Origin of the sequence: Massilia solisilvae (assembly GCF_024753215.1) — a bacterium.
GTDB classification, from domain to species: domain Bacteria; phylum Pseudomonadota; class Gammaproteobacteria; order Burkholderiales; family Burkholderiaceae_D; genus Telluria; species Telluria solisilvae.
Genome location: NZ_JANUGV010000011.1, coordinates 1 through 57,671 on the forward strand (window position 1 = coordinate 1; position 57,671 = coordinate 57,671).

Annotated in this window: 38 protein-coding genes and 1 pseudogene (1 of these 39 running past the window's edge); 21 read left to right on the forward strand and 18 right to left on the reverse strand. The window is 59.4% G+C overall.

What is annotated here, in order from left to right; genetic code table 11:
- Window positions 1-39: 39 nt before the first annotated feature.
- Window positions 40-930, reverse strand: coding sequence for a DUF6279 family lipoprotein (locus NX773_RS22605; protein WP_258858491.1), 891 nt, complete (start codon window positions 928-930; stop codon window positions 40-42).
- A gap of 30 nt (window positions 931-960) precedes the next feature.
- On the opposite strand from NX773_RS22605, the gene glmU reads away from it, so the two are divergent.
- On the forward strand, window positions 961-2,337 hold the full coding sequence (gene glmU, locus NX773_RS22610) for a bifunctional UDP-N-acetylglucosamine diphosphorylase/glucosamine-1-phosphate N-acetyltransferase GlmU (RefSeq protein WP_258858492.1): 1,377 nt from the start codon (window positions 961-963) through the stop codon (window positions 2,335-2,337).
- 29 nt (window positions 2,338-2,366) lie between these two features.
- Here the strand turns inward: glmU and NX773_RS22615 are convergent, their stop codons facing one another.
- The 3 genes from NX773_RS22615 to NX773_RS22625 form a co-directional block, all read right to left on the reverse strand.
- Window positions 2,367-3,188, reverse strand: coding sequence for an ABC transporter permease (locus NX773_RS22615; RefSeq protein ID WP_258858493.1), 822 nt, complete (start codon window positions 3,186-3,188; stop codon window positions 2,367-2,369).
- Window positions 3,185-3,847, reverse strand: coding sequence for an ABC transporter ATP-binding protein (locus tag NX773_RS22620; RefSeq protein ID WP_258858494.1), 663 nt, complete (start codon window positions 3,845-3,847; stop codon window positions 3,185-3,187). The genes NX773_RS22615 and NX773_RS22620 overlap by 4 nt, the downstream gene beginning before the upstream one ends.
- A gap of 152 nt (window positions 3,848-3,999) precedes the next feature.
- A complete protein-coding gene (locus NX773_RS22625; protein ID WP_258858531.1) occupies window positions 4,000-4,470 on the reverse strand; it encodes an Lrp/AsnC family transcriptional regulator in 471 nt (156 codons plus the stop codon).
- A gap of 158 nt (window positions 4,471-4,628) precedes the next feature.
- Between NX773_RS22625 and glmS the strand changes: the two genes are divergently transcribed.
- From glmS to NX773_RS22640, 3 genes are all read left to right on the forward strand, one after another.
- On the forward strand, window positions 4,629-6,458 hold the full coding sequence (glmS, locus tag NX773_RS22630; RefSeq protein WP_258858495.1) for a glutamine--fructose-6-phosphate transaminase (isomerizing): 1,830 nt from the start codon (window positions 4,629-4,631) through the stop codon (window positions 6,456-6,458).
- A 401-nt stretch (window positions 6,459-6,859) separates the two neighbouring features.
- Entirely contained in the window at window positions 6,860-8,398 is a 1,539-nt protein-coding gene (locus tag NX773_RS22635) for a hypothetical protein (protein ID WP_258858496.1), read from the forward strand.
- A gap of 391 nt (window positions 8,399-8,789) precedes the next feature.
- A complete protein-coding gene (locus tag NX773_RS22640; protein ID WP_258858497.1) occupies window positions 8,790-9,884 on the forward strand; it encodes a DUF3800 domain-containing protein in 1,095 nt (364 codons plus the stop codon).
- A gap of 186 nt (window positions 9,885-10,070) precedes the next feature.
- Here the strand turns inward: NX773_RS22640 and NX773_RS23670 are convergent, their stop codons facing one another.
- The 6 genes and pseudogenes from NX773_RS23670 to NX773_RS23675 form a co-directional block, all read right to left on the reverse strand.
- A complete protein-coding gene (locus NX773_RS23670; RefSeq protein WP_370662280.1) occupies window positions 10,071-11,834 on the reverse strand; it encodes a TnsD family Tn7-like transposition protein in 1,764 nt (587 codons plus the stop codon).
- 20 nt (window positions 11,835-11,854) lie between these two features.
- On the reverse strand, window positions 11,855-13,339 hold the full coding sequence (locus tag NX773_RS22645; protein ID WP_258858498.1) for an ATP-binding protein: 1,485 nt from the start codon (window positions 13,337-13,339) through the stop codon (window positions 11,855-11,857).
- Window positions 13,336-15,507, reverse strand: coding sequence for a TnsB C-terminal domain-containing protein (locus NX773_RS22650; protein WP_258858499.1), 2,172 nt, complete (start codon window positions 15,505-15,507; stop codon window positions 13,336-13,338). Before NX773_RS22650 ends, NX773_RS22645 begins: the two co-directional genes overlap by 4 nt.
- Before the next feature lie 2 nt (window positions 15,508-15,509).
- On the reverse strand, window positions 15,510-16,190 hold the full coding sequence (locus NX773_RS22655) for a TnsA endonuclease N-terminal domain-containing protein (protein WP_258858500.1): 681 nt from the start codon (window positions 16,188-16,190) through the stop codon (window positions 15,510-15,512).
- 203 nt (window positions 16,191-16,393) lie between these two features.
- Window positions 16,394-17,551: a TnsD family Tn7-like transposition protein gene (locus NX773_RS22660; protein WP_258858533.1), complete on the reverse strand. Its 1,158-nt coding sequence runs from the start codon at window positions 17,549-17,551 to the stop codon at window positions 16,394-16,396.
- A gap of 105 nt (window positions 17,552-17,656) precedes the next feature.
- Window positions 17,657-18,118, reverse strand: a pseudogene (locus NX773_RS23675) (TniQ family protein); the annotation flags it as partial.
- Between the two features lie 560 nt (window positions 18,119-18,678).
- Between NX773_RS23675 and NX773_RS22670 the strand changes: the two are divergent.
- On the forward strand, window positions 18,679-24,687 hold the full coding sequence (locus tag NX773_RS22670) for an ATP-binding protein (RefSeq protein ID WP_258858501.1): 6,009 nt from the start codon (window positions 18,679-18,681) through the stop codon (window positions 24,685-24,687).
- A gap of 26 nt (window positions 24,688-24,713) precedes the next feature.
- Here NX773_RS22670 and NX773_RS22675 read toward each other — a convergent pair whose 3' ends face one another.
- The gene (locus tag NX773_RS22675) at window positions 24,714-25,481 is read right to left on the reverse strand and encodes a hypothetical protein (RefSeq protein WP_258858502.1); all 768 of its coding nucleotides are present in this window, start codon (window positions 25,479-25,481) and stop codon (window positions 24,714-24,716) included.
- 258 nt (window positions 25,482-25,739) lie between these two features.
- Here NX773_RS22675 and NX773_RS22680 point away from each other — a divergent pair, with 258 nt between their 5' ends.
- The 6 genes from NX773_RS22680 to NX773_RS22705 all read left to right on the forward strand — a co-directional run bounded on the left by NX773_RS22680 (window position 25,740) and on the right by NX773_RS22705 (window position 38,889).
- Window positions 25,740-27,215, forward strand: a complete 1,476-nt coding sequence (locus tag NX773_RS22680; protein ID WP_258858503.1) for a hypothetical protein — start codon at window positions 25,740-25,742, stop codon at window positions 27,213-27,215.
- Complete coding sequence (locus NX773_RS22685) at window positions 27,212-27,946, forward strand: hypothetical protein (RefSeq protein ID WP_258858504.1); 735 nt, start codon at window positions 27,212-27,214, stop codon at window positions 27,944-27,946. Before NX773_RS22680 ends, NX773_RS22685 begins: the two co-directional genes overlap by 4 nt.
- Before the next feature lies 1 nt (window position 27,947).
- Window positions 27,948-32,345 carry a coiled-coil domain-containing protein gene (locus NX773_RS22690; protein WP_258858505.1) on the forward strand — a complete coding sequence of 1,466 codons (4,398 nt, stop codon included), beginning with the start codon at window positions 27,948-27,950 and terminating at the stop codon, window positions 32,343-32,345.
- Window positions 32,342-33,340: a Wadjet anti-phage system protein JetD domain-containing protein gene (locus NX773_RS22695; RefSeq protein ID WP_258858506.1), complete on the forward strand. Its 999-nt coding sequence runs from the start codon at window positions 32,342-32,344 to the stop codon at window positions 33,338-33,340. Before NX773_RS22690 ends, NX773_RS22695 begins: the two co-directional genes overlap by 4 nt.
- Window positions 33,341-33,497: 157 nt before the next feature.
- The gene (locus NX773_RS22700; protein ID WP_258858507.1) at window positions 33,498-35,285 is read left to right on the forward strand and encodes a hypothetical protein; all 1,788 of its coding nucleotides are present in this window, start codon (window positions 33,498-33,500) and stop codon (window positions 35,283-35,285) included.
- Window positions 35,269-38,889: an AAA family ATPase gene (locus tag NX773_RS22705; protein WP_258858532.1), complete on the forward strand. Its 3,621-nt coding sequence runs from the start codon at window positions 35,269-35,271 to the stop codon at window positions 38,887-38,889. The genes NX773_RS22700 and NX773_RS22705 overlap by 17 nt, the downstream gene beginning before the upstream one ends.
- Before the next feature lie 1,171 nt (window positions 38,890-40,060).
- Here the strand turns inward: NX773_RS22705 and NX773_RS22710 are convergent.
- From NX773_RS22710 to NX773_RS23680, 3 genes are all read right to left on the reverse strand, one after another.
- Complete coding sequence (locus NX773_RS22710; protein ID WP_258858508.1) at window positions 40,061-40,948, reverse strand: hypothetical protein; 888 nt, start codon at window positions 40,946-40,948, stop codon at window positions 40,061-40,063.
- A 244-nt stretch (window positions 40,949-41,192) separates the two neighbouring features.
- On the reverse strand, window positions 41,193-41,858 hold the full coding sequence (locus NX773_RS22715; protein ID WP_258858509.1) for a hypothetical protein: 666 nt from the start codon (window positions 41,856-41,858) through the stop codon (window positions 41,193-41,195).
- A 571-nt stretch (window positions 41,859-42,429) separates the two neighbouring features.
- Entirely contained in the window at window positions 42,430-42,735 is a 306-nt protein-coding gene (locus NX773_RS23680) for a DUF2750 domain-containing protein (RefSeq protein ID WP_370662281.1), read from the reverse strand.
- A gap of 10 nt (window positions 42,736-42,745) precedes the next feature.
- Between NX773_RS23680 and NX773_RS22720 the strand changes: the two genes are divergently transcribed.
- From NX773_RS22720 to NX773_RS22750, 7 genes are all read left to right on the forward strand, one after another.
- Window positions 42,746-43,126, forward strand: coding sequence for an ArsR/SmtB family transcription factor (locus NX773_RS22720; protein WP_258858510.1), 381 nt, complete (start codon window positions 42,746-42,748; stop codon window positions 43,124-43,126).
- Window positions 43,119-43,652, forward strand: coding sequence for an SRPBCC family protein (locus tag NX773_RS22725; RefSeq protein WP_258858511.1), 534 nt, complete (start codon window positions 43,119-43,121; stop codon window positions 43,650-43,652). The genes NX773_RS22720 and NX773_RS22725 overlap by 8 nt, the downstream gene beginning before the upstream one ends.
- Before the next feature lie 28 nt (window positions 43,653-43,680).
- A complete protein-coding gene (locus NX773_RS22730) occupies window positions 43,681-44,472 on the forward strand; it encodes a hypothetical protein (protein WP_258858512.1) in 792 nt (263 codons plus the stop codon).
- A gap of 102 nt (window positions 44,473-44,574) precedes the next feature.
- Complete coding sequence (locus tag NX773_RS22735) at window positions 44,575-45,234, forward strand: dihydrofolate reductase family protein (RefSeq protein ID WP_258858513.1); 660 nt, start codon at window positions 44,575-44,577, stop codon at window positions 45,232-45,234.
- A gap of 59 nt (window positions 45,235-45,293) precedes the next feature.
- A complete protein-coding gene (locus NX773_RS22740) occupies window positions 45,294-45,935 on the forward strand; it encodes an alpha/beta fold hydrolase (protein ID WP_258858514.1) in 642 nt (213 codons plus the stop codon).
- 136 nt (window positions 45,936-46,071) lie between these two features.
- On the forward strand, window positions 46,072-48,294 hold the full coding sequence (locus NX773_RS22745) for a zinc dependent phospholipase C family protein (RefSeq protein ID WP_258858515.1): 2,223 nt from the start codon (window positions 46,072-46,074) through the stop codon (window positions 48,292-48,294).
- Window positions 48,295-48,449: 155 nt separating this feature from the next.
- Complete coding sequence (locus tag NX773_RS22750; protein ID WP_258858516.1) at window positions 48,450-49,580, forward strand: hypothetical protein; 1,131 nt, start codon at window positions 48,450-48,452, stop codon at window positions 49,578-49,580.
- 76 nt (window positions 49,581-49,656) lie between these two features.
- On the opposite strand, the gene NX773_RS22755 is transcribed toward NX773_RS22750, so the two are convergent.
- Both NX773_RS22755 and NX773_RS22760 read right to left on the reverse strand, forming a co-directional pair.
- On the reverse strand, window positions 49,657-50,733 hold the full coding sequence (locus NX773_RS22755) for a polyhydroxyalkanoate synthase family protein (RefSeq protein WP_258858517.1): 1,077 nt from the start codon (window positions 50,731-50,733) through the stop codon (window positions 49,657-49,659).
- Between the two features lie 323 nt (window positions 50,734-51,056).
- Window positions 51,057-52,082, reverse strand: coding sequence for a hypothetical protein (locus NX773_RS22760; RefSeq protein ID WP_258858518.1), 1,026 nt, complete (start codon window positions 52,080-52,082; stop codon window positions 51,057-51,059).
- 103 nt (window positions 52,083-52,185) lie between these two features.
- Between NX773_RS22760 and NX773_RS22765 the strand changes: the two genes are divergently transcribed.
- From NX773_RS22765 to NX773_RS22775, 3 genes are all read left to right on the forward strand, one after another.
- Window positions 52,186-52,629, forward strand: coding sequence for an Lrp/AsnC family transcriptional regulator (locus NX773_RS22765; protein WP_258858519.1), 444 nt, complete (start codon window positions 52,186-52,188; stop codon window positions 52,627-52,629).
- A gap of 104 nt (window positions 52,630-52,733) precedes the next feature.
- Window positions 52,734-54,173, forward strand: coding sequence for a hydroxysqualene dehydroxylase (locus NX773_RS22770; RefSeq protein WP_258858520.1), 1,440 nt, complete (start codon window positions 52,734-52,736; stop codon window positions 54,171-54,173).
- A 95-nt stretch (window positions 54,174-54,268) separates the two neighbouring features.
- Window positions 54,269-55,045 (forward strand): glutaminyl-peptide cyclotransferase, encoded by a 777-nt coding sequence (locus tag NX773_RS22775; protein ID WP_258858521.1) that lies wholly within the window; start codon window positions 54,269-54,271, stop codon window positions 55,043-55,045.
- Between the two features lie 109 nt (window positions 55,046-55,154).
- On the opposite strand, the gene NX773_RS22780 is transcribed toward NX773_RS22775, so the two are convergent.
- Both NX773_RS22780 and NX773_RS22785 read right to left on the reverse strand, forming a co-directional pair.
- Window positions 55,155-57,176, reverse strand: coding sequence for an esterase-like activity of phytase family protein (locus tag NX773_RS22780; protein ID WP_258858522.1), 2,022 nt, complete (start codon window positions 57,174-57,176; stop codon window positions 55,155-55,157).
- Between the two features lie 120 nt (window positions 57,177-57,296).
- Window positions 57,297-57,671: the 3' end of a zinc-dependent alcohol dehydrogenase family protein gene (locus tag NX773_RS22785; RefSeq protein WP_258858523.1), read on the reverse strand. 642 nt of this gene lie beyond the right edge of the window; only the last 375 of its 1,017 coding nucleotides appear in the window; the start codon falls outside the window, past its right edge; the stop codon is at window positions 57,297-57,299.

Below are 57,671 nucleotides of genomic sequence, written 5' to 3' on the forward strand. Positions count from 1 at the left end.
CGTTCGCCGGGACGACAGTGCAAGCAAAACGAGCAATTGCTAGCGCCCGGCGGCAAGCGCGTTGAAGTCGTTGATCCACCCTTGCATCCGCTTTTGCGCATGCGCTTTCTGCTCGGGCGTGGCCAGGCGGATCGCGGTGAGGATGTATTTCGAGGTGCTGTCCACATAGGCGTCGAAGAATGCCTTGCGCTCCGGCGCGTCGAAGCGGTCGAAGAAGTCGCGCAGCAGGGTGTGAATCGCCGCCATTGTCTGTTCCTTGTTCAGCCTTTCCTGCTGCACCCGGCGCAGCAGCGCGACAATCTTTTGCTGGCGCATCTTGCGTTCCTGCAGCCAGATCTCGTTGTCCAGCGGCCGCGCGTCCGAGGCGCGCCGCAACACGGCTTCCTGGTCGCGCGAGAAGTGCCCGAACCACAGCTCGAACTGGTCCATCGATTTGTCGAAGCGAACCTTGTGCTGGTGCTCGACGTCGCCGCTCATGTACTTGTGCCGGAAATCCTCGTTGTTCTTGTTGAATTTCTTCTGCATCTGCTCGATCTGGTCCGGCCGCATCGACATCGCCAGGTCAGCCAGCTCGGGCAAGGCCTTGAACGCCAGCAGCTCGGTGCGCGCCTTGATGTCGCGATAGTCCGACAGCAGGTCGGCCTGGGTCGGGTTGCCGGCCAGCTGGCGCTGCATGTTCGTCAGCAGGCCGGCGTAGTCGCGCAGCTGGGTCTGCCGGTGCCACAGGAACAGCTTGTCGATGTCCTGCTTGACCCAGGTCGATTGGTCGCTGTCGAGATCGACGTACGCGTTCAGCCACCAGTACAGTAGAGTGTCGCCGTGGTTGTACGTGAATTTGACGGTGCTGCACCCCGCCGCGACCGCGACCATTGCAACCAGGAACAGCAAGCGTACGCGGTACCACCAGGGGTGCGTGCTAAACTTTTTCATCTCTTCAACTCTTTTTGCGAAAAACGGCATATGAACGTAGTCATCCTCGCCGCCGGCATGGGAAAGCGCATGCAGTCCGCGCTGCCAAAGGTGTTGCATCCGCTGGCAGGTAAGCCGCTGCTGCAGCACGTGATCGAAACGGCGCGCGGCCTTGCACCACGCAAATTATGCGTGATTTATGGGCACGGCGGCGCAGCGGTGCCCGCCATGGTCGGGCAATTGGCCGAGCGCACCGGTGCCGTGATCGACACCGCCTTGCAGGAGCCCCAGCTGGGCACTGGCCACGCGGTCATGCAGGCGGTGCCCCAGCTGGACGACAACGTGCCGACCCTGGTGCTGTACGGCGATGTGCCGCTGACGTCAAGCGCCTCGCTGCGCAAGCTGGTGGCGGCGGCGGGCGATGACAAGCTGGGCATCCTGACGGTGGAGATGGCCAACCCGTTCGGCCTGGGCCGCATCGTGCGCGACAACGGGCGCATCGTGCGCATCGTGGAAGAAAAGGATGCCACCGAGGCCGAGCGCCAGATCCGCGAGATCAACAGCGGCATCATGGTCATTCCCACCCGCCACCTGAAGAAATGGCTGGCTGCGCTGTCGAACAACAACGCCCAGGGTGAATATTACCTGACCGACATCGTGGCGCAGGCGGTGGCGGACGGGGTCGAGGTCGTGTCGGCCCAGCCGTCGGCGGAATGGGAAGTCGCGGGCGTGAACAGCAAGGTCCAGCTGGCCGAGCTCGAGCGCCGCCACCAGCTCAACATCGCCAATGCGCTGCTGGACAAAGGCGTCACCCTGATGGACCCGGCGCGGATCGACGTGCGCGGCGAACTCATCTGCGGCCGCGACGTGACGATCGACGTCGGCTGCGTGTTCGAGGGCCGTGTCGAGCTGGGCGATGGCGTGAGCGTGGGCGCGCACAACGTGCTGGTGGACGCGAAGGTGGCGGCCGGGGCGCAGATCAAGCCGTTCTGCCATATCGAGGACGCGGTGGTGGGCGAGAAATCGATCATCGGGCCGTACGCGCGCCTGCGCCCGGGCACCGAGCTGGCCGAGGATGTCCACGTGGGCAATTTCGTCGAGATCAAGAACAGCAAGGTGGCGGCGCACAGCAAGGCCAACCACCTGGCCTATGTGGGCGATGCCGACGTCGGCTCGCGCGTGAACATTGGTGCGGGCACGATCACCTGCAACTATGACGGCGCCAATAAGTTCCGCACCACCATCGAGGATGACGCGTTCATCGGCAGCGATACGCAGCTGGTGGCGCCGGTGACTGTTGGCAAGGGCGCTACCCTTGGCGCCGGCACCACGCTGACCAAGGACGCGCCGGCCGGCAAGCTGACCATTTCGCGTCCCAAGCAGATGACCATCGAAGGCTGGCAGCGCCCGGTCAAGGTCAAAAAGTAATCCACAGCTTGTCCAAGGTGGGCGCGCTATTACCCGGCGCCCGCCAATTCTTCCGCCACATCGTCCCGCAGCGTATGCAGGGCCGGCACCAGCACCGCCACCGATACCGCCACGAACACCAGCACCAGCGCGGCCAACTGGCGCCGCGGGTCCGGCTCGAGCACCAGGTGCCAGCCGGGGACAGCCTGCGCAATCGACCAGAGCAGCGTGCTGGCGGCCATGCCCAGCACCACGGCGCACAGCGTCACCAGCAGCGCTTCCGCAAGCATGTGCGCCAGCACGGCCCGGTCCGCCAGCCCGAGGGCGCGCAGCAGCGCAAACTCGCGCCGGCGCTCCACGCGGTTGAGTGTGGCTGTGCAGAAAATCACCATCATGATGGCCGCGAGCGCCGCGACGGTCACGCTGGCAAGCGCCCGGCGATGGGTGGCGCGGGCGGCGCGGTAGGTGCGGGACAAGTCTGCCGCGCGATGCAGGCTCGCCCGCAGGCCGGCCGCGCGCAAGCCCGCGTCCAGTGCGGCGCTGCGCGCCTGCCAGTCGAGTGGATTGGCAAGATAGACGGCGATGGCGGCGGGGGAGTCCGCAACCAGGACCACGCCGGGTGTTCGCTGGGCGAGCTCGCGCAGGCTTTGCGCCTGGCGGGCCGTGAAGGCAGATGCGTCTTGCGGCAGGATGGCCAGGTGTCCCAGGCGTTCGCCAAAGACCGCTTCCTGCTCGGCTTGCCGCAGCGCTTCGCCCTCCCAGCCGAAAAACAGGTCGAGCCCGCACAGGGCCAGCGCGATGAGCAGGACCGGCCCCAGCGTCCGTCGACGGGCCCGCAGCAGGTTGCGCAGCACCAGCTGCAGGCTGTTCATGCCAGCGCCCGGCAAGCAAGGCGGGGCGTGTCGGCCGGCGCGCCCAGCAGGCGGCCTTCGCTCAGCTGCAAGGTACGCGCGGCGCGCAGCAACTGCCGCTGGTCGCGTGTGGCGACCACGAACGTGGTGCCGCGTTCGCGCTGCAAGGCGCTGAACAAGTCCATCACCATGCGCACGCTGCCGCTGTCCAGGCGCGAGGTTGGCTCGTCCGCCACCACCAGCGCCGGGCGGTTGACGAGCGCGCGCGCAATGCAGACGCGCTGGCGCTGGCTGGCGTCCAGCGCAGTCGGCAACTGACGGACCTGCGCGGCAAGGCCAAGGCGCGCCAGCAGTTCGGCGGCCAGCTCGCTGGTGTCGTCGGGCCGCTTGCCATTGAGCAAGCGCGGGAGCATCACGTTTTCCTGTGCGGACAGGACCGGCACCAGCGTGCAGTGCTGGAAGACGAGGCCGATCTTTTCCGTGCGTAGTTGCCTGCGTGCGCCCTCGGCCAGCGATTCGGTGGCCAGTCCGTCGAACCAGAGGCTGCCTTCGCTCGGCGCGTCCAGCAGGCCGATGAGGTTGGCCAGCGTGGTCTTGCCGTGCCCCGAGGGGCCGCAGATGGCGAGGATCTCGCCGCGCTGAACCCGCAGGCTGATGTCGTAGAGGGCATGGACCAGCACCTTCCCGGTCCGGAAGCGGCGATGGACGCCGGACAGTTCTACAAGTGCGCTATTACCGTTCGCAACCACTTCCGCCTCGCTATGAAGTCGCTGGATGTTTCCAGTAGACATCTATTCGCGGGCGGCGCGGTTGATGTTACTCAACGGCAACTTTAGATCGGGATGCGCGTGTCGAATTTGCTGCGGGAGGTCGAGAAATAAGTGCGCACATTGCGCACGTTGGCGTGGGTGGCGAATATCCGGTGCGCCAGTTCGTGGTAGGCCGGCATGTCCTTGACCTGCAGCACCAGGATGAAGTCCGGTCCCGGCGCCGTCCGGTAGCACTGGAGGATGGCGGCCTCCTGCGCCACCAGGCGCTCGAACTCGTCCATGCGCTCGGCGGCCTGCACGTCGAGCGTGATCTCGACGATGGCCGTGATGCTGGCGCCGACTTTGACGGGATCGACGATAGCAACTTGTTTCTGAATCACGCCGCTGTCGGTCAGGTGCTTGACCCGGCGCAGGCAGGTTGGGGGTGACACATGAACAAGTTCAGCCAGCTCGGCGTTGGTGTGAGATGAGTCAAGCTGAAGCGCTTGCAGGATGCGACGATCGAGATCGTCCAAAGGGTACTCGGCGGCCATTTTTGAAAGATCTGCCAAGAATTTCGGCGAAGATGAAATAAGATTTCAGTGTAAATGCTCTCTGAAATAATATATCAAAAACAGCCGCGCACTGAACGCATATTTCATTGGCTCTGCTCTACAGTAAGGGTATCCCAACCTATTCACGAGGACAGATCATGTGCGGAATCGTCGGAGCCGTAGCGCAACGCAACATTACACCAATTCTGATTGAAGGCCTGAAACGATTGGAATACCGCGGCTACGATTCCTGCGGCGTGGCGCTGCACGTGAACGGCGCGTTGCGCCGCTCGCGCAGCACCTCGCGCGTGGCCGACCTCGAAACCCAGGTCAAGAGTGCCGAGCTCGAGGGCTTCACCGGCATCGCGCACACCCGCTGGGCCACGCACGGCGCCCCGGCCTCGCACAACGCGCACCCGCACTTTTCCCCGAGCGAAGACAACGCCCGCATTGCACTTGTCCACAACGGCATCATCGAAAACCATGACGAGCTGCGCCACGAGCTGACCGGGCTGGGCTACCAGTTCCAGAGCCAGACCGACACCGAAGTCATCGCCCACCTGGTGGACCACATGTACAACGGCGACCTGTTCGACACCGTGCAGCAGGCCGTCAAGCGCCTGCACGGCGCGTATGCAATCGCCGTGTTCTGCCGCGACGAGCCGCACCGCGTGGTGGCCGCGCGCCAGGGCTCGCCGCTGGTGGTGGGCGTGGGCAATGGCGAGAACTTCGTCGCCTCGGACGCCATGGCGCTGGCCGGCACCACCGACCAGATCATCTACCTGGAAGAAGGCGACGTGGTCGACCTGCAGCTGGCGCGCTACTGGATCGTGGACGCGGAAGGGCGCCAGGTGAGCCGCGAGGTCAAGACCGTGCACGCCCACACCGGCGCGGCCGAGCTGGGCCCGTACCGCCACTTCATGCAGAAAGAAATCTTCGAGCAGCCACGCGCGATCGGCGACACGCTGGAAGGCGTCACCGGCATCATGCCCGAGCTGTTTGGCGACGGCGCCTACCAGGTGTTCAAGCAGATCGACCGCGTGCTGATCCTGGCCTGCGGCACCAGCTACTACGCGGGGCTGACGGCCAAGTACTGGATCGAATCGGTGGCCCAGGTGCCGGTCAGCGTCGAAATCGCCAGCGAATACCGCTACCGCGTGAGCGTGCCGGACCCCAGGACCCTGGTGGTGACGATCTCGCAGAGCGGCGAAACGGCCGACACCCTGGCCGCGCTAAAGCACGCCCGCAGCCTCGGCATGCACCACACCCTCACGATCTGCAACGTGGCCACCAGCGCAATGGTGCGTGAGTGCTCACTTGCATACATCACCCGTGCTGGCGTGGAAGTGGGCGTGGCGTCGACCAAGGCCTTCACCACCCAGCTGGCCGCGCTGTTCCTGCTGACGTTGACGCTGGCGCAGGTCAACGGCCGCCTGGACGACGCGCAGGAGGCCATCTACCTGAAGCAGATGCGCCACCTGCCGGTCGCGCTGTCGGCCGTGCTGGCGCTGGAGCCCCAGATCATCGCCTGGGCCGAGGAATTCGCGCGCAAGGAAAACGCCCTGTTCCTGGGCCGCGGCATCCACTACCCGATCGCGCTCGAAGGCGCGCTCAAGCTCAAGGAAATTTCGTACATCCACGCCGAGGCCTACCCGGCGGGTGAGCTGAAGCATGGCCCGCTGGCGCTGGTGACCGAGGAAATGCCGGTGGTGACGATCGCGCCCAACGACGCGCTGCTGGAAAAGCTCAAATCCAACATGCAGGAAGTGCGCGCGCGCGGGGGCGAGCTGTACGTGTTCGCGGACGTGGACTCGCGCATCACCTCGAGCGACGGCGTGCACGTGATCCGTCTGCCGGAGCACTACGGCCTGCTGTCGCCGATCCTGCACGTGGCCGCGCTGCAGCTGCTGGCGTATCACACCGCGCTGGCGCGTGGCACGGATGTGGACAAGCCGCGCAACCTGGCGAAGTCTGTGACGGTGGAGTGAGCCTGCTTTAGCTGGGACGGGCGGCTGTCGACATATAAAAAAGTCTGACAACAGATAAAATTGTCTGACAATGCATAAAAAAGTCTGACAACGCTGCTTTTTCCTTCATTCCATGTCGTTGCAGGCAGGCGCCGTCCCGACGCCTGCCTGCATTCTTCTGCTCGCTCGACTCTAGGGACGACATCCAGGCGCGATCTGTTTTAGAGAAGGCCGGCGCACGGTGCGACCACCCAATTTTTCATCTAAAAAACGAAGTACTGTGACATCAGCCCAAAAAACGCCCATTTTTGCTCTTGCAAGCTGTTGAAAATAAAGGAAATTATTGGCGATATCGAAAAGGATTGACCACCCACGAAGTGAAGAATTATAAATAGCGCTCTGTGACAAGGAGCAGGTAGCTTATGCCATTAGGTGCCCTCAAAGTGCTTGGCCCGTGCCTGAGCACAGAACTAGCCGAGTACCTCGTCCAAACAGCCGGACTTAGCCCCGCGGCCGCTCGCCAGCGGATTGCTCGCGCGGCCGCGCCCGTCAAGAAGTTGGCGCACCTGCCTTTCGCTCGGGGCGTCCGCTTCGTTTACCTCGAAAAGGATTTCCGATCCCCCTACTATTGGCAACGGCTGTTCGCTGCCATCCTTGCCTCCAAGAGCGCGTATGCCAGGGCGCTTGTTGCAGTACAGGCCAGGAGCATAGTGCCGGTTGCGCACTTTACCGCTGCGTGCGGTGCGCCCATCGCTCAGAAGAAGCACATTTCAGCCGGAGCCGTACTCGAAAGAATGGTCGCAGCCGGAGTGTTCGAGCGTAGAGAGGTGCCTGGGATTGGGGAATGCGTCATGACGCGGCAGCTTTCTGAGTATATGGACGCTATGCCACCTGAAGCTGTCGCACAGGTTCGCGCGAGACTGATCGCCGAAGGCATTTTGCTGGGCAGCGTAAACGAATGGCTCCGGAGGCTGAGCATAGCGAGTTTTAATAAGGTCAAAATTCGAGGTGGGGCCGCCGAGATGCCTATGCTTGGAACATTTGCATGGGATTTGACTGCTCCGAGCTATCTTGGGCCGCTGTCCGTTCAGGATAAGGATGGCTCGATGAGGCCCGGCCTCATTGCCTGCGACGTTTTACTTGCCGGGTCATTGGGATTCGGAAGCGCCGAAACATTCCTATACAAAGTTCGTGCCCTTCGAGCACTCAAAAAACTGGGCAAGACTCTCTTCATTTACGTGTCGGAGCACTATTCGAAGGAGGCGTTCCAAGAGCTGCGGAGCGCGGGTATCCTACCGGCGACGCCCGAAACACTCTTTGGGAAAGACGTTGCGGATGGTTTCAAGGAGCTTAGCAAAGTTCTGGCGGAAGCTGCGATTCGTTCTGTATCGCCAGAAAAATTCGACATGCTGTTCAACAGCTTGGGCAAGCTGGAGGGAGCGGCTGGCAACATGCGCGGGGCTTTTTTCGAACTCCTGGTGGCAGAAGTCGTGAGGCGCGATCGTTCGCCAGCTATCGAGCTCAACAAAATTTGCAAGGGCAAGGACGGTGCAAAAGCCGAGGTGGATGTCTGGTTGGTAATTCCTAACCGTGAAGCTTACTTCATCGAGTGCAAAGGTCACGCTCCCGGCTCTTCCATAGACGATACTGAAATTGATCAGTGGCTTACCAAACGCATTCTCACCGTACGTCATTATGTCGACCAATACTTGGACAGGAAACCCACAAGGCTAATCTTCGAGCTGTGGTATACAGGGACGTTATCCGATGAGTCGTTAAGTCGAGTTGAGAGGACGCGCGATGCAAATCGGAAGCAGTTCGAGCTTGTCTTGGTCGGCCCAGAGGAGATCCGGGCCAAGGTCCGTGAACTGAACGACCCATCTCTACTTAGGACGTTCGAACAGCACTTTCTACCGTTGCAACATGTTGCTGTAAGCCGTGCGCGCCGCTTGCAAGATTGACCAGGCGCTGGCGGAGGAACGGTTAAAGAGACGGTGGCGCCCCCGCAACGGCCCCCGGGCACCGCCCGGTACGCGGTTGTGCCGAGCTCGCTCAGAGGAACGCCACCGTAGCGCACCTCGCCCTCGGTCGGCTGGAAGATGCCAAGAATCAGTTTGGGTCCCTGCGTTGGCAAAAGTTGATGAGCTGCAGCCGAGCTGCCGGACGATGCTAGCGCTGCATCGAGTTCCATTTCTTAGCTGCCTGTGGCCGATCCATGGGTACCTAAAGGATCAGCCATTGACCGAACGCGATGCAACCGAAGTGTTTGCTATGCTGGCGTACCACTGGAAGCTGGCCATCGACGCAACGATCCCGGTTCGATAGTCTATCGACAATATAAGGAAAGCAACTTTGGATTTCTACGCAGACGAGAGTGGCAACACTGGTGATCTCGCAAGAACTGGTCCGGCTCTTGACTTCGGCGGACAAAGCGTCTTCAGCCTAGCAGCAGTAGGTGCTTGCGACGAAAGCGAGATTTCAAGGGAACTAGACGCCTTGAGGAAAAAGCACAAGGTTCAAAGCTCCGAGCTAAAACTAAGCAAGATTCTGAGACGAAAGCCTGAGTTTGCTCTAGACGCCGTGCAATTGGTAGCGAAGCAACGTTTGCCCTTCTTCATCGAAGTAGTGGACAAGAAATACCAGTTGGCCGTCAGTATTATCAATGGTTTCGTTTGGCCGCCATACTTCAACACTGAGGAGTCCCAACAGACCGTATGGTTGAAGAACATTTTTGCTGACTACATCTACAACAGGGTTCCCCATGATGTGATCTTCGAATTTGTCCAGTGCATGAACAGTCCGTCAAACGCAACCGTTGGGTCCTACTTCGATCGGCTCAAGGCCTGTGTGGTTGAAGATCCTCATGAGGTTGCTCAGGGACTCGCCTCCCAGGTGGAAGAAAGCAAAGACGACTTCCGAATAATGATTGAGAGAGAAGGTGAAAATGCGCACCGTCGATTCCTCCCTCTTCCCGACATTGGCAAGCGCGGCCAGGAGGTCTGGTTGTTGCCCAATTTTTCATCGACGGCACACATGTACGCGCGGATAAATCTGTTCTTAAAGGGCAACCTGAATGGATGCCGGATTTTTCACGATGAACAGGCCCACTTCGATGAGATCATCGCAGAGGCAAAAGCTCAGGCGGAATCTGCGAAGCGGAATCCTTCGGAGTTCTGGCCTCCCTATTCGGATTTCAACTTTGAGGAGGTAGCTGACCTATTCTTCAAAGCGTCGCCAGAGAGCGTCGGCATACAGCTTGCAGATATCGTAGCCGGCCTATCAATGCGTTGGTACCAGGCTCACCTCAGTGACGAGAGCGAGACGGAGGTCCTGGATAGGGCTATTGATGTATTACTTCGGCATACTAACAGAGACAAAGGAATAGGGATCAATGTAGTGGGGCCACACAACATGGCCCAACAACTTTTTGGCGTAGCCGGATACTGATATCAATGAAAGATGAAGGGGGAGACGTGGGGGGCTCCTCCTACTCATGGTGGGGCCTGTCCTGCGGGCTCGGAATCGGGGACGGCAGCTCCACGCAGCGGCCACGACCGGCGGGCGGCCATTCACCAAGCGTTCCTTTCGCTTGCTTGCTTCCTCATCTGTTGGGAGGTACGTCCAGAGGTTTTGTTAGGCGTTCTTAAAGCGGGCATGGAGCGAGGTAGGCTCGTCGAGACTGGCCCTACGCTGCGAATATGCCTGTGCAGACTCTGCTACTTCCCTTAAGGCAGAAGTCGTGAGAGGCAGGCGATGCATGAATTTCTCGATTAGCGCCTGACGGCCGACCAAGCGGATAATCCGGGTCCGGCTGACCCTCACCGGTGGCAGGTCTCTATATAATCTTTCTGCTATCGAGCGTACCTGTTGCGCAAAGTTCTGGTCGCGCGCTGCCCAGTTGACTCGTTCCCGCCTCGTCGTCGCTTGTGCTGGTATTGTCGATCTTATGGCCCCTTGAAGCCACGTGTGATCATTCCGATACAGCCAAGCGTAGTCGGTGGCCCGCCTGGCGGGCATCTTCTGGCGGTCGTCATTAAACCTTTTTCGACGTGTTTCCCTCTCCTGCTCCATCAGAAGCGTTTCCCGCCTGTTCGCTAAAGCAGGATCAGCGCGCAGAATCCTGTAGAGAGAGACAAGCGCGACCCCGTGCACACAGGCGATTTGATCAAGGGAAGTTGTTGTGAAAAGGTCCTGTTTAAGATCATCTAGCTTAGTTCCCTTCAGTTTCTTTGGGCGCTTGCTAGGGTGTAGTCCGGCACGCTCGGCTGCGATGCGCAGGGTTGTCACAGCGATTCCGGTTTGTCGGCTCACTTCCCGCAACGAGCAGCCGCTGCGGCTCATCGCTACTAGTGCCTGCATACTTTGCAATTTGGAGTCAGAAATGCAAACGTCTCTCTCCGGTTTTCGCGCTCGCGGCGTAAAGCAAGAGCAAAATTTGGATAAGTCATTCCAACTGGATCCGAGCAATAACAGAAGCGTCAGATGTCGAATAGGTGCGGACGCGCGGCGTTGTTTTCGTAGTAGTTGAAGTATCCATGCTCCCCGAGATACATCGCTTACTGGGAGGCGGAGAAAGTTGAAGTCGGGAAGGTCTGGAAAGGATTGGCAGCAACGTTTCCCCATCGAGTCAATAACTTCGCCTTGAATCCTTCCACGTCCTGTTAGCCAACCAAGGCACCCCGCTCGAGTTAGGTAGAACGTTCTAAGCACATCGGGCGGGAGTTGCATGGTTGTCGATACCAATAGCTGTGCACTCAACTGGGCGAGCTTTATCAGCGCGGGCATGTGATGGTTCTCGACACCCGAAGGACACGCGACTTGCGCACGAGGGATCGCATCGGGCAAGAAAAGGCTATGGCGCCGTAAGTGCGCCCAAGCCCTGTCTGGCTCAAGCAAGAAGCATTCGTGCCGAGGGCAGACGAGCACCCCAGGGAGTTGATGTGTGCGATGCCAGTGAGGAGTTCCGTACAGATTCCGATCTTCGACAACGCATTGGTCGCAAAGCCGTAATGGGTTTTGTCCACCCAAACGACCCGCTACCATTCCCAAGCTAATTTTAAGACCGCGTGCATCCGTGCTGTTAGCGGCCGCTAGGCATCGAGCGATTTGTGGCGGAGCAAGAAGTGGTCGATAGTACGGGAAGATGGTTCCCTGCTCCAGTAGACCATCTGCGCAGGTTTCGGCTCTCTCCGGAAGCCTTGACGACATCAGCCTCAAATGGCTCGGAAGCAGGGAAGTGGCCACTAGGCTCTGTGATCCAAACACTTCCCTCAGAGTTAGCCTGTCATCGAGGTTTCCAGAAAGACGGTGGTATCGCGCTACTTGGCTATGCAGGGTTTCATCCGGCAAGGCTGGCGGGAAGAAGACAAGCCTCGTTGCATCAGGTTCGTAAGCCACGATATCCTCATCGGTCAAACTTACGGGGCGTTTGCCACCGCATAGGTTTCTGAGAATTCGAGTGGATCGGAAGCAAGCCAACCAACTTCAATCAGGGCACTGCGCGTGTCCTCGCGAGCAGCAATCAAAGCGGACGCCGGCTGCTCGGCTGGCCTCGTGGCCATTCGGGACGTTGGTCGTGAAGGTTCGTCGTGCAAGGGCGTAGCCGGGCTTGGTTGCGCAGCTGGCCGCGTATCCGGTTTAGAACGTCTTAGACCCGCAAGCATGTCGAGCGATAGGGTTGGCTCCTTTTCGGACAACATTTCATTTAGTATCTCGTCAGGCGGGAGCAGGTCATCGAACTTGGACATCTTTTCCGGGTCACGGGATTTAAGTACCTCCAGCGCCGGTTTCAGCAGCCTCATTTTGGTGTTAAAGACGTGACTGAAGACCTGGGGGTTAAGCGTCTCGATTTTGGCCTGGATGGCGTACCGCTGGCCCAGCATGAGTAGTTTGACGAGAAAGTCAGTGACACCTTGGGTGTACTCATAAAGCGCGTCCTTGATCTCAGGAGTGAGCTCTACGGGTTGCTGTACCCATTGGTAGTCCAATGCCACATCGACAAGCATATCCCACGTCGGGTCGTCGGCCTTCGGTTCCTGGAAGTAATGCGTGCCGTGGCCGCACGCCCGTCTTGCGTTGCGCAGCACATCAGCAAAAAGCTTCACCATGGAATTGGTTCCGACGAAGACCACGGGGATGCCGATGCTGTTGATCAGGTTGACGAAGAAATTCAGCATGTTCTCTTGTCCACCGACCTTTGCTCGGTTGAGATGCTGGAGCTCGTCGATAAAAAGCGCGCCGATGAAATAAGTGCTGGCGAGCTGGGTCATTCGCAGGATCATTTCTTCGATGCCGCCTCTGGCCCGATATCGGCTCGCGTATCGATCTTCTTGTCCTAGGGCTTTGTCGACGGCCCGAAAGAATGCATGACATAAGCCGGAGAGGGAGCCATCGTAGGGGCATTCCAGCTTTAGCCAAACAATTTGAGTATGAACGAACTCCTTGCCTTGGTATCGGACATGCTCAATCGTCTGCGGGTACAGGCTGAGCACCGAGTTGAGAGCCGTCGTTTTTCCCATCCCGCTCAGGCCGGTGAGACTGGTTGTCGAGGCGGTAGAGATGAAACCGGTGGAAGAGTTACGGCCGGTAGAAAGCCCGTACAGATGACGCATGGTCTCAGGCCGCATCGGGTTTCGCGCGACATAACCGCTACGCAACAGGCTCGATATCGTGCTCTCTAGCTCAAGGTGGATCGGCAGGGGCTGAACCAGCGATCGGATTCGATTGACAAGATGAAGACGCACCTCCTTGCTAAGGTGTCGCTCATCCCCAGGGGTAGGTGGAAAATTTGCCATCGCTGCACCCGCGTCATCTTCAGAAAGAATGGGCGGCAACGCCTCGATAAGCGGGTTTCCAGTGTATTCCGGAACAGGCGACGGTTGGTAATGGGCGCGCTTGCTCACTTTGCCCCCTTCCTACGAAGCTGGGAAAGAATATCGATCACTTCGGCGCTGCGTTCGCCATAGCCTTCTGCAATGTAAGGTTTCACATCTCGATCCTGCTGTCGGACGTCCGAGCTCACTTGGGGGCTACCGGTCCCCGCGGCGCGTTCAATCGCACGATTACTACGAATATTCGCAAGTTGTGCCGCCTTTGACACTGGCTTGGGCGCCTCGCGCTTCTCAGCAGTGGCGGTGTCGACGATGGCCTGGATCCTGGCGTCAAGGTTCACTTTGCTCGTAAGCTCGGCATGCAATTGATCCGGTCCCACATAATTAATCATCTGCTGCATGTCTAGGATCTCTTCAAACCGGGCGGCCTCGTCATACTGGCCGGGAGATCTCCACTGACAGCGCAACATTGACTTATCCGTATCTCGGATCCATATGTACGCCGGCTTCATCGGGTCATGCCAAACGTCGATGGGTTGATGACCGTTGGCCCGAGCTCGAGCGAAAAATTTCTCATATCGGTCGTCCTCTGGGGTAAAAAGCATGCCGGAAAAATGAATCCCGCCTGCCTGAATCGTTCCCGCAGCTTTATTCAAAAGCTGTAGCTTCACCAGGTCCGGGGCTTGCTCCACTCTGGTCGCAAAGCCGTGATCAATACCCCAGTTCCAGATCGATATTCCAGTTGACGAAATACCCTCCGCGACCATAGGGGGCGTAAGGCTATCAGGATGTGTCGTGTGATGGTTATAGTGAAGAACGGTTCGGATAATAATCTCCGTGAATTCCCGAAGAGTTAGGGTAGCGTCTTCCCTGTAGTCGCGTTCCCCACGCTCCTTGATTCGTTGAGCAACGCCTCCCGGTATCCAGTGAATCTGCGTAAGCTGGTTAAGAATTCGAAACCTGCTCTCAACGACGGCCTTCCAGTCAGGCCGAAATGGTGGAGCAATAACCAAGTCGATGCCAAGGCTTGGGACAATGGCCTCCGCCGCTAGGCCCAACATTTCGCCGCGGTCGCAGCTCAACTCCTGTGGCAAGTGTGCGCAGGGCCAGTCTTCCGGGCGGATTTGGATGCCATAGTCCGCACAGAATTGCACTTTGTCAGTGAAGGTGTTGAGTAGTGCCTGCCGCGCACCGTTCCAACTCGGACCCTCGAGGCCGACGAAGAGGCCTACGATCATCCTGGAAAAGACGTCCACCACGACGTATACGACAGGCCGCCCGATGATCCAGTTACGATTGAACCTGCTGATGAGGTATATGTCGGCGACCGTAGCGTCGATTTCGAAGCGATGACCCGGGCCGAACAATCCGTCCGATGCTCTGCCCTTGAGCGGTCGATGATCCTTAGCCCACCTCCGTTCGCCCTTACGGCCGCGGAGAACGGTCATGTCATCGAACGATTTCTTGCCCCAATACTCGAACTGGGTTTGGTTGGGGAGTTCGCTTAGAGGCTTCAGGGTTATGTTTTGTTCAGGGAAGTCAGGCGTCGTGATCGACTCGCAATAGAACTTCCGTAGCATGCGCGTGTACGCGTCTCCCTTCGACTTCACTTCGTTCTTGCAGTAGAGTGCGTAGCCTATCCGGATCGCGATCTTGTCTTGTTTGGTCAACGTTTTTGCGCGAGGCCTTGGGGTGGTACTCATCACCTTTGGCGGCCTTCCAGGTGACTTGCCCGGCGCATAGTTCTTCTCGACTCCCTTTCCTCCGGAATTGGGATAGTTCGGCAGGAGAGCATTACGAATAGAGCCGAACATCCAGTATCGATACAGCAAGCGGTAGAGAGATTTCTTTTCGACACCTACAGCTTCGGCCTGTTGCTTAACCAACGCGCCCATAGTGTCTGGCTCGAACATTCGGCTTGGCGACGATCCTTGCACTATTGGCCTAATACGTTCCCAGTTTGCATCGCGCTTGTTCCTGTATTTCGCAGGGATCTCGTCCTCAAGTGTCATCATAAATTCTGGAACTTTCAGTTGGACGATGACCGCTTTTTGTTCCGATAACAGTGATCGCAGCGTCGATAATCCAAGCAGCCAAGGCTTTTTCGGTTCTTTTTCGATGGTGATAAGCGCGACGAGATCCACTTGCTCGTCCATCCAGAGCAGACGGCACGGTTGCTGGAATGAGACGCTTTCGTCCACCGGTTTCAAGACTGAGTTAACGCTGAGATTTGAATTCATGATTAAGCGACCTTCTCCGTGACAACCGGAGCGGGAAAAGAAAGCGACGGGCATGGACCAGTTAGCGCTAAAGAGTCCACACGTAGATTGATAAGGACTTCCTTGGTCCACACAAGGTCTTTGAACATCATGACGCCGTCCTCATAGGGAAGCGTAACGGCGGTCGCGGTCGAACGGATAACCGACGCCAAGGTCCGTTCCGAGCTGCAGTAATACTTTAGGTAGTCTTTATATGCCTTCCGCAACGCAGGCTGTAACAGGTGGCGTTGCGGATGTGCTGCTTTGCGCAACCACTGCAGGTTGGCGGCGAGCGTCTTGCCGATGACCTGGTCCGTCACAATAGCCCAATCGCTCACACCTCTGCTGCGCCAAACTGCTCTTTCGAGCTCGAATTTTTCGAGCGTCCGTCGGCGTGTTTTGGGATCATCAAGTTCCGCTTGGTACTTGAGCGTCCGCGCAGCCAATCGGAATTTCCCGTCCGGCTGCTTCAATGTCACTAGCACGTCCGTTGGGAGGACGAACATCACGTTTGTACCCGGATATTTCGGATATTCGATACCCAGGCTGCTGGCGATCGCCAGCGACTCGGACGACGGGAATAATGGGAATTGTTCCCTAATGTCGACGACCTGTTCGGAAAACTCCAATGTCAACCAGTACCAATACTCGAGGTCCGATTGCAAGTGATGCACTCGGTTCGTCTTTGAACCCTGGACCTCGCGGGATCTGCCGCGTGAAGCGATATCTCGAACTTTTATCCACGGAATATACGAATCGCGCTCCCCAGCACCGTACCCCTTGGCAACGTATCGGTCGACGTCAGCCTGGGTCTTAATTTGTCTTGTTCGCATGTGTCTGTGCGCTTATTGTTCGTATCGCAGCGGCTTCAATCCGAGCTCACTTGTTCGACATCAACGGCGCTCTTGCCAGCTCGTTGCCTCTTGCGAACATACGCCCTCCCGCCCACTGTCCCCATCGGAGTGGACTCTGGTCCTGCCCAGCTTGGACCGATCCCGACCTTGCCCAGTTCGTGAGGAATGTTGAGCGATCGCGCGGACATCTCGGCAAGGTCCCATTGGGTAAAGCGAGTAATCATGGCGACGGCATAGGCGGAGACTGCAGAGACCTGGCTTACGTTACCGATCGTGACCGGAAGTTCAAGACGGATGAGTTCGCCTAATGACCAAAGAATCCGCCGCGCCGAGAAGCACCAAGAGCTCTCCTTGCATACAACTAGCTGTTCAGATAACAATGGGTAACGCGACCGTCGGGCTAACGTATCAACTTTCCACGCGGGCACGTTCTCGAGGAGGCGCTGGATGGTTACCCGCTCGGGTTTAGTCTTAAGGGAGATGACTGCTCGCGCTTGACTGGCGACCAGATCCGCGAATCTCTTGTCTTCTTCTTGAGGAGCAGGGCCTAGTGGACGTTTAGTCGTTGCTGCCCTGCCTTTGGGTTGCAGAGCCGCTTCCAGCCACGCTCTGTCGTGCTCGAACAACCATGCCGTTGCGGTAAACGCCCGCCTCCAAAGCTGCTCCAACTCTATTCCAGGACAACGAAGCATTTCGACCCGCACTCGTTTGCGATGTTCCGCTTGAACCGGCTCCGCACTTGTCGTCCTGCGGGACTTCCCTCCCTCGGGTTTAGTATGCGGCGTCGCGTTTGCTTCCTCGACTGCTTGCATAAACCGTGTAGGAGTACCAAAGAGATACATGCTCACCATGAGATGCCTTGTGATCGGAAGATCCATTACTCCGTCACAGATGCTGAACCGCAGCCAATTGGTGCGGCGACCGGCAGAGTATGCCGTGTCTACCTGCTGGACGAAGTCCTCGCCGAGACCAGTGATCAGAGCTTCGGCGAACTCTGCAGTGGCTGCTGCATTGCCCCAGCAATATCCACGTGCCCGGATTGCAGCGCGATACGTCATCGCCAGGAGATCCGAAGGTATCGGGGGCAATGCGGCCTGAAGCATTCTGTGAACATAGACCGCATAGGCGTGTTCGACATCGGTAACTGTTCGATCAGGTACCGCTTTAGTCACGTCAAGTTTGCAGTTAGGGCACGCGTTCCACGGAACTTCCAGCAGCCGGAGCTTGCGTTGAAACGGCAAACTGCACGTCGGACAACTACTGATCAACCTGACCCGGTGTCGCCAACAAACAGACACTCCCGGGCATTGATGCGCGCGGCGCCAGTACGCTACTCCATGCTCACGTTCATCATCTACAGCGCATTGAATGCAAAGATTGGAGTCCCCGTGTCTTCCGACCACGTGTCTTGGCAGCCGGCTAACGGAACAGCCTGTGTCAGCCTCCATACGATCGAGGAGTCGTGAATTCGCCTTCCCCAAGAATGGAGAAAAAAGTGGGAGTAGCGTGTTTGCTGAGGTCAAAGCACCAGCGTTTTCGCTCGGCTCACCGGGAAGTTTCGCTGCCAAGTCTTCGATGCATTTCGGGACGATCTTGCTAAGGTCGCTCAGGGGGTGCCCGAAGAGCTGCCTTAGCGTTGCCGTGAACGTAGCGTTACCTTCAATGATGTGGAACCGAGATACGCGTGACGACAGGGTTTCATCTGGGAGAGCAGCAGGAAAAAACGGTAAATGCGACACAGCTAAGTGATAGATAGAAGAGTGGACAGCCAACAGATTGTAGCGTTCATAACGTCTAGAGCCTGGATTTCTAGCGGATGAGTAAAGGGCAGTGGTAACGTTCGAAACCGCGATGACGACAGCGGGCGTGTCTTGGGATGAAGAGCCGCGATTGTAAAAGCTGTTTCGAAGACGAACAATTGTCCAGTTTGCATCTTCCCCATCAGGGCTTCACCTGTACGCAGGCGCGACCAGCGACTATCGCCTGTAGGTAGAATCGAAACATTCTGTCGAGTGATCATGCTTGACGGAACTATTGCATTTGCAGGATCCGTAACCATGGCGGATCATGTAGGGCGTGGACTTTGAGCAGTCACCCGTAGCTGGGCGGCGGTCGTAAATTTTATTGCACCGGACAGTGCTTTAAAGAATAGGAGTAAGCCATAACTCCCAGAACATCAGCACGTGCGAATCGGCCGGGAAGTGGTGCGCTGGCTCCAGCGCATCGCGGTTATGCATATCAAGACCTTGTCACAGCCTATTTGCTCGTGGCGTGTATGGTGCAGAGGTATGAATCTGTCGTGGTCGACAGGAAGGTGGTTGATGACGACCGCTTCGATGACATCGAGGTCACTGCATCAGGAAGGCGTATCCGACGCCAGCTTAAGTCCAGTGAACACGCGGACCGGGCTCTAAGCTATACAGACTTCAACTCGGGCAATTCATCGCTGCGGTTTGATCGACTCGTAAAAACATTTACTTCCGAGGGCCGCGAGCACGCCGACGAGTATCGACTGTCCGTAACGTGGTGCGCACCCTCTGCAACGGACCCCATTGCACAGTTGCTCAAGACGGCAAGCGCAACTGGCACATTTGAAGGCTATGCGACGGGAACGTTCCGGTTGGATCCCCAGGCGGTCTGGCCAAGGGAAGGCCCGCCAATCTTTGCATTCTTGCAGAGTACTCAGGGATTGGCTCGAGAAGATGTGGTTCGCTTTTGCGAGCGTTTCGTCATCGAAGTGGCCTTGCCGCCGGCTTCACTAGATATCGACGCTCCAGGCTCGCTTGAGCAGTTGCTGTTGAATGTTTTAGCAGAACAAGTCGGAATCGGAAGGTACCCGAATGGCGACCGTCGCGTCGAAGATGTGGCGGCCCTTGTGATCTACGTCGCATCTACTGCAAGGACAAACGGAGACGTCTTAACACCTTCCGATATTGCTCAAAAACTTGGATTGCGCACCGACTTCGGCCGGGTGGCCCAGGCATTTCCGCTGGATCGCTCGACTTTGCAGGAACGGCTCACCTTACGCGCACGTTTGATCGAGTCAATTGCTTGCGGTGGCGTTCATTTGGTGCTAGCGGGACCTGGTTCTGGTAAGTCGTGGACTCTAACGCAGGTGGCGGAAGATCTCGAACTCGAGGGGAAGGTCGTAGCACGGCACTACTGCTTCCTCGAACCGGGAGACGAGCTGGTAGAGCGTAGGGTCACAACCGACGTGTTCTTCGGCAACCTTCTTGGTGAGCTCAGTGACGCTCTAAAAGCAAAATCTCGCACGTCCCCCCAAGTATTCGCTGCCGGCCTCAATGAACTCGAGGACGTTCTGGAACACGCGGCGAAAGGAGACACCCAGGTCGTCGTTATTGTCGATGGACTAGATCACATTGCCCGAGTCCTTGACGCATCGAAAAGTTTGAGTGACAGCGAGACCGATATCGTCGAGCGACTTGCGACACTGAACCTCCCGGAGGGAGTTACATTGGTGGTGGGATCCCAACCCGGCCCACATCTTGACGCTTTGCGTGATGCTTTCCGAGACCGAATCATGGAGCACGCGGTAGATCCTTGGTCTAAGGAAGAGCTCTTCGGACTTGCTGCAAAGCTTGGCGTAGAGGCCGCGTTAGACTCCGTCAACCTGCTTGATGAAGAACGCCGCAAGAACGTGATGAACCTCTTGGCGCAACGCTCAGAGGGCAATCCGCTCTATGCGCGCTACCTTTGCAGGGGGATTGTGGATGGGCTACTTGCAGGGACACTCGCCGATCCGGCAGAGTGGCTTAATGCTGCCCCGGCCATTATGGGCGACATTGCACGTTACTATCGACACCTGTATGAATCGGCGAGCGCGCAAGCTCAGGCAATCGCCGATGTTTTGGGCGTTTTAGATTTTTCGGTGACGGAAGCCGAACTGCAAGAGATCGTTGGCGCGCTCCTCGAAGACCGGGTACCAGAGGCGCTTGTGGTGCTTTCGCCAGTTCTGACAAGGGCTACCGCTCAAGGCGGGTTGCGTATATTCCACGAGAGCTTTCGACGGTTCATGCTGCAGGAGCTGCAGCGTCGGAACATACGTCTTTCAAATGTTCTGAAGCCTGTTGTTCAGTGGCTTGAATCGCAAGACTTCTTTGCCAATGCAAAAAGTTATCGTTTTACGCTGCCAGTCATGCGCCGCGCCGGACGTGATATTGATATTCTCCAACGAGTTTCAACCTCCTTCGTCCGAGAAAGCGTTCTGCATGGGCACCCGCATGACGTGATTGAGCGAAATCTAGCGCTTGCTGCTGATGTTGCTGCACGGTTATTGGACTGGCCGGCGCTGCTTCGCTTTGCAGAACTCTGGCGGGCGCTAGACTCGTGTTTTGACCCCGGAACGAACGACTGGCACGAATATTGGCAAACTTATGAAGCCATCTCTGGGCCTAATGCAGTGGCTGAACGCCTACTTTTCGATGGGCGCCCAACTCTTTCCCGAACCATGGGCTTGCTCGCTTGCGAGCTCGTTGACAAAGCCGGCGCTACCGCTCCTTGGCAAGAATATCTAAGCTTGCCGGTTGCCGACGACGAAGGAAGGCATTCATCAGACTTCGATGCCGGTGGCGCTCTCACCTCTGATGAGGAAACGGGCCTTGCCGCTATCCGAGGCCGCCTGCGGCTAGGTCAACACCTCCGAATTGTCCGGCGAGTTCACGCACATCTCTGCCACCCCGACGCCGAGCCGACATCGTTCTTTGTGCGAAAGCTAGCCGAGCTGCTCGCTGAAGAGATATCGCCGTCATTAGTCGAGAAGATGATCCGCCGTGCAGCCTTCGAGCCGCCTAAGCGTTACATGCTTGCCAAAAGGAATGCGTGTGCCTTGCTTCTTGGCTTGGCTGACGTTGCCCGGAACGCCGAAGACGGCGCGGCAACTGTTCGCTACGCAGTTGCTGCTATGCAGCACGCTAACACGCCAGAGGAGGCACTTTGGTGCATCGAAGCGGGAGCAGCACCGAGTCAAGCCAGTGATTTTGTAACGCTTCCTGACTCTCTGGACATAGGTGTGGAAGAGTCCGGGCACTCGCTCAGCGCGCCCGCTGTCCGCCGTTGGGTTGCCTCGGTTCGGCTGCTGGCGCGCGACCCCAACGGGTCAGCAATATTATCGGAACAACGTCGACGCGCTAACGGTGAGGGGTGGTACCGCTGCTGGCTACGTTACGTGTTGTCTCTTGCACAGGCCGAGGTCGCTGCGGCAGAGAACCGAGACTATGACATTAGAGCGGCGTTTACTGAGCTTACTGCAGACACGAGACCGTTCCACGGGACACCGCGGCCCTGTGATCTTTATTCGATTCATCGAATTATTGATGAGAGCCTCGCTAGAGGCCTCACATTCGTTCGCACTACAGAAGACTGGGAGCACGCGCTCAACTGCATTTTGGAGGCGCGTTCTGGTACGTCAAGCCGCCTTGATAGAGAGGACGGCGGACCGATCACAGCTAGTTCGTTCTTCTCTATCCTGCTCGCCCATGCATCGTCGCCAGTTGCCTCTGACGTCATCATTGCAGTTCTCGAACGCGAACTCGAAGCCGAGGAAGCAAACGGCACGTATTACGGTACTCATGCAGAATTCCGGATGCGCATGGCACGTTTGCACGCGTTGACCCGGCAATCAGCGCGCGCGTTGGAACACTGGCACAAAGCGGGATATTTTCTTCTCGGCTACGGGTTTCATAAGGACATTGCTCTTTTTGATGTTATTGAGAGCGTTCCCGCCCTCTTGGGGCACGCGGAGCACACGGCGCTTAGTGCGCTGGTTCGTTTGCAGCCTTTGTTGAGCGCCGTCCTCAGGCACACAGACCGAAGGGAAACCAAACACGCGCCGAATGCGTGGTTCGGAGCGCTCCTTGATGTCAATCGAGTGCGCTCGATCGAGCTCCTTTGTCGTGACTTCATCAGAGATCCAGGTTCTCCTTCCTGGATGGCTGAGCGAGCATTGAAGGAGGTTCTCCGTCATGAGATCGACACTGCAGACCCATTACTGCTCGACGCGCTTTGGGCTACCCAGCTGTTTGAGATCGAGTACCAAAACGAGGGGGGAAGGATTGCCGAAGAGCGCCTAGCTCCCTTACATCGGCTGACCACCGCTTTTCCTGAGTACGTGAGGGAACGCTTTGTACGGCTATGTGCCGAAGCGAGTGACGACACGCGACACTATCGGGACGGTGCGATAGCAGCCCTTCGTTCCTTTGCTAGCAAGTACAACTTGGCTTGGCAATATTCGGAAGAGCAAGATACGTTGAATGAGACTGACGGTACGCCTGTAGGATTGGAGAAGAGCCCCAGCTTGCAGCTAGGGCAAAGGCCGGCCTTTCCACAGTCGCCCCGTTTTGTTGACATTCTAGCGTCGCTGCGCCGGCTTTCCCAAGAGCGAGTGCCACGCGAACAGGTGGATGGCCTTGTGACGCTACCCCTGAGCTACGTTCTAACCGAGATGGTGGAACGCGGTGAGGAGACTCAGGCGCATCGCTTACTACACTTCCTTGTCCACGAAACCCCGTTCTGGTCCTTTGAAAGTACCCACCCGATAGAGGCCTTGGCCCAGTGCCTTGATGAAGCCGGCCACACTAGGCTCGCAGCTGTGGCCCACACACTTACCTTCACATCCTCAAGAGGAGGACGAGGATGGCTAAATTTCGGCGATCGTAGTCAAGCTGTAGTGCTCCAGCGTGCCATGGAACTCGACAAACAATTGGCTTTGCAAACTCTCGCGGAAGAGACCGCACGAAAGCTCCGCTCAGGGGGCTACAGCGGTATCGCTAAGCATTTAGTCGAACAGATTTCGGCTTGGGGCGACCATGAAATAGCTGTCCGTGCTTGGGATGAGGCGTTCGGTGTCATCGAAAGCCGACTGCCGCTTCCCGGGAGCACAAGCTTGTTCGAGTCCCTTGACATGAATGACATGATTGACTGGTCGGTCGATGAAGGTCTTGCAACCCTTCTCCTTGTCCGAATTGGCCACCCTGTTCTTCCTCGACGGATCGCAGCTTTATCCGCGTTCGCCCGGCTCCTGAATAACCGCGCAGCCTTGTTTCGGAAGCCCGTTCGATGGTTACTCACGAGGGACTCGACCGTATCGACCGTTCAGTCCATATTGCAAATCCTCCTCGAGACTCCAGCCGAAGTGGCGGACATTCTGGAATTCAACGAGGACATGTTACAAGGCTACGCAGCTTCCGGTTCCTGGAGCTTGTCAGTGCTTGCCGGGAGGCTTCTTGCCCGTTTGGGTCGGCCTGTTTCCGCGACGCGATCACGGTTTACTCCGGTTGAGGAAACCGCTTCGCATCGTGGCCGTGTTCTCGCGAAATACGGCGATGTCGGCAACGTATTGGAGATGCTGGCGCACCTATGGTCGGACCTGCCAGAGATTGTGGCCGCCCGGATGCGGCAGCCAAGCGTGGACAACGAAACGTTCAAGCATTATGCACGTGAGCGTGCGGAACTTGCATTTGGCCGACGAGGAGAAACCGTGCCCCCAGCCCAAGTACTACCTTGGCCTGGCGAACTGTTGATAGCTGTGCTGGACGAGACACTTTTCGGGCTGTATGAGCATATCTGGCGACAGGGTAATTGGAGCGTTGACGTCGAGGATGAGGTGTTGAGTATTGTCCTGCCAGATTTGCAGTCGCACTTCGCCTTGGACGCGAGCCGCGTGAGACGGCCGAATTGGCCTTTCGCGAACGAAGCTCGAGATCAAATCACCCAAATGAACATAATGTCTGACGAAGATCCCACTTATGGTGGGTGGGTACGGTTGGCCCTGTGTGAAAAAAATTTCTATCACTCGGCTGACCGCAGCTATGAGCCGCCGAACAGGCGTGCCATTTGGGCTGCTGGGGTTGTTCGCGCAGCGATGGACGGTACCGTACCGCCCCGAGCGTCAGCCCATGGCGAGAGCGATCCGGGCCCATGGTGGTACGAGATTGAAGGGGTGGAGGCTTTGATGGATGCACGGAAGCCTCAGCTTGTCAAACTCGCTTCAGTGGCTGACTGGCTCGGAAAATGCCTTGCGCTTGTCCCCCCTGTCTCCTTGCGATATCGTGCAAAACTGCAACCCCCCGCTTACGGAGCTCCCTTGGTTTGGTATGACCCATCCGGAAAGGCTGCAGTGGTTCTGCGCAGTTGGCGTGTACGGGGAGATCGGCCAGATATTGAATGGCACACAACTGTTGGTGAGGACCTGCTCATGCGTCCTGACCTGCTGGCGACACTGTTTGATTTGTATGGGGGGCCGCTTAAAGAACTGCAGAGGAGCAACGTGAGCGAGATGAATAATGGTTAAAATCCGCTGCGCCTTCCGTTCCACCTTCAGAGTTTACCCGGCACCGCCGCAGGACGGGAAAACGTCACAATAACACCGATGAAGTAGTGCCTGGTTGACTTGTCGATAACCAGTTCCTCGGCTTCTTCGGTGATCGTCCCGTGCGGGTCCCAGCTGACTGTGAAGGTCTCGATGGTCTCGACAACATCGTTGCGCTGCCCGAGGCCAGCCAGCCAACCTTGATATTTTGTCTTTATTTCGGCCCCACAGGCCATTGCTTCAGACAGATCTTTGGGCGCAGGCCTTTCGTGCAATGCCGCGAAGGTGGCAAACTCAAGAACGCTATTGCCTGTGTTTCCGCTGACCCTCATTAATTCCAAGTTCCGGCGCAGGTCGTCCATTACAAGCTTGCGCGCTGGATCAAATCCCTTTAATTCGATCGCGCAAAGAGGTTGCCGCCCAAGGTAGCGGGACTTGGGTGCGTCGTAATAAACGGCGATATCAATTCGGCCATTGCGTTCGATCTTCGGAGGCACTTTTGATCGCAACTTGTTCGAACCACGAACCATTTTTGTGCCGAACTTGAACGGCGGCAGGCAGTCACGGGCGAACTTTTTGGTACTGTGCTCAATTCGGATTTCGTAGGAATGAGCGGGTACGTAATTATGTTCGTTAATCGCATTCGCGGTACTTACCGTAAAAAGATACTCGGCATTGAAAGCCAACGCTGGCTCATCCGTAAAGCTGTACATGGCTCGGCATGCATTGCTCATCCCGGTCTTGATAGCATTGATAATTTGTTTCTGGTAGGGCATGTACGATTCCAAGAAGATTGCCCCCGACGTCGAGGCGGTGATTCAGGTCATTGGGTCTGGTTAGCGTGGCCAGGAAGGAATTTGGGGTTATGGATGACATACCGTGACCAAGCAAAAGCATAATTAGACTGCTTATTTGTTTGTATATATACTTTCGGTAACACGTGGGGGCCTAATGCCATTATGCCGGTGGAAAAGTCCAAATTACCTCTCGGAACGCCATTGCGCAGAGGGTAACGATTTCTTTAGGGCTCGTCTATGACTGACGGCGCCCTTGATCCCGTGTCCGTTGCACTCACGATATCAGCGAGTTCCAGCCTCCTCGACCTGTCCAGACAGCAACGAAACCTCTTGCTGCTGCGGCCCGTGTTTCAGCTCGAGCGCTACAAGATGATGCTCGGGGACGAAGGGGGCGCTGATCGAACTCTTTTCCAAGGGGTGGACACTCACTACCTCGCCCTTTCGGCGCTCGATCTGATGATGGAGGCGACAACTATCTCCAGTGGGAGCACGTCGGCTGATGTGCTAATGCATCTTGCCGAGGTGGCCATGCGGATGAAGCCGTCGCTATCCACTTCGCAAGGGCGGCGCGTTGCGGAGGTGGTGCTCGACGCGCTGGACAATAAAGCCAACAACCACCGCGAGTTCAGCTTCGACTACTTTGATGCGCCAACTTGCAGCACCAAGAGCGTCCGCTTCCGTCTCGTGAGGTTCGAACCTGATCCCGAAGACCTGTACCGGTACCGTCCCACAGCCGAGGGCTACCTTGTGTACCTTGGCATGCTGGACCTATCGCCAGAGGATTCCCAGGAGCTGATGGAGAAGATGCTGGACCTCTTGGTTCAGCGCGGCCGCTTCGAGGCGGCGTTGGAAATAGCTCGACGGGCGCGTAAGCTCTCCATCGAATACCGTCAGCTTATCCGTGACCGGCTGTATCAGGCCTATCGCGCTCCTGGGAGCGTCAACTGGACCCGAGACATGTCAGGCCGCCTCGAGGCGGCGCGGGTGCATGTCCGCCAGCGTCAGGCTGAAGACACGCGCATGGAGGAGGCTGTCGCCGAATCGCTCATCAAAGCTGACGAGGTACGCACCCGCCAGAGCCTCATCCAACTGAGGGAAACGTTGCACAGCGCCAGTCTGCTTCGTTTGCAACTCGTCACAGATATCACTGAGTCCAACGAGCGGTTCATTGAGGCCCAGCGAGCGGTTTTCCGCACTCGGAAACCTACAGGACTTCCCGACCTCGAGCCGCAGCTCCTACCGCAGTTGGTGAATCTGCCGATCCAGACCCTGGTCGCCGAGGGCGACATCTTTATTAGCGCCTTGTATCCCCCGGCATGGCCGAAGGTGTATGACCTCAACTCGGTATTTACAGTGCTTCTAGAGCAACCCGCGGAAGACGCTGTGGCGGAAGAGGACGATGGCGATATGACCGTGTTCGAACCGATACCGGACCAGTTCCCCAAAGAGCTTGTTCAACAGGCCCACGAATGGCTCGGGTCGATGTTCGCGACGGGCGTGACTCTACGGGTTGACCAGGTTCTGGAAGCCGCCGAGGACGCGGGTCTGGACCGCACGTTGCGCCGATGCCTCGTGCTCATCCTGTTCCGCAGCTTTGCGCAGTCGGAAAGCGAATTCAAGGATGTACACGTTCAGTTGACGGGTACGGAGTTCATGCTGGACATCGCACAAGGGGACAACTTGGAATTCGTCCAACAGGGAGAAAAACAATGAACACGCCCGAACCTACAGTGCGCAATGCCGCGCGCCTGACCTATAAGGCGCTGCACACCTCGCTGTCGCCCATTAATGACAACGAGTACCGAGAATTACTCGCCCTGTATCGCGCTGACCCGATGTTCTATCGGCACGTTCAAGAAATCGCGCTCGGCATGGAGCTCAGCATTTTGGATGCGAGCGAGCAACGCGGCCTCATAGTTGTTCCGGCGTCGCGCGACAGCAAGTTCGCGGTTAGGTTAACCGACATTCGTAGCGGCATGAGTCTGGAGCAGAAGGCATCACTGATCCTCGCACACATGGCAATCGTGGCAGTCTTTTTCCCGACCACTGACGGCCTGGACGACGACAACTATTCCCCGCCCCCGGCCTCGGTTGGAATGTGCCGCGACACGCTCTATACGCTGTCGCGGCGGCTCAAGGAAAACTCAGACCTGCCCCCGGACATTCCGCCAGAGCTGGCGCCAGGTTGGGAGGCACTCTCGGCGATGCCTATCGCCATCCCCACCGGTCAGCGTGCTTCGGTGGCATCGGTAGTCGGCGTGGTCAAGCTGGCCTTGAACCAAATGGCACAAAATGGGCTTGTGCGGTTAGACCGGGAGGCAGACGAAGATGCTGCCGTCACATACACGGCGACGCACCGGCTCCGCGTGCAGCTGCGCGAGTTAGCGCTGCGTCGGCTCTACGAAATGGCGCAGCTGGCGGTGACCCTGGGGAAGGTGGATTGACATGCAGAAGATTTCGCGCATCCATCTCGCCAACTGCGGTTTCCGAACGGCCTGGTACGAGGCAGTCACCTTTGACCTGACAGAACCCGGCACGGGCTTGCCAACGGACACGATCATCAACCTCGAGAACGGCGGCGGGAAGACGACGCTGCTGGGCTTGGTGTTTTCGTGCTTCGAAACCTCGCAGGAACGGTTCCTCAAGCACATCCAGAGCAAGCACAACAGCTTCTCCCAGTATTTCACCCATGACGGGGTTCCCGGTTTCATCGTCATCGAATGGCTGATGCCCGCTCGATCGGCCAATGGTCAGCCTTACAAACTGGTCACAGGCCAAGCCGTCTCGGTAAGAACCACGGCCGAGACGGATGTCGACCGCATGTTCTTCAGTTTCGAGGAGCGCGTCGACCTTCGACTAGAAGACATTCCTGCGTCAGCGCTGTCCGGCACACCGGCCACATCGATGAACGATTTCTCACGATGGATTCATGACCAGCAGAAGAAGCATTCTGGGAACGTTTTCATTAGCCACAACCGCCAGGCAGAGTGGCAGCGGCACCTGAAAGAAGAACGACTCATCGACCTGGACATGCTGCGCATGCAGGTCAACTTTTCGGCTCAGGAAGGTGGCTTCGACACCGGTTTCCTGGACTTCAAGACTGAGAGCGAGTTTCTGCGGAAGTTCCTCTTTCTGACGAGCGATACGAATAAGGCAGACGAAGCCCGCCGGTCGGTGGTTTCTGTGTGCGAACTCCATCGGCGCAAACCGCAGTTGCAGCGCCGCCGCGACCAGCTCAAAAAGTTCCGCATCTCATTGACCACGTTCTCCGATGCTGCTCGCCAGTACATGAAGGCGGTCGGCACACAGCAGACCATGCTCATCAAAGGCGCTCAGCTTGTTACAGCACTACAGGCTCGTGCCTGCGAACATCGAAAGGCGCAGGTAGCGGAGGTGGCTCTCGAGAAGGAGCAGCGTAACCTGGCCGGCGCCGCAACAAAGGATGGGGCACTGTTCGCAGCCGAGTGGATAACTGGAACTTGGGTCTGGCACCAGAAGCGTACCGCACAGGCGAAAAAGCGGAAAGACGAGGCCGACACATTGGTATTCGGGCTGGAGACCCAATCCAAGCTGCTGAAGGCGGCACGGCTGCAGCAGGAAATCCTGAACCTGGACCTACGTATCAAGGAACTTGATGCACTCGCTGAGGCTGAAATGACAGAACTGAAGCCGGCCCGGGACCATGTAGAAATCCAGGGCGCTCTGCTACGGCGTGCACTGTTCGCAGAGGAGAGTCGCTTGAAGGATGAGCTGGCGGCTCTGGATGGTAGATCGAAGCTTCGCGAGGAACGTAGGACGACGCTTCGAAGTCAGAAAGTGAAGGCGGAAGGCGACGAACTTCGCCTAACGCGGGAGCAGACCGAGTTGCAGACCGCCGAGGACCGGCGAAACGCCCGACGTCTGGTGCTGGAGCGCGACGGCGTGTTTGTCAACCCCGATGAGTCAGCCGATGCCGCTTTGGCGCGGCACGAAGCGGCAACACTATCCCACCAGAGCGAGAGAGACCTTCAATTGGCGGCAAGGGACACTGCTCGCACTCAGGCAAGTGAGCACAGGCGTGACGCGAACGTTGAGCGCGTCAAGGCGGCCAGCTTCGATGAGCAGGCCAAGGGGCTGCAGACGTACATCGCTCGCGGAGAAGCGGAGCTGGAACGGCTTGGCCAACTGCCGGCACTTCTTAGTGCTGTCGAGACTGACCGCGTCGACCCACAATCCCCCGCACTGCTGCCGCGCCTTCAGGACGTAGTCACCGATTCCAACCGGCAGAAGTCACTGGCCGACGTTCGACTGGCCGAACTGCGTACCACCCGTCAGGCCATTGAAGATACCGGGGTCGCCGGCTACAGTCACGACGTCTCACTCGTTGTGCAAGGGCTTCACGCTGCCGGCGTTCGCTCGGCAAAGCCCTTCAACGAATACATTGCCCACGCTGTCGACGATGCCCTCAGGGCGCAGGCACTGGTGCAGAGCGATCCTGCACGGTACTCCGGCGTCTGCGTCGCACAGGCGGAGTTCACCAAAGCTACTGGGGTTTCCTGGCATGCCCGAAAACCGGTGCGCCCGGTGATAGTCTCCATCGCGGCACTCGAGACGGCTACGGCCCACGACGGGCGTTTGGTCGTTCCACCTGAGGACGCATCTGCCTTTAACATTGCTGCTGCAACACGCTTGGCCGAGAACTTGGACAATCGGCTGCAGGAAGAGGAGCAACGGCGTGCCGCATACGAGCTGCGGCACGCTCAGACGCTCAAGGCAGCTCAGGAGCTCGATACCTTCGCAACCACCTACGGAAATGGCCAGCTGGCTGAAGCTGCGGTAAAGCGGGCCGCGCTGGAGGAACACGCATCCGCTGCGCGAAACCGGGCAGCGAACCTTGAAGCTGAAGCAAAGGATCTCGACGCGAATGCTGAACAACACGACAAGAGCGCGATGCAGGAGGAGAGACTTCGCTCTGGCGGAGCCCAGGCGGCGCAGTCGATGCGCCAGTTCCAAACGGAGCACGAAGTCGGCCGAGAAGGGCGCCTTGTACGCCTCGCCGACATTGGCCAGGAGTTGACAGAAGCACGGGAGCGCAAGGCCGATGTCGACTTGGCGTTGGAAGAGCTGCAGGCTGCGCATGACGCTGACCAAATCAAGCGGGCGAACACGGACGTGGAGATGCGTCAGGTCGGCGAAGAGCGTGGTCGCACGGTTTACTACAACAAGGAGTACCCAGCCCAAGAGCAACTCCAGCAACATCCGCGTTCCTTGACGACGCTGCGTGAACTTTACGAGGATGCTCTTGCCAACTACCTGACGGAAGAAAAGGCCCGTTTGGGTTCTTTGAGTGAGCGCATTCAGGGCGTGAAAGAACAGCGTCTCGGCAAGATCAAGGAGTTCGCGCGCGACTACAGCGGGGTGAGCATGGCCGATCTGGACCCTTACCTTCCTCAGGACCATGAAGCGGGACTTCGTACGGCCGAGCAGCAGCTCGCCGAAGCCCGCAAGGAACAGGTGGAGGCGTCCGGGCAGCATCAATCCCTCTGTGCAGAATCCCGCAAGTGGCATGCTGCGAACAAGCAGAACATTGGCACGGCCACCTCTGAGTTCGAACGACACACCGCCGAAGAGCTTGAATCCCTTCTCGAGGACTTGAAGCAGAAGATTAATGCGGCAAATGACCGCATGCGCGTTGCTAACGAAGAGGCTAATCGTGCGTCCAGCCGTGCCCAAGAGAAGCTTCGTGAAGCCGAGTCGGACGAGCAGAACGAATCCATCTTGCGCAGCGGAATGGGTCTCTCAGACCATCCAGACCCGGTTCTCATCGCGGCCGAGATTGGCGCTTTGGTTGGAGAGACTCCCCAAGTTCCAGAATCGTCCTCTTTGGTCCTCGATCGCAATTCGAGCAAGCAGGTCAGCTCCCTGCTGGCAGAGTACAACGGCAAGAATGCCGGCGTTTCCAAGCTGCATACGGCCGCGCGTACTTCGTTCGATGCCCTCAAGAGCGCCGCCGGTGACACAACCTTCCGGGAAGTTGACCCCGATGTCGCGCTGCAGATGCTGCAGAACGACTTTGCAGCGGCTTGCATGGACGCGCCACGGCTGCTTGAACATCTCGATGACCGCATATCGACGACCGAGTCGACACTGACGGGCATGCAGGCCGACTTCGACACCTGTGTGGAAGAGGTTCTGGGCGTGGTGCGCGGCGCCATCACCACTTTGAACAGGGCATGTAGCCAGGAGAAGTGTGTTCCGGCGACAGCTCCTTATGTTGGCGGCAAACAGGTCCTGAAGATGCGGGCGAACTTTGCCGCGGTTACGCTTGAGATGCGCCGCGCAGCCATGCGCAACTACCTCGACGTTTTGGCAGACACGCTCACAATCCCGGCCAAGGGCACAGACCTCATTGCAGACGCTGTCGCCCGCATTTATGGCAAACCTCTCGGGCTGCATGTGCTGAAGATGTCCATCGAGGAGTCCGAGCAGTACGTTCCTGTGGAGAAGATTTCAAATTCCGGCGGCGAAGGCGTGGTAATGGCCATGTTCCTCTATCTGGTCATCAACCAGCTGCGCGCTGAGAACCACGCACAGGTACAGAAACGCGCCGGCGGGCCGCTTATTCTCGACAACCCCTTCGCCAAAGCGACGACTGCCGCGCTGTGGCGCGCGCAGAGGCTGCTGGCATCTGCCATGAACGTACAGCTCATCTTCGCGACTGCGCTGCAGGACTTCAACTCGATCGGGGAGTTCCAGCGATTCATTCGCGTACGCAAAGCCGGCCAAAATACGAAGACGAAGCGATGGCACCTGGAGGTGGCCAATCTGCAGTTGAGGGATGCCGCTGACGAGGTGGCTTCGTGAAGGATTTTCTCGAACTGCTGCAGAGGGGAGCGCGCAAGCGAATCTCGTTAGCGGAGTTGCGTCAGCACTACTTCTCCTTGTACCCTGACGTCCAAAACAGCCCCGACAGGAGTGCGCGTCTGCTTGAGACCCTGCGACAGTTAGAGACTATCGGCGCGCTATCGCTTCCGGCTGTCGGCAGTTGGGAGAAAATCGGTGTTCCACCGCTTCCCCAATGGGTGCTGTTGAAGCGCGAGCCCAAGGCTGTTCCAAGAAAAGATTTCGGCAACGTCGCCTGGGCGCCAGAACTTGGGTTCTGGCCAGAACTGCGACCGGGACAACTTGAAACATTATTGCCCATCAACGAGTTTCTGTTGCGCCGTCGCGGCAGTCTCATGGTCGTTCCCATCAAAGAGCGGTCACTTGAAATCTACGGCGACGAGAAGCGACTCGATGGGATGTGCACCGGCGACAGCCTGTTCGGTGGGCGCCTGCACTTAAACACTCTCGGGTGCTTCCGAGTGCCGCAACCCCTTCCCTACAGAATGGCCGACGCCCCTGGGAAGCCTGTGCTCGTCGTCGAGAATCACAACAGCTTCTGGAGCTTCGGCGAATGGAACCAACAAGCCAGATGCTACTCGGCCATCGTGTACGGTTCCGGCGACGCCTTTCGGCTGACCGGTCGAGCGCTCCAGCAGGTGCTGGGTCAAGTGGCCGGCAGCGGTGCTGAATACTTGGGAGACCTGGATCCGAAGGGGGTTCGCATTCCCGGCGAGTTCAACCGTTCTGCAGAAGTCGGCTCGCCGCAGGTCAGTCCTGCGTTGGTCTTTTATCAGTGGCTGCTGGCACACGGCGTGCGACGCCATCGGGCCGAGTGCGTCTCATTTGACGCCGCCAGCTTGGAGAGATGGCTTGGCGCGGAACTGGCTGCCCAAGTCGCCAAAGTCTGGCAGAGCGAACATTGGATTCCACAGGAGTCGTTGGGTTTCGAGCAACTGTCGGCAGGTGTACTGTGAAGCTCTAACAAAACCTTACTTGCCCTGAAGGCAACTGCTCTCGTACACTGAGCCTTATTGAATTTCCCCGTATCGGCTACAAGGGGAAGTTCCTTAAAGGTCCGGTTCGTTGCGGGTCGTGTGGCAGAATCAATTGAAAAGAATTGCGAGGAGAGACTTGGTTCAGGTCATCGAGATTGACATCGGTCAGCTCGGCGTGCGATTGCCGCGTGGAGAAGTCGGAATGGTCATCGCGCAGCCCTATGTGGATTTCATTCATTTGGAACCGTTCCCCCTTGTACCCGAAGTGCGGGCTACCGCACTGGCGGGGATCGACGCCACGCTCGCTGTGGCCCGTCAGTGCGTGCATGGCGCCGAGAAGACGCACTTCACCATTTTTCCAGAATGCACGCTGCCTGGGCTTGCCGGCTTCGACCACATCATGGCCGAGATGACTAATAACAGCTGGCCGACTGGCACGGTCGTCATTGGAGGGTTCGAGGGCCTGACGCGGGAGCAGTTCGGTGAACTAGTTCAGCGGCCGGGCACAAGCTATGACGATGTTGGGAGTTCGTTGGACCGCATCCGCGCAGACCAGTGGGTGAACTGCTGTGCGACATGGGTCAAGCTCGGGTCTGGCGAAGTTCGGTGCTGGATTCAGACCAAGATTGAGCCTGCGGGCGTCGAACTTCAAGTGGATCATCAGTCCATGTTCAAGGGGAAATCCATCTTCTTGTTTAAGGGCACGTATGCTGACACTCACGCGCCATATCGGTTTGCGACCCTCATTTGCTACGATTGGATTGGAGTCCGGGATCAACGCCGCGTCTGGGAGTGGCTTCTGCACGCCATCGAGCAGACCGCGGCCGCAGTGGAAGCACAGTTGCCGCTCACATGGCTGTTCGTAGCGCAATGCAACCCGGGACCTTCGCATGCGTCGTTCATGAGTCAGGTTCAGCCGTTCTTCAATCCGGTGCACTTCCCCAGTGTCCTTCGTGAGGGCACCTGCTTAGTCATGGCGAACGTAGCGGGGAATGCGGTTCCTGGAATGGCAAATCAGTATGGTCAGTCAGCGGTTATCTTTGCAACCGACAAGTTCATGAAGCCAGAGAGTATGCCGACGTACTGCGCCGGCGGCGAATTCCAGCGACCAGGCAATCCTCTGGAGAACTTCAAGGATGCGGTATTCCGAGAACGCGGTGCATGTATCCATTCGTTCCGGCAACTGAACCCTTCGGCCCTGCCACCAGGCGCGGCAGGCAAGCGATATGCACTCGCCGATGCGACCGTGCATCCATATCCTGGAACAGTGGACCCTCGGACGCCCTCAGGCCTTGTTCCTGCAGTCGTAAAGTGGGTCAACGACGAACTCGACGACTCCAAGAAATCCTTGCAGGTGAAATATCCGGATTTGCCGCTGGCCGATGCTGCTGGAGTTGCACATCAAAGGGCGGTGAGCGCGCTTCGCTGGCTACCGCCGGATGCGCTGAGCAAGACGGTATTGATTGCAACCCCTGGGACAGGTAGTGCTCCAGACAAATGGAGGAGCGGGCAGTCTCAGGCGGTCAAGCATGTCCTGCACAGCTTCTCAATCCTCGAAGTGGCACAGTATTCGGCGACATTCCATGGTAACGGCGCGCAGGCGACCATCATGAAAGGGGAGGCGAGCGTCGAAGTAGTCGCCGTAATTGGCCGAAGCCACGAGGAGTGCGATAAGCACGCTCTAGGCTTACTGCCAGACCATCGAGGTCAACTTCTTGTGGTTAGTCGCGACGAAGACAATACGTCATGGAATCCGCGGATGCGAACTCTGTTTGACCAGGCCGCTGAGCCGACCAAGGAACTCAACTTCACCGACCCTACAAGCGCGGTTATTCGGGTGGGCTACCACGACGTTCTTAAAGCATACCAAGACTCCGCCAACGAAGCGGAACTAAGAGAGGCACTTGATGCTGCAATCTCCTGAAGTCCTGAGCCTACCTTCAGAGCTACGCGGTGCACTAACGCCGCTTATGGCCGGAGCATCCTTCACAGAGGAGGCCCTTCGCGAGGATTGCCTGCCGTTGCTACTGATGCAACGCGCCCATGCGGTAACGGCATTTGCGGTGGGTGATGAGGCTGACTACGAACCGCTGTATGAGGCGTTCAAAAAGCACTACCTCAAGCGAACCGCGGAATGGTCGGCGAAGGATGTGTCATTTGTGTTCTGTCTTCCGGCGAAAACTACCGTTCACGAGTCTTTCCGTTCTCGCGTCGAAGTCGACGTGTACTTCTGCAGAAAATATGTCATTCAGCTGGACCATGACCTGGCAGGCAGCCTCGCTAGGTTGCCCTTCCTGCCGCTGTCGCCAGTTTCGCCAGGGGTGCAGACACGCCCTCCATCCGCCCAGACGTTACTTCGGCAGCGCAACTTGAAGGCTGAGCTGGCAAAGGCCCTCGTCGTACCCTCGCAAAGTAGCGCGAGCTCGATTTTTAGTGCATGTCTTGAAGGAATCTACGGCGCGCCTGACAAAGTCGCGGGGGCGTCCACAGAGACATACTCGGAGCCCACCGCTGAAGAGCGAGTGCAGGCCACACTGAAGTCGATTTCTATCCAGAACTTCCGAGCCTATCGCACAAAGAAGGAGTTCGCGCTTGGCTCAGCTGTCACGATCCTTTATGGTCCCAACGGATTTGGCAAGACGTCATTCTTCGATGCCATCGACTTTGCCGTCACTGGCGGGGTTGGTCGGCTTGCCAAGTCTAGCGGAGGCTTGGCAAAAGCCGCGAAGCACCTAGACAGTGGTGAAGAGCCGACCGTGGTTACTCTTACGCTTGAGCGTGAAGGTAAGCAGCACGTCATCAGCCGCGATTTGGCGGAGCATAACAACGCTCAGGTAAATGGAAAGGCCACCTCGAGAAAGGACGTACTGAGTCTGTTGACTGGCGGAGCCCCTGCCGCGGCTGATCGCGTGGAAAACATGGTTGCTCTGTTTCGAGCTACCCACTTGTTCAGCCAGGACAGCCAGGAGCTAACCTGTGACGTTGCTGAAAAGTCCGAATTGCCTGCGGATATAGTGTCTCGCATGCTCGCATTCGACGACTATGTGAGCGGCTTGAAAAAGGCCGAGGATGTGCTGAAGCTCGCGCGTCAAGCGCTCGTCGAGGCACGGAAGCAAGCTCAGAGCACTCGCGGCTCCATGGAGGCCGAGCGGAGGGAATTAAATCGCCTCGAGGGCATTGCCTCCGCAGACACGTCGCCGGATGCGCTCAATGCTCGGTTCAGCGAATTGGAGCAGGCGATTTTGACCTCAGGGTTCCAAATGTCCGGCATCAGCATGCGCGACACGAGAGCTCTCCGTGCGATGCTGGAGTCTTCGGCGACTGAAGCTGTCAACGTGCGCGCGGGGGTGGCCAAAGCCCTCGAGCACGTTGCGGCCTTGAAAACGCTGCATGAGCAACTCGAGCCGATGCGCACGCAGCTCGAGGAACGTAAGGCGTTGGTCGAAAGAACTGAGGCGAGCGTCAATGAAGCGTCGGAGCGCCTCAACTCGCTTACAAGCGAGCTTGCTCAGTTCAAGAGCCAGGAACAGGGCGTGCAGAACCAGCGGGAATGGTCCGCATGGGCTACCTCTGTTCAGCCGGAATTTGCGCAGCTGACTGCACAGAGTCAGGCGCTCGCTGAAAATCTATCCAGGCTCAACCAGCTTCTCAACCAGCAAAGGGAGAAACAGTCCAAGGCGCTAAGTGCTCGGCAGGATGCCGCAGCAACGCTTCAGAGGCTTGATGCCGCCCTAAAGTCCGCTAGAGATGCGGTGGCTCGCGTGCAACAGGTCAAAGAACAGTCAGGTCTTTGGGCGCAGGCAGAGCCAAGATTGGTAGTCGCACAAACCGTCGAGGCAGAGCTGCAGGGCTTGCCCGAGGCAAAGCGCGCGCGGCTGGGCGAAGCGCAGCAAGCAGTCCTGGCACAGGAACATGTTGTCGCTCGCGTAGAGCGAGAACTCGGTTCAGCCAGGATAAACGATACCAGTCTACAGAAGCTGATTGCCGAGCTCCGCACGCATATAGATGGCACGACGTGCTTGCTCTGCGGTCACGATCATGGGAGCCGAGACGCGCTGTTGGCTGCCATCGACCGACGGATGGCTCAAAGTGAGGTCGTCGTTCGATTGAGTGAGGCGCTGGCTATCGAGCGGACAAAGCTTCAGGCACAGGCGGCTGCGCGACAAGCCCTGTCCGACGAGCTGAGCCAAGAAGAACAGCGGTTAAGGCAAGCCAAGACTGAGCGCGAAGAACTCGAGCGACAGCGGACGACCTATACGGCGGCACTGAGTTCGATTGGACTATCTCTAACAAACGATATAGCTCAACAGCTTGCAAAGACGAGCACTCAGGTGCATGAGGCTGAGATTCTGGCCGCGAGCGCCGTCAACAACGCCAGGCAACTGCTGGAGGCCGCAGACGCTACGCTTACCACCGCTCAGGATGGCTACCAAGCATTGGAGCGCGAACGCCAGGCGTCTACGACCTCGCTAGAGGGGGCGAAGGGCCGGCTGAACGAACTTCTTGCCGAGGCGAATCGTGGTGCTGTCGATCTTACGGCGAGCCTGCCTGCTTTGGCCGAGCAACTGGGAGACATAGAGGCGCGGCTCATCCAAGCAAGTTTGTCCGTTAGAAATGCAAGCACCTCACTGGATGCTCAGAAGACCCTTCACGCAGCTGCGAAGGCAACCCTCGCAGTTGCGCGTACGAGCCACCAGGAGGCAGCTCAGATATGGAACACCTACAATACAAATGTGCAGTCTCTGGTCGCAGCGCTGGCCGCTGCAGGACTTGACGGCGAAGTTTCTGATGAGCAGTTGCATCAACAAATTCAGGAGGCGACCGCACGCGAAACGATAGCGCTCCGCTTACGTGACCGCGTCGCCGACATTGAAGTGGCCGTGGATACGGCAGCGACCTCCGCCGCGTTCCAAAATATGCGCGACCGAATTCTGGCCAGCGAAAAGCTGGTAGAGCAGGCTGACGAGCGTGCTCAAAAGATTGCGCCTTGGGTAACGTACTTCGAGAATGTCACGAAGCTGTTGGGCGGCCAGCAGGCGGTCGCGACCGAGCACTTTATTAAACAGTACGGGCCTAGGACTGCGGTGATTCAGCAGCGACTGCGACCAGTCTACAGCTTCGGCGAAATTGAAGTGTCTAGCAAGGACTCAGCCATTGGCATCCGAGTGCACCGAAAGGGCCAGGAGTTGCGGCCAGCCGACTATTTCAGTCAATCGCAGGTGCAAACGCTTGTCTTGGGACTGTTTTTGACCGCCTGCAGTTCTCAAACCTGGTCTGGATTCTCGTCGATAATGATGGACGATCCTGTAACGCACTTCGATGACCTCAATACGTACGCGCTATTGGACCTGATTTTGGGTCTGCAAGGCTCGCCGGAAGGTGAGAGGCAGTTCGTCATTTCCACGTGCGACGAGAAATTACTGCAGTTAGCGCGCCAGAAGTTCAGGCACATGGGAACTGCGGCGAAGTTCTATAGGTTCTCGGCCATTGGAGCTGAAGGGCCGATGGTGAGCGAGATTCCTGCCTGACGGAGCGTTCCCAAATAAATTATTCCTCAAGTCGTTGCCGCGGTGCTACTGCCTACCACTCAAAATTACAATGCCGAGCCGAGCCGAACTGTGTTGGCCAACGCGAGTGCAAGTGTCCAATCCGGGGGGCAAGTATGTCAGCGCGATCCGTTGTCAAACTTTTTTATTGCAAGTTTCGCAGTGGTTTCATGTTGACCGCGTTTGTTGTCAAACTTTATCATTAACAACGCAGTCGGTCGCATTGGCTAAGTTCTTGAATTGCATAGCGGTGCGTTGTCAGACTTTTTTATTGCTCTACAGCGGCTTTAAATTACAAAAATTATGGAGAATTTCCCCAGCGCCGACGACTCGATAGACAATTTTCCCTACAATAAGGGAAATTCTGCCAATCGAATACTCGTTGCTCTGGGGATTCCTCAATGCCATCTTCGTTTCAGCTGAACTGCACCCTCCCCTTATCACCCAAGCAACACCAAGCCGCCGCCTTCGGCTCGAAAAGAAACCTTGCCCTTATCTGCGGAAGTGAACTCCAGTGAACGCTTGTTAGTTTTTCAGGCACCCGGCGTAGACGAGTGGGATTAGGGCAGACCGCTTTGTAGTAAGAACCCTAGGTCGGCTGCGGCCCGGGTACATACCGCTCTGGGCCGACTAGGAAAGGCACGCGACCATGTCAGCATCACAAACGCGACGCAGTGTTATCCAGGCAGGGGTGCAGCTGGACGGGACAAAGCACCTAGCGACGCGGCTCGCAGACAGTGCCTGCATTGGCTCGACCAGGATATAAAAGCGCATCCAAACGCCCAGGAAGAAATGCCCTGATCGCGGGTCGAATCGTCCAAGGGCTCGCCAAGAGCCTTCACCTCTACAATTAGCAAATTTTGCTGGTCGCTATTGCGGACCAGGATGTCTGCACGCGAAATACATGTTGAGCCAGAGGGCCGCGGCGTGGTGTGGTTAAGATCTCGAGAAGTAGTGCCGTTCGCGACCTTGAGCACGGCCCTTCCGACCTTGATCTTGAATGTGAATTCCAGCGAGAGTTCGTCAGGTGCAAAACCGTTTTCGCAGAGCCACGGAACGACAATCTTTGTCCGTACATCCTCTTCTGATCCAAGTAGTGTTGTCATTGTCAACGCCAGCACCTTTTAGGTCTGGTCTTGCAACAGCCGCGAGATCATCGCGAACGAAGCCTATTGCGCATCAGAATGGTAAGAAGAAAAGCAACAATAATCGCAACAGTCAAAATTACGCCCGTTGAAAGGTATTGTCCAACAGCCGAATCTAATTGGTACTCCCTTTGCGTGAGGCAAAGAGCTTGCTCTTTAGTTCCCGGGACGTAATTGGCAAGGCATCCTGTCTTATGCCTTTCCGCGTTTTCAAACTTTTCTTTGCCGAACATTTGCGATAGGGGGAAAATGGTACTGGCGATTAATCCACCAATCAAACCAGCAGCAAGTCCTAATTCTGCACTTATCATAGTCTGCTTGTGCTCGAGGGTGGATGAATATAGGCTTGAGTAGCGGCTGTCTTTATCCTCAAGCAGTCTCAGTAACTTTTCTCCTCTGCGCGTTGGCGGACGAATGGCAACAGAGGCAGCGGCTACTTTTATGAAGAGTTCCAGGTGTTTTTGGAGCTCAGAATTCCCCGCAATACCGGAGAGCTCGTTTGCTGACCGGTATGCTGCGATAGTATAGCTCTTCTCACGGCCCATCTTTGACCATCCCGATTTATGCGGGTATATAGAGACGATAACTGAGCCGTTTAGGTGCATTGAATAAACAAGGGAAGCGGGTTCTTCATAGCTCACTGAACCGTTGGCACCTCCTCCTGGGGCTGGGGGATACACGCGGTTATTGTATGCGGAAAGCTGAAAGTGAGGCAGCGGGCTTTTATCGCCTTCAATGATTCTGAAGTATTGTTCCTGGTTCGAACAATTCAGCAAAAGATCCACGCCTTCCCGAAGCCGCGGCTCTAAATCATATTTCCAGTTTAGAATCGAGTAGTGGGCCTTTTCCCTAGAATTTCTAATTTCACTATTTTCCTTCAGGAGAGTACGCAGCATTTGACTTTTTTTGTAATAAGTTGTGGTAACAGCTTCTTCGGAATGGATGGTAGCACAGGCGCCGGGTTACCACGAAGAGCTAAACGATTTAACTCTCTACATAACTAGTGCGTCTGTGCGTTCACTGGGACCTTTGGAATAGCCGTCCTGCTTGACCACCGCCCGGGGGGGGCAGAAAAAAGCCGCCTTTGAAGGCGGCCTAAGGAGCTGAACTGGCGAAACGAAAGCTCATGGTTATCCGCGCTTAACGGGTGAGTAAATGGGGCAGCAACGTCGAGTTCAGATCCGCAACTTCTTCGGCTGTGAGGACGCGGGTATCGGGCAACTGGTGCGTCATAAAGCATGCGATGGTCGCGGCAATGTTTGCCTTGACTGCATCGCCGACTTGTTGCTCGATTTCGGATGGGCTCTGACCAGCGCTGTAATCGAAGATGCTGGCGCGCCAGGCGTTGTCGATCAACCGGAAACTCAGGACGTTGCGCCTGACCTTGCTGCTAGTTACCTCCCTATCGTTTTGGGCCACGCGCTGATGATGCGCCGAATCGATGCGGAACGGCTCGTGCCCGTCTTCGCGGATGAATTCGGGGGCGACAAATACCAAGCGGTGCAGGTCCTCCATTGTCAATCCAGTCGGTGGGGTTACCTTGACGACTACGCTCCCGAGCAACTCGGGGAACTGGTCGACAGCTGCCGGCTTGGGCGTAAAGTTCCACGCGACGCGGAAACCATCCACCTCAAGGGTGCGATAAGTCCTCAATGTGGCCAGCACTGACGCCCGCAGGGCCGCTGTGACGTTCAGGCCGGCCGCAGCTACGTACTCCTCGTATGCAGCCATGGGTTCCGGGTCAAGCCTGATGCTAACTCCCCGTTTCAATTTTGAGTCGGGCGACTCATTCGATTGGTTCTTCATTTGACATTCCCTGTAATAGTGCGGCTTGTGCGCCAAGCAAATCCAAAAATGCAAGCGTTTTTAGATTGTAGGTCGGAAGGCGTTCGTCGCGCAAGATTGTGGTTCGACGTTGTGTCCGGCTGTCACCGATCAGCAAACGCAGGGAGGTGCCTCGACTAGGAAGATAACTTGAACAGGTGTGGTCCTGAGGTCGTCTCGATCAGTTAAGATTCGCGATATTGCGCCGACGCCGGTGCGTCGGGCGCGTCGCTACCTCGCTGTCGTCTGTCCGCTCAGCTACTCGAAGCCCTGAGAGCAATACCTGCCGAGCTGACAATTGCGCCTAGAGAGTGGCGAAAGCAACACGCGATTGGGTTTACCCCTTTCGCCTGGCGGGCAAGTAGCTAGGGGCGTCAACTGTCGGGATTCGCGACATAGCAGACTCTGAACCCGACTTTTAGATGGTTATTGTTCCCAACGTACCATGCCTCGAAGAGCTCCCTTTCCAAGGGGCCGCGCCCGAGGGCTCTGCCTGATGCGGTACAGGCGACCGGGGCAAAAACGTGATCCGGCGCCGATCCACGATAATCGCCTAGCCATTCGCCAAAGGTGAGTGGGGTTCGTATCCAGCCCATCTGCGAACTGCGCAAGCCTTGGCATATTCCCTGTGTGGCCACAGAGGAAGAACGAATGTTCCGTCATCTGCCGCCGCCATGGCCCAGCCGTCGTCGTACAGCCCCCACGCTTTCTGACGGTCTGCGACAACCTTCACGAAATGCTCGCAGCGTTCACTACTCGGCAGGGCAAACACGGTCTCAAGTTGTTTCGGATGCATCATTGTCCCCAGCGTCAAAAATAATTCAACCAATCGGTTGATCTTTCGAGTTCGAGAGCTCATAATCAACCATATGGTTAAATATGATTCTACCCCTCTAGATCAGGTCTTTCACGCTCTTGGCGATGCGACCCGCCGCGAGATGCTTCGCGAACTCGCCAGCGGGGACAGGACAGTGAGCCAGCTGGCCGAGCCCTTCGCCATGTCGCTCGCAGCTGCCTCCAAGCACGTCAAGGTGCTGGAGAATGCCGGCCTGATCCAGCGCGAAATACGGGGCCGTACCCATCTGTGTCGCCTCGATCCCGGCCCCCTCGCGCGCGCCAAGGAATGGCTGGGCTTCTACGAACGCTTCTGGACCAGCCGACTGGATGTGCTCGACCAACTTCTGCGCGACGATGCGCGCCACACCACAGCACCCTCGCCCACCTCAAAAAAAGGGAAATCGCATGAATGATCTCGCCAATCTCAACGCGTACGGCGTGTTGACGGAACCAGCCACGTTGGAAATCCAGCGCCTCTTGCCCGGCCCGATCGAACGCGTGTGGGCCTACCTCACGGACAGCGAGTTGCGACGCCAGTGGTTGGCTGCGGGACACATGCAGATGCAAGCCGGAACGCCGGTAGAGCTTGTTTGGCGAAACGACGAGTTGACATCGATGTCCGGGCGGCGCCCCGACGGCTTCCCGGAAGAACATCGCATGCAAAGCCAGATTACGGAGCTCGATCCGCCACGCAAGCTCGGGATCACGTGGGAAGGCGGCGGCGAGGTCTTGTTTGAACTGAAGCCCGCGGGCGACAAGGTGCTGCTCAAGGTGATCCACCGTCGCCTGCCCAATCGTGACGTCACCGTCATGGTGGGCGCCGGCTGGCATATGCATCTGGACATCCTTGTGGCTCGCGTCTCGGGCGAGGAGCCCGAGCCGTTCTGGGACGGCTGGAGCCGCCTGCGCAAAGAATACGACCGCCGCCTGGCGGCCTGATGGCTCTGCGATACACGGAGGAGCACAAATGCTGAACCGTACTTCAATCGATCGGCGCCGCAGCCGCTCGCCAGCGCTGCTGGCCTTGACGTTCGCCGTTGTTGCACTCGTGGGGGCGCAAGGGGAACTGGCCCGTGCGGCCGAGACGAGCATCGACCGGATGCCACCCCAGCTTGAAACCCGGTTTGCGCTGAGCGCATTGCCGCCGGCATTGCGGGACCGTGCGACCGTGTATTTGCTGGAACCCGGAAAAGGGTATCGACTGTCTCGCCAAGGAACCAGTGGCGTTGCCTGCCTCGTCGAGCGCACCGCGTGGGAGCTGGCCGACTTCCGGAACGACATCTACATCCCCTTGTGCTACGACGCCGCCGGGACCAGGACCTATTTGCAGGTGATCATGGATACGGCCGTGCTGCGCGCCCAGGGCATGAGCCCGGCGCAGGCGCATGAAGAAATCGCAGGCCGCTACCGGGACAAGACGTACAAGGCGCCGGAGAAGACAGGCGTATCGTACATGCTTGCCCCGGTCATGCGCACGGTCGGCCCACCCGACATGAAGGTGCACACCATGGCGATGCCGCACTTGATGTATTACGCGCCTGGCGTCACGAATAACGATCTCGGTGCGGTTCCCGACCTCGGCCAGCCCGACAGCCTGAGGTATCCGTTCATCGATACACAAGGCATTCCCGAGCAGAACTACATCATCCAGCTGGTCGGGGATGCGGAAAAGGCCAAGATCCTGGCCAGCGAAAAGGTACTCCTTGAGGACCTGTGTTCATACCGAAAGCTGCTTTGCCTTGAACACAGGCAGCACTGAGTCAGCAAAGCGAATTATCCGCCCAAGACATGGTGACGGCTGCATAATGAACAGCAGCTGGACCGGCCAGCTGGAAGTCAAGCGACTAACTGGAGGCAAACGATGACACGAGTTCGCGTTGAGGGCTTTACCGTCTCGCTCGACGGCTATGGGGCAGGACCCGATCAGGACATCAACAACCCGCTCGGCGTTGGCGGCAGAAATTTGCACCAGTGGCTGGTCACCACACGCACGTTCCAACGGACCTTGTTCGGCAAGGACGGCGGTACGACCGGAGTGGACGATGATTTCGCCGCCCGCGGATTCAAGGATATGGGGGCCTGGATCCTTGGCAGGAACATGTTCGACCCCAATCGTGGCGACTGGCCGGACAAGAACTGGAAAGGCTGGTGGGGGGACAATCCGCCGTATCACGTTCCCACCTTTGTGCTGACCCACTATGCTCGTGCCCCGATCGAGATGGAAGGCGGCACGACCTTCCACTTCGTCACAGGCGGTATTCGCGAGGCGCTCGACCGTGCGCGCGAAGCCGCCGCCGGCAAGGACGTACGGATCGGCGGCGGTGCGAACACAATCCGGCAGTATCTGCGTGAGGGCCTGATCGATGAACTGCACATTGCCATCGCGCCGATCCTGCTTGGCCGGGGCGAACCGCTGTTCGAAGGGATCGACTTGCCGGCCCTGGGATACCAGTGCGTGGAATGCGTAGGGTCGGAGAAGGCGACGCACGTCGTCCTGCGGCGACAAGCTCACGGTGGCTGATTCGACATTCCCGCTGGTTTTGCTCCCGGGTTTCATGCTGGATCAGTCCTTGTGGGACGATGTCCTCAGCCGGCTCCGGCACGACGCCCCCATTTGTTGCCTTCCGCTTGCGCCCGGCGCCACCACCGAGGAGATCGCGGCCGGGGTGGCGAAGGCGGCGCCCCGAGCGCTTCATCCTCATCGGCTTTTCCCTTGGCGGCTACATTGCCCGGAAAGTGGCGGAATTGTTCCCGGAGCGCGTGGTCGCGCTGGTCTTGATTGCCACCTCCTTGCGGGTGGACAGCGAGGAGCGCGCCAAGGCCAGGCAGGACGTCATCGCCGCCCTCAACCCGACCACTTTCCGCGGGTTGAGCAGGCAGTCGATTGCCCATTCGCTTCACCCGGACCGCCGGGGCGACAAGGAACTGGTTGGCCGGATCAGGGAAATGGGCAATCGCCTTGGTTACCAGGCGATGGTCGTGCAGTCGAATCTTGACCGAGGCGGGATTGCGGCAGCCACATTGACCTGCCCTACCCTGGTCATTGCCGCTGCCAACGACCCGCTGCGAAGCGCCGACGAAGCGCAAGAGCTTGCCGCAGCGATCCCCCATTCGACCCTGAAAACGATTGCGCATTCCGGCCACATGCTCCCGCTCGAGCAGCCGGAAATGCTGGCCGAGACCATCAGCCAGTGGCTGGACGCCGTCGGACTGGGGCGCTGACGCTTGAGCGTCGCAGGGCGGCCTCGAAAGTTCACCCCACTCTTCGATGTATTGACATAAATCAAACACCGGAGAGTCCCCGCGCTTATCGTGAGCAATGGAGCGAGCACAACTGCTCGCCATTGTCGGAGGCGCCATGCCGGGACCCTACATACACCTGAACGCCATGCGCGCCACCGCGCTGGCCCTTAGCCGTGGCAAGTTCACGCCGGTGCGCAGCGAGCGCATCGACCCGCAGTGGGTCGGCGCCAACACGGCCGAACTGGCGCAACTGATGCTGCGCCACCCCAATTTCGCCAGCCTTGGCGCCATCGGGCCGGACCTGTTCTTTTTCCTGCCCGACTTTCGTGACCAGGGGCCGCTGCCGCTGTCCAGCGTGCTGGTCAACGTGTCGCACTACCTGCAGAAGATCTACGACGCGATCGACCCCTACATCAGCAAATACGAGCGCTACCTGGGGCCGATCTCGGAGGACACCGCCGAGGAGATGAGCCGCCTGACGGGGGGCCTGTCGGAGATCGTGGGCGACATCGCGGGCGAGCTGTCCGGCATCCTGATCACGGCGCTGGAAGACTTTGTGACCCAGCAGGGCGACATCTTCGAGTACTTTTCGCTGGGCCTGAACAAGGGCTTCGACGAACAGGCCTTCCTATGGTCGGACATGCTGCATTACCGCCAGACCGGCCAGTTTGGCCGCGAGCTGTGGAACCAGGCCGGCACCTTCGAAGACGCCGACCAGCGCGACCGTGCGCGCGCGTATGCGCTGGGCTACATGACCCACGTGGCCACCGACGTCACCGGCCACGCGCTGGTGAACGCGATCTCGGGCGGTCCCTTCCGGCTGCACTGGCAGCGCCACCACCTGGTGGAGAACCACATGGACGCGTTCCGCTACCTGCGCGACCAGACCGGCCCGCGCCACGGCGACCAGTACCCGCAACTGACCGAATCGGCGCTTTATTACGACATTGCCTTCAACGAGGACGACCAGTCCGCCGTGCCGCGCCCGGCCTACCCCATTGGCGGCACGCTGCGCGAGAACTGGACCCGGCGCCGCCTGCTCGACCTCGATTCCGAGCTGGCCGACCCGATCGGCGACTTGCTGTACAACACCATCACGGCGGTGTACTACAAGGAAGGCAAGCACCCGCGCATCCTGCGCGACGACGACGGCAAGCCCAACGCGCAGCTGATCGCCGAAACCTACCGGTTGCTGTATCAGTTCCTCAAGCTGACCACGGTGGACGGCTTTGCGCACGAGCCGCCCGAGCCGCCCGAGGTGTTCCCCAACCTGCAGTTCCCGACCATGAGCGACCCGCAGGAGGGTGCGCCAGGCAGCGGCAGCGACGACGGCAGCTGGTGGGACGACGTGCTGGACTTCATCCTGTCGGTCATCAAGGTGCTGGCCTACATTGTCGAGGTGGCGATCTATCTGGCCACGCTGCCGTGGGCGATCCTGGCCGACCTCGTCACCTACCCGCTGCGCCTGGGCCTGTATTACGCGCTGGAGCTGCCGCTGTTCCACCTGCTGAAGAACTTCCGCGCCGTGCTGGTCATGTCCGGCTACCTGGTGCCGATGAAGGATGAGATCGCGATCGGGCTGGTGACTGTCGGCATTCCCGACGCGCAGGCCTTCCGCAGCGCGCTCGACGACGTGGGCAACATCTTCCCGGGCTTCGAGCCGATTGCGCTCGACCAGCGGCCGTTTCGCGACCCCAGCTTCCCGCGCCTGCATCCGAAGGACGAATACAAGCATCCGTGGAAGTACCCGTTCGACCAGAAAGGCGAGCTGCCGGCCAGCTGGTCCGGCCCCTACCCGCGGCGCGCCAGCCCCGACGTGCTGTTCCAGAACACGCCGACCGATGCCGACATCCGCGACCGGCTCGAGACCGCGCCCGACCAGGACGCCGTCAACGCGGTCGGGCCGCTGCTGCGCGCCAACCGCCACCTCGGCGATGCGGTCGGCTTTTCCAGCTACCTGATCTGGCTGGAATCGCGCACCAACCCGCAGCCGCAGGGCACGCCGGTGCCGCTGGTGGACTGGAACCTGGACGCCGACCGTGGCTACGGATACCACTGCTGGGACTGGAACCGCAACGCGAACGCGGAAGGGGTGGAAGACCCCGAAGGCTACAAGTTCCAGCCGCCGTGCACCTGGCCGTCGCAGGCCGACCCGCCGTATGACGCGCTGTACAACCCGAACCTGCCCTTGCAGCTGCACTGGACCGGGCTGGGCCTGCCCGACCCCGGCTGCGGCGGTGTGATCGGACTGGCGGGGATCCAGGCGTCCCTTGCGCGCGCCAAACGCAAACCGGCGCAGCCTGTGGTTCAACCCGATACCGACAAGGGGGCAGCATGACAACGCCAGGCAAAGCCCACCCCTGCCGCTGCAGCTGCCACGACCAGGGCGGCCACGCGCACCAGCCATGCGACCGTTGCTGCGACGCCCATGGCTGCGGTCCATCGCGGCAGCCTACCTGCCCGCCGCCCGAGCACTGCCCGTTCCCGGGAACCGTGGAGTTGCCGCAACAGGACCCGCCGCCGAAGGTGAAGACGGCGCCCCAGCGGCCCGAAACGGTAGGCCGGCCGCCACTGGGCAGCGCCGGCGAGATACCGTGGTTCCGCGGCCAGCTGGGCGGCATCCTGCGCGACGGGCCGACCTTCGGGCCGCGCAAGGACGAGTTCCTGCCCTTCCTGTTCGTGCGCGCCAACGCCGGCGACAGCGGCGCCCGTCCGCTCAACGACGTGTTCTGGGAGTCGCCCGATATCTACGTGGTGCCCGGCCAGGAAGCCTCGACCGCGCCGCTGCAGCCAGCCAGCACCGGCGGCGTCGCGCGCGCCAACGGGCCCAACACCTTGTATGCGCACGTCTGGAACCTCGGCAAGGCGCCGGCCTACCGCGTGCGGGTCGAGTTCTACTGGTTCAATCCCTCGCTCGGGATCTCGCGCGCGGACGCCAACTTCATCGGCGCGACCTGGGTCGATCTGGGCAACCGCTTCAACAACGCCACCGAATGGCGCGAAGTGGATGGCCCGAGCGGCCGCTACCTGAGCCACGGCTGCCACGCCATCGTCAAGTGCCCGGAAACCTGGGTGCCAAGCGTCGTCAACGGCGGCCACGAGTGCCTGGTGGTGCGCGTGCACGAACCGATGCTCGACGCGGTTCCGCCGGACCAGTTTTCGGCCGCGGCCGACCGCCACGTGGCCCAGCGCAACATTGCGGTGGTGCCTTCGGCGTCCCCGGCGGCGATCGACCTGGCCCTGCTGCTGGGCTATGTTGGCCAGCCCGGCAATGCGGAGGTGGAGGCGGTGCTCGATGCGCCAGACGCGATGCAGTGGCTCAAGCTGTACACCGGCCGCACCGATCCCGGACTGCAACTGCCAGCCAATCCGGTCAGCTACGGACTGTCCCCGGCGGTGGTGGCGGAAAGCCGCCTGCAGCGGCTGGAGGTACTGCCGTTCGAGCTGCGCCAGGGCTTGCTGCAGCGGGTGGAAAAGGTGCGCCGTGGCTGCGATCCGCAAGCGATCCCGTTCCATGCCAGCATTGCCGACATCAAGCGTGGCGAGGCCGCCGTGCTGCGTGTGCGGCAGCGCATGAACGGCACGGTGATCGGCGGCTACACGGTGGTGCTGATTGGCAGCTGATCGCGGCTGCCTGCACCATGCGCTGTACTGCTGGCTCAGCATGGGTCCCGGCGTCCGCCGGGACGACGGGATGCATTTACTCGACTGAATTGAGCCAGTCGAAAATCGCCGGCCACAGCCGCTGGTGCGCGCTCTTGCCCACCAGCACGCCAACGTGCTGCAGGTTGACGCCGATGTCGCCCTCGTAGTGCAGCATCTGCTTGTGCTCGCTGGCAGCCGCATCGTAAAACGCCTGCATCGAATGCAGCGGGATCACGGCGCTGCGCGGGTCGGCCACGGTCAGCAGCGGCGCCTTCAGGTCCTGCGGCCCGATCTCGCGCTCGCCCACCCTGAGCTTTCCGCGCATGAGTTCGTCATGCCGGTACAGCGACTCCACCACGTCCGTGAACAGCTTGCCCGGGAGCGGGAATTCGTCGTGGGTCCAGCGCTCGACGCGCATATGGGTGCCCAGGGCTTCCGGGTTGCCCATGCACATGGCGCGGTCGATCAGCCGTTCCATCTGGAAGGCGTGCGGCGCGGCCATGGCGCTGACGATGTTGAGGAACACGCCCGGCACTTCGCTGAACGCCTGCGCGATCGGGCGCGCGTCCGGCGTGGTGTGGACCAGGTTGGCGAAGCAGCCCAGGTCGTGCCGGAAGTGCAGCGGCGACTCCAGCAGCACCACGGCGCGCACCGCGTCGGCGTTGGTGCAGCCGAAAATCGCCGCCAGGATGCCGCCCAGCGAGTGGCCAGCCACCGTGACCTGCTCCTCCCCGCAGTCCTCCTCGATGGCTTGCCTGCAGGCCGACAGCAGGCGGTCGCCGTAATCCTCGAGCCCATAGTTGGGGCCGGTGTCGGGCGTCCATTCGGCCATGTACACCTGGTAGCCATGCTCGATCCAGCGGCGCACCACGCTCACCTGCGGCAGCAGGTCCCAGATGTAGGCCTTTTTGATCGGCGCCGGCACCAGCAGCACGGCGGGTGCGTCGCCAGCGGCCTGGTCGTACTTGCGCAGGATGAGGCCGGGCTCGGTGTGCAGCACCGTGTAGGGCGTTTCCTGCGGGCCGTAGCCGAGGCGGTCAAGCATTTTGCCGCGCGCCTGGCGCATGCGGTCCATTTGCTTGAGCGCGTACACATTGAACGGATTGGTAGCGTGGAAGGTGTGGGCGTTCATGGCGAGCGGTGGTTGGTCGAATGCGAATGACGAGCCACTGTACGCCGATCAACCAGCGATTCCAATCGTGCATTGGCAGCCTATTGGCCGGGATCAATGTTAGGCGGGTGTTTTCCGAGGGCTAATGGCGCAAGGGAAAAACGAGCATGCAGATAGGGTGGAAAACCGCAAAAAACGGTTGTCTGGCCGGGAAAAATGCGTGAACTTTCCGCGCCTAAAAATCGAGCATCAGTACGGAGGTTTATACGGTTTATTCAGTATAAATATTTTATACCTTATAAACCGTATATCCTGTTTTCATCCAGTATCTACGGGGCTTCCTGCTATTTGTTGATTTCCTTCAAAACTGCGGGCCAGTCGGTGTCGAACATGACCCCGAGCAGCCGCCCGATCGAACTGGTCGGCTTTTCCTTGCCGTGCGCGATCGCCGACCAGATATGCGAGGCGGTGCCTGCATAGACGGTCATGAACTGGATGTCCGATTTCGGCCGGGTCGGGTCGATCAGGTTCGGGTTGACGGAGTAGGTAGTGCTCCTGCCGCTGCCTTGGGATAAGTAGATCGGCCGGTCCGTGTTGGGTACAATCAGCATGTAGCCGCTGCTGCGTTGGACCACGGTCATGCCGTTCCAGGTACCGATCGGGCTGCGTCCGTTCAGCACATTGGTGTCGTTGACCGAGATTTCGAGCGGATGCTGGTCGTGCATGTAGGTGGCATACGTGCCATCCTTGAGCCGGATCGTCTTCGGGTTGTCCAGGTGGATGGCCTCAGCCCCGATCGTCATCCGTCCCACCACCACCGGCCCCGATTGCATGCCCAGGTCGTCGCCAAAGCTGCCGCCGGGCGACAGGCTGGAGCCGCGAATGTCCTTCAGGGCCGGATGCGCCAGCAGCATGGGGAACAGTGCTTCGAACTTGCGCCGCATCTCGGGCACGCCCGGCTCTTTCAGCTTGCCGCCGAATACCAGCTTGGTGACCACCACGCCCGGCGCGTCCTCGGACGGCGTGTCCCCGCGGTTGGAGGCATTGGGATCGCGCCAGTAATTGGCGATGTAGTCCGCATAGAACGGCAAGTCGTAATCGAACTTGTAGGTGCCCGCCTTGTAGGGCAGGCCGCCAGCGGCAGGCTGCGCCGCCGGCCGCGCCTCGGCGCCAGTCGATGCTTGCGGCTGGCTCTCGGTCCGCGCCGCGGGAGCCGGGGCGGCAGGCGTTGCGGACGGGGTGATGGCGCGGTTGGCCGCCTGCTGGAGCGCGGAGTTCGCCGTCTGCTTGAGCAGGTTGCCGAAGGGGTCAGCGGCCCAGGCCGGGGCGGCGGCGCACAGGCCAGCCAGCAGGAAAACGCGTGCTTTCATAGTCGATGTAAAGAAAATAACAATTCGATGCTATCAAAACGAGCACATCCGTTTTCCCTGATCTGCATGCTAACATCGGGTATTTACAGAGAAAAACGCAGCCATGGACCGGATCGACCGCGAAATCGTCGAGTTGCTTGCGAAGGATGCCCGCCTCAGCTACAAGGAGCTGGGCGAGCGCGTGTTTCTCAGCGCCAACGCCGTGGCCGAGCGCGTCAAGCGGTTGGTGGCCGAGGGCGTGCTGGTGGGCTTTCATGCCAGCGTCAACATGGCGGCCCTGGACCTGCGCTTCCAGGCGCTGGCCGACGTCAAGCTCAAGCCGGGCGTGAGCGCACTTGAATTCGAGGCGACGCTGCGCTCGATTCCCGGCATCGTCGCCGCCACCTTGCTCACCGGCAGCCACGATTACCTGCTGCGCGTGGCCTGCAGGGACCAGGAGCACTTCGTGCGCGTGATGGAATCGCTGCGCGCCAGCGGCCACGTGCAGGATACGCAGAGCCGGATGGTGCTCAAGGAGATCGACCTGAGCAGCGGCGCGCTGCACTAGACGCCACGGCTCTGCCGCTGCGTGCGCGGGCGCACCGATGCGCAAGCCGCCGTGAGCGAAGATTGCCTTGCGCGGGCCGCCAGCGCCCGGATCAAGGCGAAGACGTGAGCGACATCGTGGTCATCGGAGCTGGCCTTGCCGGCCTTGCGTGCGCTGTGGCGCTGGCCGATCGCGGCCTGCGCGTCACCGTGGTCGAGGCCGGCGAGCGCCTGGGCGGGCGTGCCGCCAGCTGGACCGACGCCACCACCGGCGATATGGTGGACATCGGTCCGCACGTCCTGCATTCCGAATATCGCAACATGCTGGCCCTGCTGGAGCGCCTTGGCACCAGCCGCCTCGTGTGCTGGCAGCGCGATCCGCTGCTGACGATTGCCAGCAAGCCGGCGCCGGTGCACCTGCGCCACGGCCCCCTGCCGCCACCATTGAGCCTGATGCCGTCGATGGTCGGCGCGCCCGGGCTGTCCATGGCCGACCTCATGTCGATGTCGCGCCTGTCGCTGCACGTGATGCGCTTTGGCGAGGAAGAGATCGATGCGCTCGACAGGATCACCGCTTTCGACTTCCTGCGCCGCGAGGGTGTCAGCGCACGCATGATCGACTGGTGGTGGCGCTTTGCCGCCATGGTCGTGACCAACGTGCCGCTCGACCGCTGCTCGGCCGCCTCGCTGATGCGCATCCACGCGCAGCTGAGCAGCTACCGCGGCCTGCACTTCGGCTTTGCCGGCGTTGGTCTGTCCGAGCTGTACGCGAGCCAGGCCGTGCGCGCGATCGAGGCGGTGGGCGGCCGCGTGCTGGTGGGCCGGCCCGCCGCGCGCCTGCTCGGCGACACCGACGTGCGGGGCGTGCGCCTTGACGATGGCGCCGAATTGCATGCGGCCCGCGTGGTCAGCGCGGTGCCGCCACAGGCGCTCGGGCCGCTGCTGCCGGTCCGCTGGCGCGGCGACAGCGCGTTCGAGATCATTTCCACCATCGAGCCCAGCCCCTACGTATCGGTGTACCTCTGGTTCGACCGCCACATCGCCATGCCGCGCTTTGCATCGCACCAGTGCACGCCCGCGCGGCTCAACTACGACTATTACGACCTCACGCACATCCGCCACGGCTGGCAGGCACGCCCGACCGTCACGGCCAGCAACATCATCTACAGCCACCGCGCCAAGGGCATGAGCGACCGGCAGATCGTCCAGGCCACGGTGCGCGAACTGGCCGAGATCGCGCCGCAGGCCGCAGCCGCGCGCGTGGTCCATTCGGCCGTGCACCACATCCCGATGGCGATTCCCTGTCCGATCGTCGGCTTCGAGCGCCTGCGTCCGGCCGCGCGCACCCCGGTGCACGGGCTGTACCTGGCCGGCGACTGGACGCGTACCCACCTGCCCTGTTCCATGGAAGGCGCGGTCAAGTCCGGTTTCACCGCAGCGCAGGAAGTGCTGGCGGACCTCGGGCGTCCTGCCGCCATTGCGGTCTCTCCGCGCACTTGCGATGGCCTGGGCGCGATCGTGCGGCCGCTGGCCGTCGCCGGGCGCACCCTTCCGCGCGGGCCTTGACCGGTCTTTACACCGCGTACAGCGCCGATGTGATAGCGTTTCGGCTGGCGTGCCGGGCTCCAGCCCACCGCGCCGCTTTCGAACAGGAGAATACGTTGAAGAAGATCGCTAGCCTGGCCCTTGGCGCCGCTCTGCTGGCATGCAGTGCCGCGCAGGCGGCCATTCCCGTGTACGGGTTCGTGGTCAAGAACACTTATCCACACGACCCGCAGGCCTTCACGCAGGGCCTGTTCTTCAAGGACGGCCACCTGTACGAGACCACCGGCCTGCAGGGCCGCTCCACGCTGCGCAAGGTGGAACTTAACACGGGCAAGGTGCTGCAGAAGAAGGAGCTGGCCAGCGAATTCTTTGGCGAAGGATCGGCCGCCGTCGGCAACGAGATCGTCAGCCTGACCTGGACCTCGCACGTGGGCTTCGTGTACGACCAGAAGACCTTCGGCCTGAAGCGCCGCTTCAACTACGCCGGCGAAGGCTGGGGCCTGGCCAGCGACGCGCAGCGCCTGTACATGAGCGATGGCAGCAACGCGATCCGCGTGCTCGATCCCAAATCGCTGGAAGAAGTGCGCCGCATTCAGGTGACGGCCGAGGGCAAGCCGGTCAACCGGCTCAACGAGCTTGAAGTGGTGGACGGTCAGATCTACGCCAACGTCTGGGGCACCGACATCATCGCCCGCATCGACCCCACCACCGGCAACGTGGTCGGCTGGATCGACCTGACCAATCTGCTGCCGCCGGCGCAGCGCGGCACCGATTCGATGGACGCGGTGCTGAACGGCATTGCGTACGACGCCAGGCACCACCGCCTGTTCGTGACCGGCAAGCTGTGGCCGAAGCTGTTCGAGATCGAGTTGGTGGAAATACGGAAACGGTGAGTCCTCGGGTGGAAACCGCCGAGAACGACCTCCGGGCGCCGCCGGGGAGGCGGGCGCCAGCCATGCTGCTGGCACGCGCCCAAGCGCGCGCCAGCAAAGTACACCAAGTTCAATAGCCGCTGAGCGGTTTGGCGAACTTAAGCAGCCACAGGCGGCTCGGCCGTTCCGCATCGTCGCCACGGGCAACGCGAATCGTATTGGCCGCGTTGCAGCCGGCGGCGCTGCTCGTGACAATCACTCCGGCCGCGTCAATGTCGCACTTCGTGACATCGGCGTCCACCACCTCCGCGCCGGCCGGCGTGAAGATTTTGGTTTTCAACCCGAAGTCGTTGTCGTTCGCGAGGGCCAGCGTATTGGCATCGACGATGGTCAGGCCTTCGGCTTTCTCGGCCAGCCAGCCGATCGCATTCAGATCCAGCAGCTGCGTTTTCTTCAGCGGCACCACTTTGCTCCAGTCGGCCCCATTGATCGGGGCGCCGGACATCGAGCTCTTTTCGAGATCCGATGTCTCGGCGTTGAATCCCGCAGCGGAAATGTCGGTGGCATTGCCCAGCTCGACCAGCATCAGCTTGTTGAACACCTTGCCCTTCGGATCGGCGCCCTGCTCGATGACGATGAACTTGCCGTTGCCAAGCGCAACCATCTCGCCCAGCTTCGCGTTGCCCGTCCGGCCGTCCTGATAGTCGGCGCCGTTAAGCGGGTAAGCATACATCCTGACGGTGGTACCGGTGCCAGGATCGAACTCGATCCAGCGCGTGAAGCGTGCGAAGCGCTCCACCTTTTCGCTCTTGCCGGTGGGCGAATAGCTTGCATTGCCGTCCGTAAGCGGGCTTTGCAGAAACCCGTGCAGGTGGTCGGTCGCGGCGTCGAGCGCCATGCCTTCCATGCCGCGGTTGGCGCGGCGCTTGCCAAAAATGGTCGGCAGTCCGGTCCCCGGCGCGAATTTGGCCTGGATCACGCCGGTGGCCGCATCCACTTTGATAATAAAAGGACCGTATTCGTCAGAAATCCACAGCGCATTGCGCTTCTTGTCGACCACGACCGCTTCGGTGTCCAGTCCGTTTGCATTGAACACAGCCTTGCCCGCCGCGTCGAACTTCATGGCATCCATGACCGGGATCTCGGCCGAATTGCCAAGGCTACCCACGGGGATCGGCAAGCCGCTGCTGTTCACGGTCGCGGACACCTTGATCGGCATGGCCGAGCTCAGGACCGCACCGTTCTTGCCCACAGTAATGATGCCAATCGAGGGGGTGAAGCTCGGCGACGGGAAAATCTTGCTGCCGGTGGTGCCGGTACCGTTCAGCGAGGGAACGTTGGGACCATCGCCATTGGGACCGCGGTCGGTCAGGCCGTAAAACTCCAGGTCACCATTCGCGTTGGTGCCTTTGAACGCCAGCGACGAGCCGTACGATGGCAGGAATCCAAGCGGAAAGTCCTCCTTCACTTTGGCGATGCTGCCCTCGTAAGGAACGTAAAACTTGCTGTCGGCCTGGATCTGGTAGCGGCTGACACTGACCTCCACGGCGCCCTGAGTGAACTTCTCGGCGACCGGGGAATTTGCCTTCGACGCCAGCGTGTCTTCGAAGTGCTCGCGCACCAGGGTGCGGCGGTCGTCATCCACGCCGCGGGAGGCGTACCTGGAACCCGCAACCGACAGGATCCCGGCCAGCGCAGTGTTGAAGCTGTCGGCCGAGGCAGCGAAGTCGAGGCTCTTGCCCGCAAGCGCCGTTCGCACGTCAGCCGTCAGCTTGATGCCGTTGGACGGGTCGCTGTCCTCGTCCAGCAGTTGCAGCGTAAGCAGGCGGTTGACCACCTTCGCGTCTTTCACGTCAGTCGAGTTCGCCAGTTGCAGCGGCGTGACCGTGGCGGCGCAGGTCGTGCTGCCCAGCGCCAGGCCGCCGATCGTGAAGCTGACCGTGTCTCCTTGCACACAGGTGAACTCGCCTTTGGCGGTCGTGGTGGCGCGGGCAGCGCTGCCGGCGGCATACTCGAGGCCCTCGACAGCGCCATCGAGGAAAACCCCGGTGATCGTCGGTTTGGACGGGGCGGTGGCGGGCGCGTTGTCGGAGCCGCCGCAAGCTGTCAGGGCAACAGCCAGGGAAAGAAGGGACAGGCGTGGGAGCGTCATGCAGACCTCTTGAAATGAAAACGCCAGTCTACGAAGCGTCCATGACAACACGACGACAAAAAGTTATCGTGAGGCCGAAGTTCGGCAGGAATGGGTGTTCGTCCATTCCCGCCGCTTCCGCTAGTTCACTGCGATCACCACCTTGCCGAAGTGCGAGCCCGATTCCATGTAGCGATAGGCTTCCTGCGCCTGGTGGAACGGGAACACGCGGTCCACCACAGGTTCGATGCGCGCCGCGTCCACGAAGCGCACCACATCCTCGAGCATGGCGCGGCTGCCGACGAAAATGCCGACCATGCGTTTGGCGCCCGACAGCAGCGCCGCCGGATTGACCTCGCCGCCAAAGCCGCTCACGCCGCCGATGATCGCCACCGTGCCGCCCATGCTCGCGGCCGACAGCGAGCGGTTGACGGTGCCCTTGCCGCCCACCTCCAGCACGACGTTGGCGCCGCTGCCGTTCGTCACGCGCAGCACTTCCTCGTGCCACTCGGGCAT

Coding starts and splice junctions, on each gene's coding strand:
- NX773_RS22735 (WP_258858513.1), top strand. CDS start 44,575: ATGACACGAGTTCGCGTTGAGGGCTTTACCGTCTCGCTCGACGGCTAT.
- NX773_RS22605 (WP_258858491.1), bottom strand. CDS start 930: ATGAAAAAGTTTAGCACGCACCCCTGGTGGTACCGCGTACGCTTGCTG.
- NX773_RS22715 (WP_258858509.1), bottom strand. CDS start 41,858: ATGAAGAACCAATCGAATGAGTCGCCCGACTCAAAATTGAAACGGGGA.
- NX773_RS22675 (WP_258858502.1), bottom strand. CDS start 25,481: ATGCCCTACCAGAAACAAATTATCAATGCTATCAAGACCGGGATGAGC.
- NX773_RS22765 (WP_258858519.1), top strand. CDS start 52,186: ATGGACCGGATCGACCGCGAAATCGTCGAGTTGCTTGCGAAGGATGCC.
- NX773_RS22720 (WP_258858510.1), top strand. CDS start 42,746: ATGGTTAAATATGATTCTACCCCTCTAGATCAGGTCTTTCACGCTCTT.
- glmU (WP_258858492.1), top strand. CDS start 961: ATGAACGTAGTCATCCTCGCCGCCGGCATGGGAAAGCGCATGCAGTCC.
- NX773_RS22650 (WP_258858499.1), bottom strand. CDS start 15,507: ATGAATTCAAATCTCAGCGTTAACTCAGTCTTGAAACCGGTGGACGAA.
- NX773_RS22680 (WP_258858503.1), top strand. CDS start 25,740: ATGACTGACGGCGCCCTTGATCCCGTGTCCGTTGCACTCACGATATCA.
- NX773_RS22625 (WP_258858531.1), bottom strand. CDS start 4,470: ATGGCCGCCGAGTACCCTTTGGACGATCTCGATCGTCGCATCCTGCAA.
- NX773_RS22730 (WP_258858512.1), top strand. CDS start 43,681: ATGCTGAACCGTACTTCAATCGATCGGCGCCGCAGCCGCTCGCCAGCG.
- NX773_RS22755 (WP_258858517.1), bottom strand. CDS start 50,733: ATGAACGCCCACACCTTCCACGCTACCAATCCGTTCAATGTGTACGCG.
- NX773_RS22745 (WP_258858515.1), top strand. CDS start 46,072: ATGCCGGGACCCTACATACACCTGAACGCCATGCGCGCCACCGCGCTG.
- NX773_RS22725 (WP_258858511.1), top strand. CDS start 43,119: ATGAATGATCTCGCCAATCTCAACGCGTACGGCGTGTTGACGGAACCA.
- NX773_RS22615 (WP_258858493.1), bottom strand. CDS start 3,188: ATGAACAGCCTGCAGCTGGTGCTGCGCAACCTGCTGCGGGCCCGTCGA.
- NX773_RS22740 (WP_258858514.1), top strand. CDS start 45,294: ATGTCCTCAGCCGGCTCCGGCACGACGCCCCCATTTGTTGCCTTCCGC.
- NX773_RS22710 (WP_258858508.1), bottom strand. CDS start 40,948: ATGCTGCGTACTCTCCTGAAGGAAAATAGTGAAATTAGAAATTCTAGG.
- NX773_RS22705 (WP_258858532.1), top strand. CDS start 35,269: ATGCTGCAATCTCCTGAAGTCCTGAGCCTACCTTCAGAGCTACGCGGT.
- NX773_RS22685 (WP_258858504.1), top strand. CDS start 27,212: ATGAACACGCCCGAACCTACAGTGCGCAATGCCGCGCGCCTGACCTAT.
- NX773_RS22690 (WP_258858505.1), top strand. CDS start 27,948: ATGCAGAAGATTTCGCGCATCCATCTCGCCAACTGCGGTTTCCGAACG.
- NX773_RS22780 (WP_258858522.1), bottom strand. CDS start 57,176: ATGACGCTCCCACGCCTGTCCCTTCTTTCCCTGGCTGTTGCCCTGACA.
- glmS (WP_258858495.1), top strand. CDS start 4,629: ATGTGCGGAATCGTCGGAGCCGTAGCGCAACGCAACATTACACCAATT.
- NX773_RS22760 (WP_258858518.1), bottom strand. CDS start 52,082: ATGAAAGCACGCGTTTTCCTGCTGGCTGGCCTGTGCGCCGCCGCCCCG.
- NX773_RS22635 (WP_258858496.1), top strand. CDS start 6,860: ATGCCATTAGGTGCCCTCAAAGTGCTTGGCCCGTGCCTGAGCACAGAA.
- NX773_RS23680 (WP_370662281.1), bottom strand. CDS start 42,735: ATGAGCTCTCGAACTCGAAAGATCAACCGATTGGTTGAATTATTTTTG.